This is a genomic window from Vibrio aestuarianus (genome assembly GCF_012395185.1).
GTDB classification, from domain to species: Bacteria; Pseudomonadota; Gammaproteobacteria; order Enterobacterales; family Vibrionaceae; genus Vibrio; species Vibrio aestuarianus.
This window is the reverse complement of the sequence record NZ_JAAZTU010000030.1, coordinates 1-56,361: the sequence shown is the minus strand read 5'-3', so window position 1 is coordinate 56,361 and position 56,361 is coordinate 1. Positions and strand designations below refer to the sequence as shown.

Annotated in this window: 47 protein-coding genes and 3 pseudogenes; 32 read left to right on the top strand and 18 right to left on the bottom strand. The window is 44.5% G+C overall.

Annotated elements, in window-relative coordinates:
* The first annotated feature begins 228 nt into the window (after positions 1–228).
* The 11 genes from arcA (at position 229) to HGG78_RS14180 (ending at position 12,140) form a co-directional block, all read left to right on the top strand.
* Positions 229–1,452, top strand: coding sequence for an arginine deiminase (gene arcA, locus HGG78_RS14230; RefSeq protein ID WP_053309629.1), 1,224 nt, complete (start codon positions 229–231; stop codon positions 1,450–1,452).
* A gap of 78 nt (positions 1,453–1,530) precedes the next feature.
* Complete coding sequence (gene arcC, locus HGG78_RS14225) at positions 1,531–2,442, top strand: carbamate kinase (RefSeq protein ID WP_053309630.1); 912 nt, start codon at positions 1,531–1,533, stop codon at positions 2,440–2,442.
* A 116-nt stretch (positions 2,443–2,558) separates the two neighbouring features.
* Complete coding sequence (locus HGG78_RS14220) at positions 2,559–3,569, top strand: ornithine carbamoyltransferase (protein ID WP_053309631.1); 1,011 nt, start codon at positions 2,559–2,561, stop codon at positions 3,567–3,569.
* A gap of 416 nt (positions 3,570–3,985) precedes the next feature.
* Positions 3,986–4,915 carry an aspartate carbamoyltransferase gene (gene pyrB, locus HGG78_RS14215; RefSeq protein WP_172533285.1) on the top strand — a complete coding sequence of 310 codons (930 nt, stop codon included), beginning with the start codon at positions 3,986–3,988 and terminating at the stop codon, positions 4,913–4,915.
* 15 nt (positions 4,916–4,930) lie between these two features.
* Positions 4,931–5,395 (top strand): aspartate carbamoyltransferase regulatory subunit, encoded by a 465-nt coding sequence (gene pyrI, locus HGG78_RS14210; protein WP_053309633.1) that lies wholly within the window; start codon positions 4,931–4,933, stop codon positions 5,393–5,395.
* A 478-nt stretch (positions 5,396–5,873) separates the two neighbouring features.
* Entirely contained in the window at positions 5,874–6,332 is a 459-nt protein-coding gene (locus HGG78_RS14205) for an arginine repressor (RefSeq protein ID WP_168523919.1), read from the top strand.
* A gap of 211 nt (positions 6,333–6,543) precedes the next feature.
* Complete coding sequence (locus HGG78_RS14200; RefSeq protein ID WP_172533284.1) at positions 6,544–8,340, top strand: protein-disulfide reductase DsbD; 1,797 nt, start codon at positions 6,544–6,546, stop codon at positions 8,338–8,340.
* A 176-nt stretch (positions 8,341–8,516) separates the two neighbouring features.
* Positions 8,517–9,152, top strand: a complete 636-nt coding sequence (locus tag HGG78_RS14195) for a response regulator transcription factor (protein ID WP_168520753.1) — start codon at positions 8,517–8,519, stop codon at positions 9,150–9,152.
* A 176-nt stretch (positions 9,153–9,328) separates the two neighbouring features.
* Positions 9,329–9,952, top strand: coding sequence for a MarC family protein (locus HGG78_RS14190; protein WP_053309637.1), 624 nt, complete (start codon positions 9,329–9,331; stop codon positions 9,950–9,952).
* A gap of 205 nt (positions 9,953–10,157) precedes the next feature.
* Complete coding sequence (locus tag HGG78_RS14185) at positions 10,158–10,424, top strand: DUF4212 domain-containing protein (protein WP_053309638.1); 267 nt, start codon at positions 10,158–10,160, stop codon at positions 10,422–10,424.
* A gap of 12 nt (positions 10,425–10,436) precedes the next feature.
* Positions 10,437–12,140: a sodium:solute symporter family protein gene (locus tag HGG78_RS14180; RefSeq protein WP_172533283.1), complete on the top strand. Its 1,704-nt coding sequence runs from the start codon at positions 10,437–10,439 to the stop codon at positions 12,138–12,140.
* Positions 12,141–12,258: 118 nt separating this feature from the next.
* On the opposite strand, the gene HGG78_RS14175 is transcribed toward HGG78_RS14180, so the two are convergent.
* Both HGG78_RS14175 and HGG78_RS14170 read right to left on the bottom strand, forming a co-directional pair.
* Positions 12,259–15,693: a hybrid sensor histidine kinase/response regulator gene (locus HGG78_RS14175; RefSeq protein WP_172533282.1), complete on the bottom strand. Its 3,435-nt coding sequence runs from the start codon at positions 15,691–15,693 to the stop codon at positions 12,259–12,261.
* 159 nt (positions 15,694–15,852) lie between these two features.
* Positions 15,853–17,040 carry a 3-phenylpropionate MFS transporter gene (locus HGG78_RS14170; protein WP_172533281.1) on the bottom strand — a complete coding sequence of 396 codons (1,188 nt, stop codon included), beginning with the start codon at positions 17,038–17,040 and terminating at the stop codon, positions 15,853–15,855.
* 211 nt (positions 17,041–17,251) lie between these two features.
* Here HGG78_RS14170 and HGG78_RS14165 point away from each other — a divergent pair, with 211 nt between their 5' ends.
* The 10 genes from HGG78_RS14165 (at position 17,252) to HGG78_RS14120 (ending at position 28,981) form a co-directional block, all read left to right on the top strand.
* The gene (locus HGG78_RS14165; RefSeq protein WP_172533280.1) at positions 17,252–19,078 is read left to right on the top strand and encodes a DUF294 nucleotidyltransferase-like domain-containing protein; all 1,827 of its coding nucleotides are present in this window, start codon (positions 17,252–17,254) and stop codon (positions 19,076–19,078) included.
* 13 nt (positions 19,079–19,091) lie between these two features.
* Positions 19,092–19,724: a 3'-5' exonuclease gene (locus HGG78_RS14160; protein WP_172533279.1), complete on the top strand. Its 633-nt coding sequence runs from the start codon at positions 19,092–19,094 to the stop codon at positions 19,722–19,724.
* 212 nt (positions 19,725–19,936) lie between these two features.
* On the top strand, positions 19,937–21,886 hold the full coding sequence (gene acs, locus HGG78_RS14155; protein ID WP_172533278.1) for an acetate--CoA ligase: 1,950 nt from the start codon (positions 19,937–19,939) through the stop codon (positions 21,884–21,886).
* A gap of 433 nt (positions 21,887–22,319) precedes the next feature.
* Positions 22,320–22,769 carry a type II 3-dehydroquinate dehydratase gene (gene aroQ / locus HGG78_RS14150; RefSeq protein ID WP_172533277.1) on the top strand — a complete coding sequence of 150 codons (450 nt, stop codon included), beginning with the start codon at positions 22,320–22,322 and terminating at the stop codon, positions 22,767–22,769.
* A 58-nt stretch (positions 22,770–22,827) separates the two neighbouring features.
* Entirely contained in the window at positions 22,828–23,283 is a 456-nt protein-coding gene (gene accB / locus HGG78_RS14145; RefSeq protein ID WP_172533276.1) for an acetyl-CoA carboxylase biotin carboxyl carrier protein, read from the top strand.
* Positions 23,284–23,298: 15 nt separating this feature from the next.
* Positions 23,299–24,645, top strand: coding sequence for an acetyl-CoA carboxylase biotin carboxylase subunit (gene accC, locus HGG78_RS14140; RefSeq protein ID WP_172533275.1), 1,347 nt, complete (start codon positions 23,299–23,301; stop codon positions 24,643–24,645).
* Between the two features lie 112 nt (positions 24,646–24,757).
* Positions 24,758–25,645, top strand: a complete 888-nt coding sequence (prmA, locus tag HGG78_RS14135) for a 50S ribosomal protein L11 methyltransferase (RefSeq protein WP_053309647.1) — start codon at positions 24,758–24,760, stop codon at positions 25,643–25,645.
* A gap of 139 nt (positions 25,646–25,784) precedes the next feature.
* Positions 25,785–26,753, top strand: a complete 969-nt coding sequence (gene dusB / locus HGG78_RS14130) for a tRNA dihydrouridine synthase DusB (protein ID WP_172533274.1) — start codon at positions 25,785–25,787, stop codon at positions 26,751–26,753.
* A gap of 23 nt (positions 26,754–26,776) precedes the next feature.
* A complete protein-coding gene (gene fis / locus HGG78_RS14125) occupies positions 26,777–27,073 on the top strand; it encodes a DNA-binding transcriptional regulator Fis (RefSeq protein ID WP_010320338.1) in 297 nt (98 codons plus the stop codon).
* Between the two features lie 267 nt (positions 27,074–27,340).
* Positions 27,341–28,981, top strand: coding sequence for a methyl-accepting chemotaxis protein (locus tag HGG78_RS14120; RefSeq protein WP_172533273.1), 1,641 nt, complete (start codon positions 27,341–27,343; stop codon positions 28,979–28,981).
* 57 nt (positions 28,982–29,038) lie between these two features.
* On the opposite strand, the gene zntR is transcribed toward HGG78_RS14120, so the two are convergent.
* Entirely contained in the window at positions 29,039–29,443 is a 405-nt protein-coding gene (gene zntR, locus HGG78_RS14115; RefSeq protein ID WP_172533272.1) for a Zn(2+)-responsive transcriptional regulator, read from the bottom strand.
* A gap of 164 nt (positions 29,444–29,607) precedes the next feature.
* Here zntR and purH point away from each other — a divergent pair, with 164 nt between their 5' ends.
* Both purH and purD read left to right on the top strand, forming a co-directional pair.
* Positions 29,608–31,218, top strand: coding sequence for a bifunctional phosphoribosylaminoimidazolecarboxamide formyltransferase/IMP cyclohydrolase (purH, locus tag HGG78_RS14110; protein WP_172533271.1), 1,611 nt, complete (start codon positions 29,608–29,610; stop codon positions 31,216–31,218).
* 95 nt (positions 31,219–31,313) lie between these two features.
* Positions 31,314–32,624 carry a phosphoribosylamine--glycine ligase gene (gene purD / locus HGG78_RS14105; protein WP_172533270.1) on the top strand — a complete coding sequence of 437 codons (1,311 nt, stop codon included), beginning with the start codon at positions 31,314–31,316 and terminating at the stop codon, positions 32,622–32,624.
* Between the two features lie 151 nt (positions 32,625–32,775).
* Here the strand turns inward: purD and HGG78_RS14100 are convergent, their stop codons facing one another.
* Entirely contained in the window at positions 32,776–33,459 is a 684-nt protein-coding gene (locus HGG78_RS14100; protein ID WP_172533269.1) for a DUF1481 domain-containing protein, read from the bottom strand.
* Between the two features lie 42 nt (positions 33,460–33,501).
* Positions 33,502–33,774, bottom strand: a complete 273-nt coding sequence (gene hupA / locus HGG78_RS14095) for a nucleoid-associated protein HU-alpha (protein WP_010320328.1) — start codon at positions 33,772–33,774, stop codon at positions 33,502–33,504.
* A 315-nt stretch (positions 33,775–34,089) separates the two neighbouring features.
* On the opposite strand from hupA, the gene HGG78_RS14090 reads away from it, so the two are divergent.
* Together HGG78_RS14090 and HGG78_RS14085 are read left to right on the top strand one after the other, a co-directional pair.
* A complete protein-coding gene (locus tag HGG78_RS14090; RefSeq protein ID WP_172533268.1) occupies positions 34,090–35,145 on the top strand; it encodes a CNNM domain-containing protein in 1,056 nt (351 codons plus the stop codon).
* A gap of 127 nt (positions 35,146–35,272) precedes the next feature.
* Positions 35,273–35,800, top strand: coding sequence for a DUF3332 domain-containing protein (locus HGG78_RS14085; protein WP_172533267.1), 528 nt, complete (start codon positions 35,273–35,275; stop codon positions 35,798–35,800).
* 150 nt (positions 35,801–35,950) lie between these two features.
* Here the strand turns inward: HGG78_RS14085 and HGG78_RS14080 are convergent, their stop codons facing one another.
* From HGG78_RS14080 to HGG78_RS14070, 3 genes are all read right to left on the bottom strand, one after another.
* The gene (locus tag HGG78_RS14080; RefSeq protein ID WP_053309664.1) at positions 35,951–36,910 is read right to left on the bottom strand and encodes a Wzz/FepE/Etk N-terminal domain-containing protein; all 960 of its coding nucleotides are present in this window, start codon (positions 36,908–36,910) and stop codon (positions 35,951–35,953) included.
* 61 nt (positions 36,911–36,971) lie between these two features.
* The gene (locus tag HGG78_RS14075; protein ID WP_172533266.1) at positions 36,972–39,608 is read right to left on the bottom strand and encodes an SLBB domain-containing protein; all 2,637 of its coding nucleotides are present in this window, start codon (positions 39,606–39,608) and stop codon (positions 36,972–36,974) included.
* Between the two features lie 52 nt (positions 39,609–39,660).
* Entirely contained in the window at positions 39,661–40,899 is a 1,239-nt protein-coding gene (locus HGG78_RS14070; protein ID WP_172533265.1) for a capsule assembly Wzi family protein, read from the bottom strand.
* A gap of 273 nt (positions 40,900–41,172) precedes the next feature.
* On the opposite strand from HGG78_RS14070, the gene HGG78_RS14065 reads away from it, so the two are divergent.
* From HGG78_RS14065 to HGG78_RS14050, 4 genes are all read left to right on the top strand, one after another.
* The gene (locus HGG78_RS14065; RefSeq protein WP_168520706.1) at positions 41,173–41,397 is read left to right on the top strand and encodes a hypothetical protein; all 225 of its coding nucleotides are present in this window, start codon (positions 41,173–41,175) and stop codon (positions 41,395–41,397) included.
* Positions 41,398–41,490: 93 nt separating this feature from the next.
* Positions 41,491–42,171 (top strand): YjbF family lipoprotein, encoded by a 681-nt coding sequence (locus HGG78_RS14060; RefSeq protein ID WP_168520704.1) that lies wholly within the window; start codon positions 41,491–41,493, stop codon positions 42,169–42,171.
* Between the two features lie 16 nt (positions 42,172–42,187).
* Entirely contained in the window at positions 42,188–42,967 is a 780-nt protein-coding gene (locus HGG78_RS14055) for a capsule biosynthesis GfcC family protein (RefSeq protein ID WP_254068222.1), read from the top strand.
* A complete protein-coding gene (locus tag HGG78_RS14050; protein ID WP_172533264.1) occupies positions 42,964–45,189 on the top strand; it encodes a YjbH domain-containing protein in 2,226 nt (741 codons plus the stop codon). The genes HGG78_RS14055 and HGG78_RS14050 overlap by 4 nt, the downstream gene beginning before the upstream one ends.
* Before the next feature lie 465 nt (positions 45,190–45,654).
* Here HGG78_RS14050 and HGG78_RS14045 read toward each other — a convergent pair whose 3' ends face one another.
* Entirely contained in the window at positions 45,655–46,242 is a 588-nt protein-coding gene (locus tag HGG78_RS14045) for a YjaG family protein (RefSeq protein WP_053309670.1), read from the bottom strand.
* Positions 46,243–46,313: 71 nt separating this feature from the next.
* Here HGG78_RS14045 and HGG78_RS14040 point away from each other — a divergent pair, with 71 nt between their 5' ends.
* The gene (locus HGG78_RS14040) at positions 46,314–47,240 is read left to right on the top strand and encodes a D-2-hydroxyacid dehydrogenase (RefSeq protein ID WP_172533263.1); all 927 of its coding nucleotides are present in this window, start codon (positions 46,314–46,316) and stop codon (positions 47,238–47,240) included.
* A gap of 13 nt (positions 47,241–47,253) precedes the next feature.
* On the opposite strand, the gene HGG78_RS14035 is transcribed toward HGG78_RS14040, so the two are convergent.
* The 6 genes and pseudogenes from HGG78_RS14035 to HGG78_RS14010 all read right to left on the bottom strand — a co-directional run.
* The gene (locus tag HGG78_RS14035; protein WP_172533262.1) at positions 47,254–47,574 is read right to left on the bottom strand and encodes a nucleotidyltransferase domain-containing protein; all 321 of its coding nucleotides are present in this window, start codon (positions 47,572–47,574) and stop codon (positions 47,254–47,256) included.
* A complete protein-coding gene (locus HGG78_RS14030; protein WP_172533261.1) occupies positions 47,564–47,989 on the bottom strand; it encodes an HI0074 family nucleotidyltransferase substrate-binding subunit in 426 nt (141 codons plus the stop codon). Before HGG78_RS14030 ends, HGG78_RS14035 begins: the two co-directional genes overlap by 11 nt.
* Positions 47,990–48,089: 100 nt before the next feature.
* Positions 48,090–49,406: an MBL fold metallo-hydrolase RNA specificity domain-containing protein gene (locus HGG78_RS14025; protein ID WP_172533260.1), complete on the bottom strand. Its 1,317-nt coding sequence runs from the start codon at positions 49,404–49,406 to the stop codon at positions 48,090–48,092.
* A gap of 181 nt (positions 49,407–49,587) precedes the next feature.
* Positions 49,588–51,525, bottom strand: coding sequence for a polysaccharide biosynthesis protein (locus tag HGG78_RS14020; protein WP_172533259.1), 1,938 nt, complete (start codon positions 51,523–51,525; stop codon positions 49,588–49,590).
* Between the two features lie 81 nt (positions 51,526–51,606).
* Complete coding sequence (locus HGG78_RS14015) at positions 51,607–52,155, bottom strand: sugar transferase (protein WP_172533258.1); 549 nt, start codon at positions 52,153–52,155, stop codon at positions 51,607–51,609.
* Positions 52,156–52,158: 3 nt separating this feature from the next.
* Positions 52,159–52,356 (bottom strand): annotated as a pseudogene (locus HGG78_RS14010) (UDP-glucose 4-epimerase); the annotation flags it as partial.
* 104 nt (positions 52,357–52,460) lie between these two features.
* On the opposite strand from HGG78_RS14010, the gene HGG78_RS18975 reads away from it, so the two are divergent.
* Positions 52,461–52,727 carry a DUF6444 domain-containing protein gene (locus HGG78_RS18975; protein ID WP_254068221.1) on the top strand — a complete coding sequence of 89 codons (267 nt, stop codon included), beginning with the start codon at positions 52,461–52,463 and terminating at the stop codon, positions 52,725–52,727.
* 125 nt (positions 52,728–52,852) lie between these two features.
* On the top strand, positions 52,853–53,917 hold the full coding sequence (gene tnpC, locus HGG78_RS14005; RefSeq protein ID WP_254068220.1) for an IS66 family transposase: 1,065 nt from the start codon (positions 52,853–52,855) through the stop codon (positions 53,915–53,917).
* 33 nt (positions 53,918–53,950) lie between these two features.
* Here tnpC and HGG78_RS14000 read toward each other — a convergent pair.
* The 3 genes and pseudogenes from HGG78_RS14000 to HGG78_RS13990 all read right to left on the bottom strand — a co-directional run.
* Positions 53,951–54,640 (bottom strand): annotated as a pseudogene (locus HGG78_RS14000) (polysaccharide biosynthesis protein); the annotation flags it as partial.
* Positions 54,641–54,722: 82 nt separating this feature from the next.
* A complete protein-coding gene (locus HGG78_RS13995) occupies positions 54,723–55,889 on the bottom strand; it encodes a nucleotide sugar dehydrogenase (RefSeq protein WP_172533256.1) in 1,167 nt (388 codons plus the stop codon).
* A 67-nt stretch (positions 55,890–55,956) separates the two neighbouring features.
* Positions 55,957–56,129, bottom strand: a pseudogene (locus HGG78_RS13990) (IS1595 family transposase); the annotation flags it as partial.
* Positions 56,130–56,361 lie beyond the last annotated feature (232 nt).

Below are 56,361 nucleotides of genomic sequence, written 5' to 3'. Positions count from 1 at the left end.
GTTAAAAATAGACGGTTACAGTTCATTTTTAATATAAATCATTCTGTGATGCACCTCTAAGAACATCTTTCAATCAAGGGTAATATTAATTTCAGAACACGGAAGTGAACAAACAAATTAATACTGAATTCCCTACAGAAATAATTATGTACTTATCCAAAACAAGTTGAATTAAATTTCAAAAAAATAAAATGGAATAAATACATATAGATTAAGAGAGATAATATTATGAGTAAGTTATATGTTGGTTCTGAAATTGGTCAATTACGTCGAGTTCTTGTTCACCGCCCTAGACGTTCACTCACTCACTTAACGCCATCAAACTGTCACGATCTTTTGTTTGATGATGTTTTAGCCGTAGAGCGTGCTGGCAAAGAACATGATGCATTTACACAAACGCTTCGCGATCAAGGTGTCGAGGTCCTACTGCTGACCGATTTATTAGCCGACACACTAGCCGTTCCCGTTGCGAAAGATTGGCTACTAACCAAACAGGTATCTGATTACCGCCTTGGTAAAAAATTTGCTAATGACGTGCGCTGTTACTTAAGCGACTTACCAAACCTTGAACTCGCAAAAATTCTGACTGGTGGTTTGTCTTACGCTGAAATGCCAATGAAATCCTCTTCAATGATGCAAGGCTTACATGCACCAACTGATTTCATTATCGAACCACTACCAAACCATCTATTTACTCGTGACACTTCTTGCTGGGTATACGGTGGCGTGTCAATTAACCCGATGGCCAAACCTGCGCGTCAACGCGAAACCAACCATGTCCGTGCGATTTACCGTTGGCACCCAAGCTTCGCAGGTCAAGACTTCATTAAATACTTCGGTGATGATGAAAGCATTAATTACGACAACTCAACCATTGAAGGTGGTGATGTTCTAGTGATTGGTAAAGGTGCGGTACTGATTGGTATGTCTGAACGCACAACCGCGCAAGGCGTTGAGCACTTAGCGGCAGGCCTATTTAAACACGGCCAAGCTAAACAAATTATTGCTATGGAACTACCAAAACACCGTTCTTGCATGCACTTAGATACCGTTATGACACACATGCGTGAAGACACCTTCTCAGTTTACCCAGAAGTAGTGCGTAAAGATGTGAAATGCTGGACCCTAACAGGCGATGAGTCTGGTGCCGTTAACGTCAAAGAAGAAGGTTACTTCGTTACCGCCATCGAAAAAGCACTTGGCGTCGATAAACTCAACCTAATCACTACTGGTGGTGACAACTTCAACGCAGAACGTGAACAGTGGAACGATGCAAACAATGTTCTAACCGTTAAACCTGGTGTGGTAATTGGCTATGAAGGCAACACTTACACCAACGAAAAATACGACAAAGCGGGTATTACAGTATTGCCGATTCCAGGCGATGAACTTGGCCGCGGCCGCGGTGGCGCTCGCTGCATGAGCTGCCCAATTGAGCGTGACGGTATCTAACACCACTTTCACTGGTTAACAAATGAGTTGGGGCTATTTCCTCTGCGAGCCTCAACTCACCTTTAAAGAGACATGATTATGACCAAACAAACTGTTGTTGTTGCATTAGGCGGAAACGCATTGCTTCGTCGTGGTGAGCCATTAGAAGCCGATGTTCAACGTCGCAATATTGAAGTTGCAGTGAAGACCATTTCCGAAATTGCTAAAGAATATAACGTAGTGCTTGTGCATGGAAATGGCCCTCAAGTGGGTTTACTTGCACTACAAGGTCTTGAATACAAGAAAGTCGCACCATATCCACTCGACGTCTTGGGCAGTGAAACCCAAGGAATGATTGGCTATATGTTAATGCAAGAATTCAAAAACATGCTGCCTGAACGCAACATCTCTTGCATGTTGACACAAATGACGGTTGATCCAAAAGATCCTGCATTTGCAGACCCAACCAAACCAATTGGCCCAGTTTACCAAGAAGCGGAAGCACGTGAATTAGCAGAAAAATACCACTGGACCGTCAAACCAGACGGCCAATATTTCCGCCGCGTAGTCCCTAGCCCACAGCCAACCGGCATTGTTGAACACGAAGCAATCACTCAACTTATCGATGCAGGTCACCTAGTGATTTGTACTGGCGGTGGCGGTATTCCAGTCAAGCGCGAAAACGGCAAATTAGTTGGTGTCGAAGCGGTTATCGACAAAGATATGTCTGCGGCATTCCTCGCCAAACAATTGAATGCTGACGCATTGCTTATTTTGACCGATGCCGATGCTGTCTACCTTGATTGGGGCAAACCAACCCAACATGCACTACGCAGCACAACACCAAGCGAACTTGCGAACTACCAATTTGATGCCGGTTCCATGGGACCAAAAATTGAAGCTTCTTGTGAATTTATTAAACAAGGTGGCAAGGTCGTGGGCATTGGTGCTCTTCAAGATGGATTACGCATCCTAGAAGGCCAAGCGGGCACCAACATCACTCGTGACTAACCGTGTTGTTGAGCAAACCTATTTTATAAACCGAATCTGTTTTTAACTTTAAACAAATATTGACGCTTTCTTCCATTCTCTCATCTGAGGAAAGCGTTACAAATGAGGATAAGATCATGGCTTTTAACCTACGCAATCGTAACTTTCTAAAACTACTAGACTTCACCCCACGCGAAATCCAACATTTATTGGATCTGTCACTTGAGTTGAAAAAAGCCAAATACAACGGCTACGAACAGCCACGCCTAAAAGGCAAAAACATCGCGCTTATCTTTGAAAAAACATCGACTCGTACTCGTTGTGCATTCGAAGTCGCGGCGTTTGACCAAGGCGCTCAAGTGTCTTACTTAGGCCCTTCAGGCTCTCAAATCGGCCATAAAGAATCAATGAAAGATACCGCTCGCGTATTGGGCCGTATGTATGATGGCATCGAATACCGTGGCTTTGGTCAAGAGATCGTTGAAGAGCTTGGCGCTTATGCTGGCGTACCAGTATGGAACGGCTTAACTGACGAATTCCACCCAACGCAAATCTTGGCTGACTTCTTAACCATGACCGAGCATGGTCGCGGTAAACGTCTGCATGAGATGAAATTTGCGTACCTAGGCGATGCGCGTAACAACATGGGTAACTCACTCATGGTTGGTGCTGCGAAAATGGGTATGGACATTCGCCTTGTTGCGCCAAAAGCATTCTGGCCAACCGATGAATTAGTCGCTGAATGTCGCGCCATCGCACAGGAAACCGGTGCAAAAATCACGCTAACTGATGATGTACAAGAAGGCGTTCAAGGCTGTGATTTCCTTTACACCGATGTGTGGGTATCAATGGGTGAAGCGAAAGAAGCATGGGCTGAGCGTATTGAAATGATGCTCCCTTACCAAGTTAATATGGAAATGCTTAAAGCCACAGGCAACCCACATGTGAAATTCATGCACTGCTTGCCAGCTTTCCACGGTGAAGACACAACCGTTGGTAAACAACTTGCCAAAGAGTACCCAGTATTAGCAAAAGGTGTGGAAGTGACCGATGAGGTGATCGAATCTGAGTATTCTATCGTGTTCGATGAAGCTGAAAACCGCATGCACACCATCAAAGCAATTATGGTTGCAACCTTAGGTAATTAATCAGCCATTACCCTCTCTTCGATATTTAACTCAATGCGGGCTTGAATAAAGCTCGCATTTTTTTTCATCACTAAATTCCAAAAAAACCACTTCACGCTTGTGTTGGCAACGTAATTGAAAACACAACAAAAACGAGCCAATTTCGCATAAAAATCCATTTTTTGGATATTTTCAAAACCCTATTGCAAGGCAGGTTTTTGTCCGTATAATCCTTCGCAATTTGTCAAAACAGAGCAGAAAATGAACCGATACTGTCACTATCAACGCCATTTATTACGCCCGGCACTGGTGGAATTAGCCATTTTATTTTTCTGTTTTGATCGTTTTTGAAGCCTCCTATTTTAGGGGGCTTTTTTTTGAGCAAAATTTCTCTTCAACCCTACGCTGAAGAGAATGACATAGAGGGAAGACACGTTATGGCGCATTCGTTATTTAATAAACATATCATCTCCATTCCAGAACTAAGCCGCAAAGAACTGGAACTGATTGTAGATACCACAACTAGGCTCAAGGCTGAACCGAATCCAGAACTGCTCAAGAATAAAGTGGTAGCAAGCTGCTTCTTCGAACCTTCAACACGAACTCGTTTATCGTTTGAAACCGCGGTGCAACGTTTGGGTGGCACTGTAATTGGGTTTGATAATGGTGGTAACACCTCTCTCGCCAAAAAAGGCGAAACCTTGGCCGACTCAGTACAAGTCATTTCTTCTTATGTTGATGCGTTTGTGATGCGTCATCCACAAGAAGGGGCAGCTCGTTTAGCATCTGAATTTTCCAACGGTGTCCCAGTGGTCAACGGTGGTGACGGTGCAAACCAGCACCCAACACAAACCTTGCTCGATCTGTTCTCTATTTACGAAACACAAGGCACACTCGACAATCTAAACGTCGCATTCGTTGGTGATTTAAAATATGGCCGCACCGTACACTCTTTGACTCAGGCGTTATCAAAATTCAACAACGTGCGCTTTTTCTTTATCGCACCAGAAGTGCTCGCCATGCCGGATTACATCTGTGAAGAACTCAGTGAGGCAGGCATTCGCTTTAGTACCCACAGTAATATCGAAGAAGTCGTAGCGGAGCTGGATGTACTTTATATGACTCGCGTACAAAAAGAACGTTTTGATGAGTCTGAATACGCGCATATGAAATCAGCGTACATCCTCACCACTGACACACTTAAAGAAGCGCGTGATAATTTGAAAGTGCTACACCCACTGCCACGTGTTGATGAAATTACTACCGACGTCGATAAAACACCTTACGCCTACTACTTCCAACAAGCCGAAAACGGTGTGTACGCGCGTGAAGCGCTACTGGCTCTCGTCCTAAACCCAAACCTATAAGCAGGAGACAATATCATGGTAAAAGAAACCCAATTGCAAGTTGAAGCGATTCGTAACGGTAGCGTAATTGACCATATTCCTGCCAACCTTGGGATCAAAATTCTCTCTTTGTTTAAGTTAAATGAAACTAATCAGCGTGTAACCATTGGCCTCAACTTACCTTCTTCAGCACAAGGTCATAAAGACCTAATTAAGATTGAAAACGTCTATTTAAGTAAAGAGCAAGCCAACCAATTAGCACTTTATGCACCGAAAGCGACCGTCAACCAAATTGAAGAATACAAAGTGGTGAACAAACTGACTTTGACACTACCAGAACGAATTGATGGGGTATTCAGTTGCCCAAATAGCAACTGTATTTCACACGGTGAACCTGTCGCAAGCCGCTTTAAAGTGCAGAGCAAACAGGAAAGTGTCCAGCTTAAATGCCACTACTGCGAGAAAGTTTTCTCTCGTGAGATCATGACCGAACATCGCTAATTCCACATACTTACCCAACGCATGCCAAGTGCGTTGGGTTCTCCGCTCACATCATTCATTTCACAATGAATAATATTCCATAAAAACCAGATAAAACACCAACCAACCACCAACAATCCAGTTTATTATTTGGTGATCCCCAGCAACAATAAGATAATTTATTAATGATACTCTACCGGCATAATGTGGTATTCATTTAATGAATAGGAATAATCACGGTCCGTTTCACTCAGATATCCCCCTAAAAAATTTGCAGTTACAAATACGCAAATCAATACCGCTGCCATGTTAAGTAATAAGGGGATAACGAGTTTATTTTTTCAACCGTGACACACTACTGCACACAAAATGAACAAGATGAACTCACACTCTATGGCTTTGGGAGTGTGCTGGCATGGTAAGGATCACCAACACCCTCAAACGCCATTGCGCGTATAGAAAGGAACAGCCCGTGAATAGAAAAATTCCCCACGGTGCAATGCAAACCGATGACAAAACATTAGCTGCCGCTTGCAAAAAACTGTTACAGCAGCAGAGTTTCTCAAATCAAAATGAGCTTCGACTTAAATTGGTCGAACTCGGCTATGAAGGGATCAGTCAATCCACTGTTTCACGCTTACTCTCCCAGTTGGGTGTAGTAAAAGTGCAAAATGCGTGTGGCAAAAAAGTGTACTGCATTACCGTAGAAACTGCACCGGTTCGAGTTGAATCCTCTATCTCATCGCAAATTGAATTTATCACCCATAACCAATCGATGGTGGTTGTAAAAACTCACCCCGGTAGCGCACAATTAGTCGCGCGGTTGGTTGATATTGACCCACACACAGAAATTTTAGGTACCGTAGGGGGCAACGACACGGTATTAATTATCCCTAAAGACACCAACAATATTGATGCCTGTGAAACAGTTGTGAAAGCACGCCTTGGTGTGCGTTAAATCGAATGCAACCAACAGCCAGCAGTAAATAATCCCCTTTATTAGAAGGTGGGTTGTTTACTGTTTTTAATTTCCGTCATTGAACAATCCTCTAAGCCTTGTCAGGGTTTACTGAATCAGCAAAACATTTACGGTTTGATGAAACTTATTCCACCTACAATCGGTCTGATTGGGTTAAGATGCCTCTAACCTTGTGAAGACTCGACTTTTTATGCGCTCATTCTTTTCCTTTTTACTACTCGGTTTATTGACCCTCTCTCAACCCGCATTAGCCGTGTTTGGTAACGACAACCCATTTGACAATAGCAATACCATTAGCCTTGCTTCGTCTAATAATCAATTTGTTCCAGTTGATAAAGCTTTCCCATTTAATGCTTATCAGCAGGGAAACCAAGTCTTCATTGATTGGCAGGTAAAAGAGGGTTACTACCTGTACCAAGACCGTATCAGTATCAGCGGAGAAAACGCGACTGTCGGCAAAATCGATATGGTCGATGGTCAGCCTTATCACGATGAGTTTTTTGGTGATGTAAAGATCTACACTCAGCCTCTGTTTGTGAATGTAGCACTTGATAATGTGCAGACCAATGGCAAGCTAATGGTGCAATATCAAGGTTGTGCAAAGGCTGGCTTTTGCTACCCACCAGAAACTCGGGTAGTTGATCTGCAAGCGATTGCCAGCACCAATATTGCACCACCAGCAGCATCGAAGCCTCAACCTATTTCAACAACAAAAACACCTCCTACCACAGAGCAAGATAGCCTCGCCTCTAGCTTGGCAGATAACTGGTGGACGCCATTACTGTTTTTAGCGCTTGGGGTTGGCCTTGCTTTTACACCATGCGTATTGCCTATGTACCCAATTTTGACCAGTATTGTGTTGGGTGGCGGTAAACTTTCCCATCGCCGTGCGCTAGGTTTATCGTTTATTTATGTGCAAGGTATGGCTTTAACCTATACCTTGCTCGGCCTTGTTGTCGCTTCAGCTGGTTTACAATTTCAAGGGGCGATGCAACATCCTTATGTGTTGATTGGCCTCAGTGCCTTGTTTGTATTACTCGCCCTTTCGATGTTTGGTCTTTACACCATTCAACTTCCAAGTGGCATACAAACCTGGCTCAATAACCTCAGTAATAAACAGCAAGGTGGAAACAGTGCCGGTGTATTCGCTATGGGTGCTATTTCGGGTTTAGTTTGCTCACCCTGCACTACCGCACCGCTATCGGGTGCATTGCTGTATGTGGCTCAAAGTGGTGACTTACTCACTGGTGGTGTTGCGCTGTATGCATTAGCGATGGGGATGGGAATCCCACTAATGCTAGTGGCCGTATTTGGTAACAAACTACTGCCCAAAGCTGGCGGCTGGATGGATAAAGTCAAAACACTGTTCGGTTTTATATTGCTTGCAGCTCCGATATTTTTGCTTGAACGCCTACTACCAGAATTCTGGTCAACAGCGCTGTGGTCAGCACTAGGTATCGTCGCTTTTGGCTGGCTTTATCATTGCAAAAACACCCTGCCTTTTGGCGGTTGGAAACAGAGTGTTATCGGCATTATTGCGGTGCTTGGGCTATTTGCTTCTGCGCAACCTGCGCTTGATATATGGTTTGGACATGATCAGCAAACTAGCCAACAGCAACCTAGTATTGAGTTTATTCGCATCAATAATGTGTCTGAACTAAACCTGCAACTGAGCCAAGCAAAAATGGCGGGCAAACCCGTCATGCTCGATTTCTACGCCGACTGGTGTGTGGCGTGCAAAGAATTTGAGAAGTACACCTTCCACCAACAAGAGGTGGAACAAAAGCTACAGCACTTTGTGTTATTGCAAGCTGACGTGACCAACAACCAACCTCAAGATATTGAGCTACTAAAAGCAATGGGAGTGCTCGGCTTACCAACGATTGAGTTTTGGAACGCACAGGGTGAAGCACTTCCAAGTGCTCGAATTACTGGTTTTATGCGCGCTGATCGCTTTTTAACGCATCTCGCTGACCACCAACTTTAAACGAAACGTTAGCCTTGTTAGCCGCTCGTTTGAAGACCAAAACAAACGAGCGGTAAATATTCATTCTGTCTCAGATAAAAGTGGATAAGGTTCAGACTTTTAACGCATAACGATTGTTCAATAAGCCATCGCGGACAATAATCTATTTAACGAAATTGTTAAAAGTGTAAAACGTCATGGATTCGACCTACACCATCATTATTGCTGACGACCACCCATTATTCCGTAATGCTCTGTTTCAATCCGTGCATATGGCGATAAGTGGCGCCAATCTACTCGAAGCTGACTCGCTTGATGCACTGCTCGCCTTGCTTGAGAAAGAGCCCGAGCCAGACTTGCTACTGCTGGATCTAAAAATGCCGGGAGCCAATGGTATGTCGGGGTTGATTCATTTAAGAGCGGAGTACCCTGATTTACCGATTGTGGTTGTCTCTGCCAGTGAAGAATCCTCCGTGGTATCACAAGTAAAAAGCCACGGCGCTTTTGGCTTCATTCCTAAATCAAGTGATATGCGCGCCCTGATTAACGCCTTAAATCAGGTATTAGCTGGTGACCCATTCTTCCCTGAAGGCTTAATTACCAATAAAGCCGCGTGTAATGATTTGGCCGAAAAATTAGCCGCCCTTACGCCTCAGCAATATAAAGTGCTGGGTATGCTATCTGACGGCTTGCTAAATAAGCAGATCGCTTATGAACTGCATGTTTCAGAAGCAACCATCAAAGCACACATGACCGCTATTTTCCGTAAGTTGGGGGTAAAAAACCGCACCCAAGCGGTAATTTTGCTACAACAGATGGAAACTGAGCAATAAGACTAACAAAGGGCTAACACGCCCCTTAGATTGCTCGCTATACTTAGGCTCATCATTATTTTGATGTTATGACCATCGGCTGCATTTTGCAGCCGTATTTATCCCTCTGTTTCACGTACTCAAACCCAATGATTTTATAGTCATTGCTTGAGGCCCAACTCTGGGAGGCATCTCTGTTGCTAAGTATCCTTGTTACTCAATTCGTCGTTTTATGGGCAGTCATCGACCCTATAGGTTCTGTGCCTGTTTATCTTTCGCAAACACAACATTTAACCCCTAAACAAAGGCGGTTAGTGGCATTAAAAGCTATCGCAATTTCAGCTGGGGTACTGCTGTTTTTCCTAGCCGTAGGGCAAATGTTGCTCGAAGCGATGCAAATTCCCCTCCCTGCTTTTCAAGCTGCTGGTGGACTAGTACTGCTTTTGTTCGCTCTCACCATGATTTTTGGTGAAAGCAAACCGGAACAAGAACAAAAGCTGATGAAAGAGATGAGCCGCTCGGAACTGGCAAATCTTGCCGTTTATCCGCTGGCTATTCCATCGATAGCCTCACCCGGAGCCATGATGGCTATCGTCTTACTGACCGATAATCATCGATATTCTTTTGCCGATCAAAGTATTACAGCCGCTGTCATGCTCGTCGTTCTAATCATCACTTTATTGCTTCTACTCGGTGCGACCACCATTCAGCGCTTAATTGGCAATGTAGGAGCTGCAATCATCAGTCGTGTCATGGGCCTGATCCTTGCCGCAGTAGCGGTTAATAATTTATTGCTCGGCATTAAAGATTTTTATTTCTAACCTTAGACCTTAGGCTAAGTTAACAAAACGTTAACATTGAGATTTTCACCTTATCTACCACTAAGCGCCCACTTTACGGGCGCTTTTTGTTTTCCAACGCCCGACTAAAGTTGCACAGATCTGTTGATTTTTCGCTGCTATCTTAAGCATGTAACATTACGTTAACACGATAAATATCACCATATGCAAACGGAAGGAGAAGGCCATGTCGTTCGAATCTACAGAACACGCGCAAGCCTACTGGAAGGAAAACTTAGGAATAATGGGATCACTCTTAGCGGTGTGGTTCTTGGTATCGTATGGAGCTGGCGTTTTATTTGTCGATGCGCTCAATACGATTCATTTAGGCGGTTTTAAATTAGGATTCTGGTTCGCACAACAAGGGTCAATCTACACCTTTGTTGCCTTAATCTTTATTTACGTTGCGCGCATGAATGCGCTCGACAAGAAATATAACGTACAGGAAGACTAAGAGGTTTTAGAAATGGATATTCAAACTTGGACGTTTATTCTTGTCGGTATTACGTTCGCACTTTATATCGGCATCGCAATTTGGGCTCGCGCAGGATCCACCAGTGAATTCTACGTTGCAGGGGGCGGTGTTCACCCTGTCGCTAACGGCATGGCAACCGCAGCTGACTGGATGTCGGCAGCATCGTTTATCTCTATGGCAGGTATCATTTCATTCGTCGGTTACGACGGTGCGGTGTACTTGATGGGTTGGACGGGCGGCTATGTATTACTGGCGCTTTGTTTAGCACCTTACCTTCGTAAATTTGGTCAATTCACCGTGCCAGATTTCATTGGCGAACGTTACTACTCAAAAACCGCGCGCATGGTTGCGGTGTTCTGTGCCATCTTTATCTCCTTCACTTATGTAGCTGGTCAAATGCGTGGTGTGGGTGTGGTGTTCTCTCGCTTCCTTGAAGTAGACATCAACATGGGGATCATCATCGGTATGGGTATTGTGTTCTTCTACGCAGTACTTGGCGGCATGAAAGGCATCACTTATACGCAGGTTGCTCAATTCTGTGTACTCATTTTCGCTTTCCTTGTGCCAGCTATCTTTACCTCGATTATGATGACAGGTAACCCGTTCCCACAAATTGGTATGGGTTCGACCATCACCGGCTCAGATGTGTACTTACTCGATAAACTGGACGGTCTGACGCAAGAGCTTGGCTTTACCGCGTACACCGAAGGTAATAAGAGCATGGTCGATGTGTTCTTTATCTGTGCAGCACTTATGGTTGGTACAGCAGGTCTACCGCACGTTATTATTCGCTTCTTTACTGTACCAAAAGTACGCGATGCACGTATCTCTGCAGGTTGGGCACTACTTTTTATTTCACTACTTTACACCACGGCACCTGGCGTAGCGGCATTTGCTCGCGTCAACATGATCGACACTATTAACGGTCCAGACATGCAAGGTGTACCGGGTGAAGAAGCACCAAGCTGGTACAAAAACTGGGAAAGCACAGGTCTTGTCGGTTGGGAAGATAAGAACGGCGATGGCAGAATGTTCTATTCTGGCGATGAACGTAACGAGATGAAAATCAACCGTGACATCATTGTATTAGCATCACCAGAGCTTGCAAAACTACCGAACTGGGTTGTGGGCTTACTGGCGGCTGGTGGCTTAGCAGCGGCACTATCAACAGCGGCAGGTCTATTGTTGGTTATCTCAACATCCATTTCGCATGATTTGCTGAAGAAAGGCATTAAACCTGATATGACCGACAAACAAGAGCTCTTGGCTGCTCGTCTTGCAGCGGTAGTCGCCATTGTTGGTGCGGGTTACTTGGGTATTAACCCCCCCGGCTTCGTAGCTCAGGTGGTGGCATTTGCCTTCGGCTTGGCAGCCGCCTCCTTCTTCCCTGCCATCATTCTAGGTATCTTCTATAAGAAGATGAACAAAGAAGGGGCGATTGCAGGTATGTTGGCAGGTATTGCTTTCACTGCGGCTTACATCATCTACTTCAAGTTTATCAACCCAGCGGCCAGCACTCCGGACAACTGGCTATTCGGTATCAGTCCAGAAGGGATTGGTACGCTAGGTATGTGTTTGAACTTCGTGGTCTCGATTGTGGTCAATAAGTTCACCGCAGAAGTGCCAACAGAAGTACAAGATATGGTTGAGTCTATCCGCTTCCCTAAAGGTGCAGGCCAAGCTCACGACCATTAATCACGGACACTGACGAGTTCAATTGTAGGGATTAGCTCTGAAGTACAGATAATGTTGATAACAATAAAGCCGATGCTCTGCATCGGCTTTTTGTATCATATCGCTCCGATTGGCATCATTAGCTCACGCGATTCAATACCGCTCGCAATTTCAGTGGTTTAACAGGTTTAGGGATAAAACTGAATCCGTTTGATTTAATGCCTTCCAGCATATCATCGGTGCGATCCGCGCTGATGATAACGCCTTCAAAACAGTCGCCTAGGCGCAAACGACACTGCTGCAACACTTCTAAGCCAGTGCGCCCATTATCTAAACGGTAATCCGATAAAATCACGTCTGGAACCCAGTTATCTTCCAATGCTTTTAAGCTTTGCATCAAATCAACGGCGACCTTCACATCACATCCCCACCTTGCTAGTAAATCTTCCATTCCCACTAAAATATCGGGTTCGTTATCCACGCACAACACGCGCAAATGATTGAGATCTGATTGAGCTTGTTGTGCGGTCGGCACTTCTGGTTGTTGCTCTGCGGGCTCAGATTTATCCAGAGTGATCGAAAATACGCTCCCTTTGCCAGCCCAAGAGCGCATTGAAATTTGATGACCAAGCACATGAGCAATCCCTTTCGAGATCGCTAACCCCAAACCAAGACCTTGATCAGAGCGTACCTGGCTACCACGGTTGAACTCTTCAAAAATTTCCTGCTGTTTATCTTCTTCTATACCGATCCCGTTGTCCCACACATCAATCCGTACTCGGCCTTCAACTCGTCGCACTCCAAGCAGCACTTTGCCGCGTGGGTTATAACGAAAAGCATTGGTAAGAAAGTTTTGTATGACTCGGCGTAGTAATTTCGGATCAGACATCACGTAAAGTGACGATGGGATCAAGGTAAAATCAATCCCCTGCTGTTTGGCTAACGCACTGAACTCAGCATTAAGATTGGCAAGCACGTCATTAATCGCAAAACTATAGCGATGAGTATCAAGCTTACCGGACTCCAAACGAGAGATATCCAGCAAGTCACCAATCAAATCTTCCGCCGCTTCGAGCGAGCTTTCGATGTAACCGGCTAACTTTTTCTCTTCAGCCTCTTTCGCCACTTCCGACAATGAGGAAGCAAACAAACGCGCCGCATTAAGAGGCTGCATTAAATCATGGCTAACAGCCGCTAAAAAACGCGATTTGGATTGCGACTCTTGTTCAGATTTTTGGGTTGCGGTAACCAAGCGTTTATTGAGCGCTTCAAGCTCTTGAGTTCGCTCATGCACGCGCTCTTCTAGCGTCTCATTGGCTTCTTTAAGTGCTTGTTCTGCATCGCGGAATACAGTGATGTCGGTAAAGCTCATCACAAAACCACCACCGGGCATTGGGTTACCTTGCACTTCGATCACTCGTCCATCAGGGCGGATACGTGATGAGGTATGACGCGACCCCTGCTCAAGGTAATAAACACGACGCCGCACATGTTCTTCAGGATCCCCCGGACCACACAAACCTTGTTGTGCATTGTGCCGAATAACATCCGCTATTGGTCGCCCGACTTGGATAAGCCCAGCCGGAAATTCAAACAGCTCTAAATAACGTTGATTCCATGCCACCAGCCGTAGCTGTTTATCAACCACCGCAATTCCTTGACCAATATGTTCTATCGCCCCTTGAAGCAAGCCGCGACTAAAGTCGTACAGCTCGGACGCTTCATCGACGATGGTGGCGACTTCTTCCAGCTGCATATTGCGACCTTGTAGGGCGGAAGTGAGCACTAACTTGGCTGACGATGCACCAAAAACACCAGCCAGCACCCTTTCGGTATGACGAATTAAAGTCGATGGTGCTTGTTGATTTGGCAGCATGGTTTCACGTTGCAAACTCCAATATTGCCGAAAAGCAGTGCGTACGCGCGTTCGTCCGACAAAACGTGAGGCCAGCATTTCAAGCTCAGCCACCGTAACGCGGCTTTGGTACAAGCTGATATTTTCACTCTCTGGTAGTGGCGTACCGACAAATGCCGCCGATTGTAAGCGCTCACTTAGGCTTGGGCGAGTGAGTGATGACACCACGACATAGCACAGAGTATTTAGCGCCACACTGAGCACCATCCCCCAATCTGAATTCGCAAGCCCCCACGAACTCAACGCTTCAGGAGGGGTGATCAGCCACAATAACAAGTTACTCTGCGCGTCTCCGGCCAGCATGTCGGTTTGAGTCATTAAGGTGATGAGCCACAGGGTAAACCCTACCGCAAGGCCAACATAAACCCCTTTACGATTACCTTCTCGCCAATACATACCACCAACCAATGCTGGGGCAAATTGTGCAATCGCGGCAAATGATAGAAAGCCAATCGCCGACAATGAGCGAATAGAGTCCAACGCTTGATAAAAGCCCCATGCACCAAATAGCAGCAGCAAGATTAACGCTCGGCGAATAATCAGCAACAAACCAGAGAAATGACGATAATTACGCTGAGTTAAGCGCATACGCCGAAGAAGTAACGGCATCACCAAGTCGTTAGAAACCATAATGGCTAAGGCAATCGTCGATACAATGACCATACCACTCGCCGCTGAAGTACCTCCGACAAAGGCCAACAACGCAATATTTTCAGCGCCAACAGACATCGGTACGCTGATCACATAAGTATCTGCCGGACTGCCACTGAGTAGACTCTGACCGACCCAAGCGATGGGCAGGACAAATAGCCCCATCAAAATCAAATACAAGGGGAACAACCAACGCGCGGTATGTAGATCTTGTGCTCGCTCATTTTCCACCACCATAGTATGAAACTGACGCGGTAGACAGATGATAGCCATCATGGTGAGCAGGGTGTGGATCAGCAGTGTTGGCCAATTCGGTGCTTGGTAGGTTTGCTCTGCAATCGTCTGTAAATCAACACTATCCCGTTGCCAAGCTAAATAGACGATGAATACTCCAACCGCTAGAAAGGCGAATAATTTAACGATCGACTCAAAGGCGATGGCCATCATCATACCGCGGTGGTGCTCCGTATTATCGATATGACGCGTGCCAAACAGCATGGTAAATACCGCTAATGCAGCGACCACAAACCATGATACGTGGTAATCCTGATAACCAAATTGTTCAGCCAAATTGGGCGCAACGATATTGAGCCCCATGGTGATCCCACGCAGCTGCAACGCGATATAGGGCAAAATGCCGACCACGGCAATAAGGGTAATGGCAACCGCTAATCCTTGCGATTTGCCATAACGAGCACCGATAAAATCAGCAATAGAGGTAATGTGTTCACGCTTGGCGATAAGAATCAAACGGGCAAGCATGCGCCAGCCCAATGTAAAAACTAAAATAGGCGCAATATAGATAGGTAGGAATGACCAAGGGTTATTGCTTGCTTGACCGACCGTGCCGTAGAAAGTCCAAGAAGTACAGTACACCGCAATCGATAGGCTATAGATCCACGGTCGCCATTTCGCCAACCACTTGGTTTGCCGATCACCGTACCAAGCGACGAGAAACAGTACACCTAGGTAAGCGAGTGAAACAGGAACAACGATCCATCCTTGCATTCGATATCCTTATCTATCCCCTTCCTACTTGAAGCTGCAGCGATGTTGACTACATTCGCTCCCCCCAATCACACAGTTTATCTATGCTCATGGGGATGAACTCACTTGCCGCCTACCTGCAACTTCAAGTGGTTTGGGTATAATCTCTGTCTGTTGAGGTTAATTCTGTGCTTCAGGCTCCGCTTTCACACCCTGACTTTTCACTATCGATTGAGCCGGCTCCACTTTGATGAACAATGCCAACGCACCCATCAACGCCATTGCCCAAAATACGTTCGCGCCCCAGTTCTCATAACCCCACCCACTCAAGGTGGTCATCAAGGCGATAAATGCACCCAGTGGAATTGCGTTATACAACGCCTGCAAAGCCACCATTTTATTTTGTGGCGCATGTTGAATGTATTGAATAGCGGCAATATGTGCCATTGCAAAAGTGACGCCATGCAATAACTGGATGGCCGCTAATGCAACGATAGCCGTTGTCGAAGCCATCAAGCCCCACCGCGCAATAACACCGATAGCTGCCGCCACAAATAAGGCGCGTAGTGACCAACCAGAAAATAAACGCTTGCTCAAAGCAAACACAGCCACTTCGGCAACCACACCTAGGCTCCATAAATAACCAATTAGCTCTTCAGAGTGACCAGCACTTTTCCAATAAATAGAACTAAAACTGTAGTAGGCAGCGTGGCTTCCTTGAATAAGCGCTACTAACAGCAAAAATTTAATCACTGGCCATTCGCGCAGTAATTGGCTCAATTTAGGGCGCTCGGCATGCTCCTCACTGACGGTAACAGGCATTGGATTCGGGTTGCGCAGACTCAGCAGCAGCGACACAAATATCCCCGCCAACGCGGTGTACAGAATCATATCCGTACCGTAACTTGCCACAAGCAGACCAACTACCGTTGAACCTCCAATAAACGCGACCGATCCCCACAAGCGAGTACGGCCATAATCCAACATTTGTAGACGAGCATAGTAGTTCGCCATTGCATCTGACAACGGTATTGCAGGGCCACAACAGAGGTTAAATAACACGGTGGCTAACGCCATCAACCAGAAACTACCGCCGGTAAAGAAGTGGAAACCTATAAATAACAGCGCCGCTAAACTTAACCAACGCAATGTTGGCAACAAGTGCTCTACCTTATGAATACGCGGCGTGATGACAAGGTTCGCCACACAACGAGTCGCAAAACCTATACCGATGAGTAGGCCAATATCCGTTGCTGATACGCCTTGGTTTTCAAACCACAGCGCCCAAAAAGGGAGGTAAACGCCATAGGCAAAAAAGAAACCAATAAAATATTGAGATATCCAGCCATGCGGCGAGGGATTTAACATGATTCATCCTGAAAGAGAGAAAAGAAAACTGACGTATTATGCAGTGTGTTGATAGTTGTAAAAAGGGAATATTACACAACACTATGTTTCCCTATTCGCCATTAGCACCTTAATGCATGCAAAACCACCATACCTTAGACCAAAGTCGTCTGGAGCTCGTGAGGATTTCAGCCACACTTAGATAGAGATTTTTTGTGAGTGAACATCCGCTATGCCTGATAAATTTAACATGCAGTCGCCCCCATTTGACCGCCTGACACAGAAACAGCAAAACCACCTTCGTGCTTCACTCGACGTGGCGTATTTTCGCACCAAAGAGGTACTGCTGCATTGCGAAAAGCCAAGCCAACATTTACATATTTTGATCAAGGGCGCGGTTGAAGAACGTTCAAAAGATGGCAAAGAGATCTTCGCTCATTACGCCAACGACGACATGTTCGATGTGCGTGCCCTATTCGATGAGCAGGCCAAACACCAGTATGTGGCACTAGAAGACACGTTAAGCTACCTATTACCTAAAGCTATTTTTCTCGAACTGTATAATGAAAATGGTCAGTTTGCGGCCTATTTTGATAACAACCTCGCTAAACGGCAAGAACTGATCGAAGTCGCTCAACAGCAGAAAAACCTCGCCGAATTTATTCTGACTAAGGTCGATGACTCCATTTACCACCCACCGATGATTTTAAGCCCAGAGCAACCAATTAATGAAGTAACTCAGCAGCTTAAAGATAACGGCGTTGATTCAGCCTTAGTACGTCTAGAAGACAGTGATGTGCGCCTAATCGATGCTCCTCATGTACACCCTTACGCGATTGTAACTCGCACCAACATGCTGCATGCGGTAATGCTCGACAACCACCCACTCGATACTCCGGTGGGTAAAATAGCCACCTTCCCAGTACTGCATGTCGACGATGGTGATTTTCTGTTTAACGCGATGGTTGCCATGACGCGTAACCGTATTAAACGCGTGATGGTCTGTGATGGCAATCAGGCTGTCGGCATGTTGGATATGACCCAAATACTCAGCGCGTTTTCTACTCATTCACACGTTTTGAGCCTGAGTATTGCACGCGCTACCACTGTCGAAGAGTTAGCACTCGCTTCAAACAAACAGCGGCAATTGGTCGAAAGTTTAATCAACAATGGTATTCGTACTCGCTTTATCATGGAGCTCATTTCCGCAGTCAACGAGCAGATCATCGAAAAAGCGTTCCATTTAGTGGTGCCGCCCGCACTGCATGACCACTGCTGCTTGATTGTACTTGGCTCTGAAGGTCGAGGGGAACAAATCCTCAAAACAGATCAAGACAATGCCTTAATTATCAAAGATGGTTTGCAGTGGCACCAATGCGAAATGGTGATGAATACGCTCACTCACACCTTGCAACAACTGGGTTACCCATTGTGCCCCGGCAATGTCATGGTTAACAATCCGAAATGGGTTAAAAGCCAAAGCGAATGGAAAAATACCCTCACACAATGGGTCAAAGCTGCCAAACCCGAGCAAGTAATGGATATCGCGATCATGGCCGATGCCCACGCCGTCGCGGGTAATACCACCCTACTTGCGCCCATCAAACAGCATTTAAGTCATTTAATGGCAGGTCAAGAGTTGATCCTCACTGAGTTCACGCGCCCTGCACTCAGCTTTTCTGTGCCACTTACTTTGTTTGGTAACGTAAAACACTCCAAAACCGGTTTAGACATCAAGCAAGGTGGCATTTTCCCGATTGTGCACGGGGTGCGAGCGCTCAGCCTTGAACATGAAATTGCTGAAAACAACACCTTTGAACGTATTGAAGCGCTAGTCAAACACAAAGTGTTGGAAAAACAGACCGCCGACAACCTCACCGAAGCCCTCAAACAGTTTTTTAAACTGCGTTTAGCCCAACAACTGAGCAATCAACACAGCACCAATAAACTTGATATCAAACAGCTTGAACGAACCGAGCGAGACTTATTACGCCACAGTTTACATGTGGTGAAAAAATTCAAGCAATGGCTTGGTTATCACTATCAAATTCGCGACTAGTGAGGATGAACGATTGAATTGGTTTACACGCCAGTACTGGTTTCACAAGTTGAAAGGTTCCCCCTATCAGCCACTATTTAGCACACCAATGCAGGGGGAGTATGTATCGCTCGACTGTGAAACCACCAGCCTTGACCCTAACCGTGCGGAACTTGTGACGATTGCCGCGACGAAAATCATCGACAATCGCATTCTCACCAGTCAACCATTTGAGGTCCGATTACGAGCGCCGCAATCACTTGATTCTGGCTCAGTCAAAATTCATAAAATTCGCCATCAAGACTTAGTCGATGGTATTGGTGAGCAAGAGGCTATCACACGCCTGCTGACTTTTATCGGCAACCGCCCATTAGTGGGTTATCACATTCGCTACGACAAAAAAATTCTCGACCTAGCATGTCGCAGGCACCTAGGCTTTCCACTACCTAATACCTTGATAGAAGTGAGCCAGATCTATCACGACAAGCTGGAAAAAATGCTGCCTAATGCTTATATCGACTTGAGCCTTGACGCCATTTGTCGTCACCTTGATCTGCCAATGCAGGATAAGCATGACGCTCTGCAAGATGCCATTGCTGCGGCATTGGTGTTTGTACGCTTAACCAAAGGTGAACTGCCACCATTCGTTGCTCCAAACCGCCATTAGTTTTAAACACTTTCACGCTATAGCAAGCCAGTTCCGCTCGCAAATTTAAACATAAGTTTCTATTTTTTATACAAAAGCCGCTCACTCATCCTAAAGTCTAATTGTAGAAAAACGCTGACTGGCTGACAGTTAGAGGCATACAGATTTTCCAAACCGCTCTGTTTAGATCAAGCAATATGGAAAATTGAGTGAATTCACAAGGAGAAGAAGCAATGAGTGAAGCCCACGTTTATCCGGTAAAAGAGAATATCAAAGCACAGACCCACGCGGATAATGACACTTACCTAGCGATGTACCAACAATCAGTGACTGACCCAGAAGGTTTCTGGAGTGAACACGGCAAGATTGTGGATTGGATTAAGCCATTCACCAAAGTGAAGCACACCTCTTTCGATACCGGTCATGTGGACATTCGTTGGTTCGAAGATGGCACATTAAATGTGTCTGCTAACTGTATTGATCGCCACCTAGCCTCGCGCGGTGATGAAGTCGCGATTATCTGGGAAGGTGATGACCCTGCCGACGATAAAACCCTGACTTTCAACCAGCTACACCAGCAAGTTTGTCGCTTCTCTAACGCCCTCAAAGAACAGGGCGTACGCAAAGGCGATGTAGTTTGCCTTTATATGCCAATGGTTCCAGAAGCAGCAGTTGCCATGCTGGCTTGTACTCGCATTGGCGCTGTTCACACTGTGGTATTCGGTGGTTTCTCTCCTGAAGCGTTGTCAGGACGCATTATCGATTCAGATTCCAAAGTGGTGATCACCGCTGATGAAGGCGTTCGCGGTGGCCGCGCGGTTCCATTGAAGAAAAATGTCGATGAAGCGCTGACCAACCCGGAAGTGAAAACTATTAGTAAAGTTATCGTTCTTAAACGTACTGGTGGCGATATTGATTGGCATGATCACCGTGATGTATGGTGGCATGAAGCGACAGCGAAAGTTTCTGACCACTGCCCACCAGAAGAGATGAAAGCAGAAGATCCGCTATTTATTCTTTATACTTCTGGCTCAACCGGTAAACCAAAAGGCGTATTGCATACCACAGGTGGCTATCTTGTTTACGCTGCCATGACCTTCAAATATGTATTTGACTACCAACAAGGTGAAACCTTCTGGTGTACCGCTGATGTAGGTTGGATCACCGGCCACACTTATCTGGTTTATGGGCCGCTGGCTAATGGCGCTAAAACAATTCTGTTTGAAGGGGTTCCAAACTATCCAGACACCAACCGCATGAGCCAGGTCGTCGACAAACATCAAGTCAACATTTTGTATACCGCACCAACAGCAATTCGCGCCTTAATGGCCAAAGGTAACGAAGCGGTTAAAGATACCTCACGCACCAGCTTACGTATTATGGGGTCAGTGGGTGAGCCAATTAACCCAGAAGCGTGGGAGTGGTATTACAAAACCATCGGTAACGAGAATTCTCCTATTGTCGATACATGGTGGCAAACCGAAACCGGTGGCATTTTGATCTCACCACTACCGGGCGCAACTGCGCTAAAACCAGGCTCGGCAACTCGTCCTTTCTTTGGTGTCCAACCCGCGTTGGTCGATAACATGGGCAATATTATTGAAGGCGCTGCCGAAGGTAACTTAGTAATTTTGGACTCATGGCCGGGGCAAATGCGCACCGTATACGGTGATCACGAACGCTTTGAGCAAACTTACTTCTCAACCTTCAGAGGCATGTACTTCACCAGTGATGGCGCTCGTCGTGATGAAGATGGCTACTACTGGATCACCGGTCGTGTCGATGACGTATTGAACGTGTCTGGACACCGAATGGGTACTGCGGAGATTGAATCGGCACTGGTCGCGTTTGATAAAATTGCTGAAGCGGCGATTGTCGGGGTCCCACATGATATTAAAGGCCAAGCGATTTATGCTTATATCACTTTAAATGATGGAGTATACCCAAGCGCAGAGCTGCACAAAGAAGTGAAAGATTGGGTGCGCAAAGAAATTGGCCCGATCGCCACTCCAGATGTACTGCACTGGACCGACTCTTTACCAAAAACCCGTTCAGGTAAAATCATGCGCCGTATTTTGCGCAAAATTGCGACCGGAGATACTAGCAACCTCGGTGATACATCGACCCTAGCTGACCCAAGTGTCGTGGATAAGTTGATTGCTGAAAAAGCCGAAATCGCTTAACTGGAGCCAACAATCCACCGCTCCCCAAACGACTTGGAGTCGCAGGTAGTCGGCAAGTGAGTAAATCCTCATGAGCATAGATAAACGATGTGATTGAGGTGAACAAACGCAGCCAACACCACCGCTACTTCTAGTAGCAAGAGTATAAAATAGGTTACGCTATCAAGCCGTCACAACCGTGGCGGCTTTTTCTATTCATCAAACTATTCCCACAATGATTAAATGGTTAATTCTTATTCTGTTAACTCGGTTACAAAATTAAATGAGCAAACTATCTGATAAGACCAGTAAATTGCTGCCATTTGCGCTGAATTAGCTATAATCTGGGGCAATTTCTTAAATACAGGGAATTTTTTGCGAAAAATTCACTCTGACATTAAGATTATATGGGAATATTGATATTCGTTTCACGATATAGGGAGATGTCTACACAATGACTGCAAAATCTCGCATTCTAGTCTTAAATGGTCCAAACCTTAACCTGTTAGGGCTACGTGAGCCTGCGCACTATGGGTCGAACACCTTAACGCAAATTGTCGAGACATTACGCGAGCAAGCGCAAAAAGCAGACATTGAATTGGAACATCTTCAATCGAACCGTGAATATGAATTGATTGAAGCGATCCACAATGCTTATGGCAAGGTCGACTTCATCATTATTAATCCTGCAGCGTTTACGCATACCAGTGTCGCACTGCGAGATGCGCTATTGGGAGTCGCTATCCCATTTATTGAAGTGCACTTATCTAACGTTCACGCACGTGAAGCGTTTCGCCATCACTCATACTTGTCCGATAAAGCACAAGGGGTGATTTGTGGTTTAGGTGCTCAAGGTTATGAATTCGCTTTGTCGGCAGCAATTAACGCATTGCAGGCAAAGTAAACAAACACTCTGCAGCCCACTAGGGCTGTCTTATTCACAAGATAAAGAGAAAGAAAAGATGGATATTCGTAAAATCAAGAAGCTTATCGAACTGGTAGAAGAATCTGGCATTTCTGAATTAGAAATCTCTGAAGGTGAAGAATCAGTACGCATCAGCCGCAACGCAGCTCCTGCTCAAATGGCTCCAGTGCATTACGCCGCTGCACCTGCACCAGTTGCAGCACCAACAGCAGCCCCTGCAGCGCCAACGGCTGAAGCGGCCGCGCCTGCTGTAGTAACTGGTCACCAAGTGCTTTCTCCAATGGTAGGTACTTTCTACCGTTCTCCAAGTCCAGACTCAAAAGCATTCGTTGAAGTTGGTCAATCTGTTTCTGTAGGCGACACTTTATGTATCGTTGAAGCGATGAAAATGATGAACCAAATCGAAGCGGACAAGTCAGGCGTGGTGACTGCCATTCTACTTGAAGATGGCCAGAACGTTGAATTCGACCAACCACTTGTTGTTATCGAGTAATCGAGGTTTCCTCTTATGTTAGACAAATTAGTCATCGCGAACCGAGGTGAAATTGCACTTCGTATTCTTCGCGCATGTAAAGAACTCGGTATCAAAACCGTTGCCGTTCACTCAACGGCTGACCGAGATCTAAAACACGTACTGCTTGCAGATGAAACCGTGTGTATTGGTCCTGCTCGTGGTATCGATAGCTACCTAAATATTCCTCGCATTATTTCTGCCGCAGAAGTCACTGGCGCGGTAGCGATTCACCCAGGGTACGGCTTCTTATCTGAAAACGCAGACTTTGCTGAACAAGTAGAGCGCTCTGGTTTCATTTTTGTAGGTCCAAAAGCCGATACAATCCGCATGATGGGCGACAAAGTATCCGCTATCAATGCGATGAAAAAAGCAGGCGTACCATGCGTTCCGGGTTCTGATGGCCCACTTGACGGTGACGATGCAAAAAATAAAGCACACGCGAAACGTATCGGCTACCCAGTGATCATCAAAGCCTCTGGTGGCGGTGGCGGTCGTGGTATGCGTGTGGTTCGCTCTGAAGGTGAATTGATTCAAGCTATTGCGATGACTCGCGCTGAAGCAAAATCAGCTTTTAACAACGATGTAGTTTACATGGAAAAATTCCTTGAGAACCCACGTCACGTTGAAGTACAAATCATTGCTGATGGCCAAGGCGGTGCAATCCACCTAGGTGAACGTGACTGCTCAATGCAGCGTCGTCACCAAAAAGTGGTGGAAGAAGCTCCAGCGCCTGGTATCACTGAAGAGATGCGTAAGTACATCGGCGAACGCTGTACTCGTGCTTGTATCGAAATCGGCTACCGCGGTGCCGGTACTTTCGAATTCTTGTACGAAAACGGTGAGTTCTACTTCATCGAAATGAATACTCGTATTCAGGTAGAACACCCAGTAACAGAAATGGTAACAGGCGTTGACCTTATCAAAGAGCAGCTACGCGTTGCCGCAGGCCAACCACTGTCATTTACTCAAGATGATATTAAGATTCGTGGCCATGCTATCGAGTGTCGTATCAATGCTGAAGATCCAGTGCGCTTCCTACCTTCACCGGGTAAAATTGAACACTTCCACGCGCCAGGCGGCATGGGTGTTCGTTGGGAATCACACATTTATGCGGGCTACACCGTACCACCGCATTACGATTCAATGATTGGTAAGCTGATCACTTACGGTGAAAACCGTGACGTAGCGATTGCGCGCATGAAGAATGCGCTCAATGAAATGATTGTTGATGGCATCAAAACCAACATCACGCTTCAACAGTCGATCATGCAAGACGAAAACTTCCAACACGGTGGTGCCAACATCCACTACCTAGAGAAGAAGCTTGGTCTGCAACACTAATCTCGCATAGCGAAATTCCAAATGCTCACTTCGGTGAGCATTTTTGTTTTCGGCAGCTGAGTAACTTTCTGCTAAACTCTGCGCCACTTGACGATATGAAAGAGCAACTGACATGCCTTGGATTCAAATTAAACTGAACGCAACTAACGCCAATGCGGAACAAATTGGCGATATGCTGATGGAAGAAACTGGAGCATTATCAGTTACTTTCCTTGACGCACAAGACACCCCAGTATTCGAACCACTACCGGGTGAAACGCGCCTGTGGGGTGATACTGATATTTTGGCACTGTATGATGCCGAAGCCGATACCGCTTGGGTGCTTGAACAAATTCAAGCAAGCCAACTACTCAGCCAAGACTTTGCCTACAAAGTTGAACAGCTCGAAGACAAAGACTGGGAACGCGAATGGATGGATAACTTCCACCCAATGAAATTTGGTCAACGCTTATGGATCTGCCCAAGCTGGCGCGACATTCCAGAACCAGATGCAGTAAACGTAATGCTTGACCCTGGCCTGGCCTTTGGCACCGGTACTCACCCAACAACAGCGCTCTGCTTAGAGTGGCTAGAAAGCTTAGACCTATCAGGCAAAACCGTGATCGATTTTGGTTGTGGCTCTGGTATTTTGGCCATTGCTGCCATCAAATTAGGCGCAGCAAAAGTTATCGGGATTGATATCGACCCACAAGCACTGTTGGCGTCCAAAGACAACGCACAACGTAATGGTGTGGCTGACCAACTCGAAGTTTACTTACCGCAAGATCAACCTGAAGGACTGATTGCTGATGTAGTTGTCGCTAACATTCTGGCAGGTCCATTGCGTGAACTTAACGCCATCATCAAGAGCCTAGTGAAGCCAAATGGTGTGCTAGCGATGTCTGGCGTGTTAGATACTCAAGCTGAAGATGTTGCCAACCATTACCGTGATGAACTTCACATCGATCCTATCATTGAGCAAAGTGAATGGTGTCGAATCTCTGGTCGCAAGCAAGGCTAGATAAGACTTTGCGCGCTAATTGACTGTATTTTATACAAATTACTAAAACAAATAGTAAATGCTCAAATATTAGTCTTTTCACGCAGTGAAAAAATGCGTAAAATGCGCGCCCTTGCTGGTACAGAACTGTGATGACGTTTTGAAAATCGGAAACTATCAACTTAAGAACAAACTTATCGTTGCTCCCATGGCGGGAGTGACCGACAGACCGTTTCGAGAGTTGTGCCTTCGCTATGGAGCGGGAATGGCCGTCAGTGAAATGATGTCCTCAAATCCGGCTCTATGGAAAACGTCAAAGTCGAAACAACGCATGGTACATGAAGGCGAATCGGGCATTCGCTCTGTACAAATTGCCGGAGCCGACCCACAGTTGATGGCAGATGCCGCCCAGTTCAGTGTTGAAAACGGTGCTCAGATCATCGATATCAACATGGGTTGTCCAGCAAAAAAAGTGAATAAGAAGCTAGCAGGTTCTGCATTGCTGCAATTTCCGGACACGATAGAACAGATCCTGAAAGCAGTAGTGAATGCAGTCGATGTCCCAGTGACATTGAAGACCCGCACCGGCTGGGATACAGACAATAAAAACTGTGTCCAGATCGCTAAATTAGCCGAAGACTGCGGCATACAAGCCTTGGCCCTGCATGGGAGAACCAAAGCGTGTATGTACAAAGGCGAGGCCGAATACGACAGCATTAAAGCGGTGAAACAAGCCATCTCCATTCCGGTTATCGCTAACGGTGATATCGATAGCCCAGAGAAGGCGAAGTACGTACTGGATTACACTGGTGCCGACGCTTTAATGATTGGACGCCCTGCCCAAGGTCGTCCGTGGATTTTTCAAGAAATCCAACACTATTTGGAAAACGGCACCACAATGCCTGAACTTCCGGCTGCGGAAGTGAAAGACATTATGCTTGGTCATGTTCACGCTCTACATAGTTTCTATGGCGAGTATTTAGGCCCCCGCATTGCACGTAAGCACGTGGGTTGGTACCTAAAAGAGCATCAACAAGCGAGTGAGTTTCGCCGTACCTTCAACGCTATTGACGCAGCGCCGCTGCAAATAGAAGCGTTAGAAGGTTATTTTGATAACGTTGCATCATAATTAAGAGAAGAGCTAGACCGCATATGTTCGAACAAAATCTGACTTCAGAAGCTTTCACAGTAACAACCGTAACTTCACAAGATCAAATCACGCAAAAACCATTACGTGATTCAGTTAAAGCATCTCTTAAAAACTATCTTGCTCAGTTAAACGGCCAAGAAGTAACAGAACTATACGAATTAGTTCTCGCTGAAGTTGAACAGCCACTATTAGACACCATCATGCAATACACTCGCGGTAACCAAACTCGCGCAGCAACCATGATGGGTATCAACCGCGGTACTCTTCGTAAGAAGCTAAAAAAATACGGCATGAACTAATAATAGTTAGTTAATCCATTGAATTTTAAGCCACACTTGCTTTGTTGAGTGTGGCTTTTTATTTATATGTACCCCAAAATGTGGACTCTAGAATAAACTGACATCTTACTTCTCCTTTAGTCGCATTTACGCAAAAAATGCACTCTGGTATGTTCAATTTTTTAGAAATCCAGCCATTTATGTGCAAACTTCAACCATAATAAGATCTCTAATAAAAAAATGATTCTTTCGAGAAGTATCACTAGCCGTATTCAAGGAGTGAAGTTTATGGCCCTATCCAGCTTACGCCACACCAAAATCAGAACCCGTTTATTCTTGCTGACAAGCGTTATCACGCTGCTGTTGCTGATCCCTTTTATTTCGATGATCAATGATTATCAAGATGATCTGATGACCGCAAAGCAAACCAAAACGCGTCATTTGGTGGAGACGGGGCATAGTTTGCTTGAGCATTACCATCAATTACAACAAAGTGGCTCGCTGTCTCAACAACAAGCTCAAACGCAAGCCAAACAAGCCATTGCTACACTTCGCTATCAAAATGAAGATTATTTCTGGATCAATGACTCCGAACCAAGAATGGTCATGCACCCGATTAAACCGCAGTTGGATGGAAAAAATCTCTCAGCGGTCAAAGATCCAACCGGTAAAAACCTTTTCGTCGAATTCGTTAATGTCACCAGAAAACAAGGCGAGGGATTTGTCAGCTATATGTGGCCAAAACCAGGTTCAGAGGTTGATGTAGAAAAGATTTCATACGTAAAACTGTTTAAGCCTTGGGGATGGATCATTGGGACTGGGGTGTATATTGATGATGTTAACGCACTGATCTGGCAACGCATTCAGTCGGTTCTCATGCTACTTAGCGGTGTTATTATTGTGATGATCGCCCTTTCTGCCGTGATCAGTCGCAGCATTACTCAGCCCTGTGAAGAAACGCAAAATGCATTGGAAGAGATCGCCAAAGGCGATGGCGACTTGACCAAGCAGTTGAACGTAAAAGGCAATGACGAACTCTCGCACATCGCACAAGCTTTCAATGAGTTTACGGCCAAAATTCGTCACATTGTTCAAGATATAAATCCTGTGACTGAACACATCACAGGCTCTGCCATTGAGTTAACACAGGTAGCGCAAAACGCATCAAATAAAGCCATGGATCAACAGCAATCCGTCGATACTGTAGCTTCGGCGATGAATGAGTTACATGCAAGCAACCAAGAGGTCGCCAACTCCGCCCACGATGCAGCCAAAGCTGCGCAAACCGCGAGTGAAAAAGGCCAAGCAGGTAGTGCCGTGATAGCCAAAGCCTCAAGCTACATGGATTCATTATCCGACTTATTAACCGCTACCGAAGTGACGACTCAAAGCCTAACTAAAGAAACGCAAGACGTCGGTGCAGTACTGGCGGTGATCCGTGGCGTGGCAGAGCAAACCAATTTATTGGCACTGAACGCCGCCATTGAGGCGGCTCGTGCGGGTGAGCAAGGACGAGGTTTTGCGGTAGTTGCCGATGAAGTGCGTGCACTGGCAACTCGCACTCAAACCAGCACCAATGAAATTGAACAGATCATTGCTAGCTTGCAAAGTCGCGCCAAAGAGCTTAGCCAGTCGATGGAACAAACTCAGCAACAATCAAAAGCAACTCAAGAACAGGCTGATCTTGCACAGCAAATGCTTAATGAAATTGATGAGCAAGTGAATGCTATTTTATCGCTCAATGAGCACATCGCAGAAGCCAGCTCGCAGCAAACGATGGCGACCGATGAAATCAGCCGCAACTTAACTAACATCGCTGATCACAGCACCCAAGCGGCAGCGCAAGCGAACCAAGTTGTCGCCGCCAGCGAACAACTGATGCAAAGCGGCCAGCAACTCGCTCGTAGCGTGGGTGTGTTTAAGGTTTAGCTCAGGGAGACTCAACGCCTTACCTTAATAGCAACTAACGCCAACAACGTTGAAAAATTAACCGTCAGCTAACGCGGTTAAAATAGAGCAATGGCTGGCGTTATCTTCGGCGTGACCGCAGCATGCATCGTTAATTTTCTTTAATGCTTGACGAATAGTGGTCAGTTCAGCAATTTTTTGGTCGATTGACCTCAATTTTGCTGAGGTGATCGATTTCACTTCAGCGCAACTGTGCGTTGTTGCCTCTAATTTAATTTCTAACAGTTCTTTTATCTCATCTAAACTCAACCCGACGCCTTTCGCCTTAAGAATAAAACAGACTTGTTGCTGGTTTTCTTCATTATATAAGCGGTAACCAGACTCACTGCGCCCTGCTGGCTTAATCAGTGCGTTTTTCTCATAAAAACGTAATGTATCTGTCGATACAGTGCAGCGTTTTGCCAATTCACCAATCTGAAACATAAGCACCTCAATTAACCTTTTCGTAACCTTTATTGCCTAACATCGCCATTTTTACAAATATTTTTGCGATGCCAAACGATTGCGCGAGCTTTTTTGTAATTATTTGGTTAGAATGTGCGCCATCAAATTTCCCATTAACTCCATGATTTGAGGAAGACCGAAGCATGAATAACGCTCGTCCTATTCACCGCGCATTGATCAGCGTATCAGACAAAACCGGCATTGTTGAGTTCGCTCAAGCACTAACCAAGCGTGGTGTCGATATTCTTTCTACTGGCGGCACCGCTCGCCTATTGGCAGACCAAGGTATTGCTGTAACAGAAGTTTCTGACTATACCGGTTTCCCTGAAATGATGGATGGTCGTGTAAAAACACTGCACCCGAAAGTGCATGGCGGTGTACTGGGCCGTCGCGGCCAAGATGATGAAATCATGGAAAAACACGGTATTCAAGCCATTGATATGGTAGTCGTGAACTTGTATCCCTTTGCTGAAACGGTAGCAAAAGCGGGCTGTACCCTAGCCGACGCCGTAGAAAACATTGATATTGGTGGCCCAACCATGGTTCGCTCTGCGGCTAAAAACCACAAAGACGTCACTATCGTCGTGAATGCTCATGACTACGACCGTGTGATTGCCGAGATGGATGCTAACGATCAGTCGCTTACTCTAGAAACGCGTTTTGACCTTGCGATCGCGGCCTTCGAACATACTGCGGCTTACGATGGCATGATCGCCAACTACTTCGGCACTATGGTTCCGTCTTACGGTGCCTCTTTACTTGATGAAGAAGGAAAGAAGGCTGATGAAGAGAGCAAATTCCCTCGCACTTTCAACCAACAATTCCTGAAAAAACAAGACATGCGCTACGGTGAGAACAGCCACCAAGCGGCTGCTTTCTACGTTGAAGCCAACCCAGAGGAAGCGTCAGTCTCAACGGCTCGCCAAATTCAAGGTAAAGCACTGTCTTACAACAACATTGCCGATACAGACGCAGCGCTTGAGTGCGTAAAAGAATTCGCTGAGCCTGCGTGCGTGATTGTAAAACACGCTAACCCATGTGGTGTTGCACTGGGTAATGACATTCTTGAAGCTTATAACCGCGCTTACCAAACTGACCCAACGTCTGCCTTTGGTGGCATCATCGCGTTCAACCGTGAGCTAGACGCCCAAACCGCAGCCGCGATCGTAGAACGTCAATTTGTTGAAGTGATCATCGCCCCTTCTGTTTCAGCAGAAGCGGTAGAAGTGGTTGCGGCGAAGAAAAACGTTCGCCTACTTGAGTGTGGTCAATGGTCAACGAAGACCACTGGTTTTGATGTTAAGCGCGTTAATGGCGGATTACTGGTACAAGACCGTGACCAAGGCATGGTTTCAGCCGACGAGCTTAAAGTTGTTTCTAAGCGCCAGCCAACCGAAGAAGAGCTAAAAGACGCACTATTTTGCTGGAAGGTAGCGAAGTACGTGAAATCTAACGCCATTGTTTACTCTAAAGGTGATATGACTATCGGTGTCGGCGCAGGCCAAATGAGCCGCGTCTACTCGGCGAAAATTGCCGGCATTAAAGCCGCAGATGAAGGACTACAAGTGGAAGGTTGTGTGATGGCATCAGACGCTTTCTTCCCATTCCGTGACGGCATCGATGCCGCTGCAGAAGCTGGTATTAAATGCGTGATCCAACCTGGCGGCTCTATGCGTGACGACGAAGTCATTGCCGCTGCTGACGAACACGGTATGGCTATGATCTTTACTGGCATGCGTCACTTCCGCCACTAATTTCCTCTTCGTATTTGGCACTGTGGCGTCGTTAGCGACGCCACAGCAGCAACTACTTTGAGTGAACGATATTTTAAGATTAAGGAATTTTAAATATGCGAGTTTTAATTATTGGTTCTGGCGGTCGCGAACACGCTCTTGGTTGGAAAGTCGCGCAAAACCCAAACGTAGAAACGGTATTTATCGCGCCAGGAAATGCAGGAACAGCACTTGAGCCTAAGCTAGAAAACGTCAATATTAGCGTAGAGAGCATCTCTGAACTGGTTGCATTTGCCAACCAAAAACAGATTGAACTGACTATTGTTGGCCCTGAAGTTCCACTGGTTCTTGGTGTGGTTGATGCTTTCCGTGAAGCTGGGTTACCTATCTTTGGCCCAACTCAAGCAGCAGCGCAACTTGAAGGATCTAAAGCTTTCACTAAAGACTTCCTAGCTCGTCACCAAATCCCAACAGCGGCTTACGCCAACTTCACCGAGATTGAACCGGCATTGGCTTACGTACGTGAGCAGGGCGCGCCGATTGTTGTCAAAGCTGACGGCCTTGCTGCTGGTAAAGGCGTTATCGTCGCGATGACACTACAAGAAGCGGAAGATGCGATTAAAGATATGCTGGCAGGCAACGCTTTTGGCAATGCGGGCAGTCGCGTGGTTATCGAAGAATTCTTAGATGGTGAAGAAGCAAGCTTTATCGTGATGGTTGATGGTGAAAATGTGTTGCCAATGGCCACCAGCCAAGACCACAAACGTGTCGGCGATAAAGATACCGGCCCGAACACTGGTGGTATGGGTGCTTATTCCCCAGCGCCGGTTGTAACCGCAGAAATTCACGATCGAGTCATGCAAGAGGTCATTTACCCTACCGTACGCGGCATGGCAGCGGAAGGTAACCCATATACGGGTTTCTTGTACGCAGGTTTGATGATTGATGCGGCTGGCACACCAAAAGTGATCGAATACAACTGCCGTTTTGGTGACCCAGAAACCCAACCGATTATGATGCGCATGCAATCTGACTTGGTTGAACTCTGTTTTGCAGCGATCGACGGTAAACTTGATCAAATGGAATCGAAATGGGACCCTCGTGCGTCTATCGGTATTGTCCTTGCTGCAGGCGGTTATCCGGCTGACTACGCCAAAGGCGATGTTATTTCAGGCTTAACGCAGCAAGAAGTGGAAGGTGAGAAAATTTTCCACGCAGGAACAGCAAACAACGCTGCTGGCGATGTCGTCACTAACGGTGGCCGCGTACTGTGTGCAACCGCACTCGGTAACAGCGTATCAGAAGCCCAACAACGCGCTTACGCTCTTGCAAAGCAAGTCAGTTGGAATGGTATGTTCTACCGCAACGACATTGGTTACCGCGCCATTGCTCGTGAGCAAGAGTCAAACTATACCCAAACAACTTGAAGTTGCAGGTAGGCGGCAAGTGAGTTCATCCCCATGAGCATAGATAAACTATGTGATTGGGGTGAGCGAATGTAGCCAACACCGCTGCAGCTTCAAGTGGGAAGGGTATAATCACATCTTGTCAATAAGGCGCTCGATGAGCGCCTTATTTTTAATCGTCGAACAATTGTGGCTTATTGATACAGCCGTGGTTTTCATCAGCCTGCACCAACAGCTTCTCAACATACACTCGGTTATTACGCACCTTACCAAGAAAAGCAAAGTAATGCTTCGACGACGAAGAACTCATATCTACGTTGGGTAAACTCTGATTAAATTCCAATTGGCTGTATTGATCGCCAGTGCAGCTTGCAAATACCTCGCCATCCCAAACCCCTTGAATTAAGGACAAACCGCGATTGTCTTTAGTAACAGAAGCCACATACTGAGATTGCGCCAGGTAAACATATAGCTGCTCTTTACTCAATGGCAGCACTTTTCCATCAACACGATATTGTTGATAAACCGCTTCACCTTCTTTATTAAAACGCAGATGAATACTATAAGGCACCAAACTGTTTTTACTCAGTAATGATCCTTCTCGTTTTAATTCTCGCAGCGAGCCTTCGTCCCAACGGTAATTGGTTTGATAGCCACCATAATCGCCAGAACTGACATAGTCCGCGGCACTGCTGGGTAACACAAGACGCTCGGTATACCAATAAAAACTGGTGGCATCCCCCATCGCTTGTCCACTGGTATAATTTAAATATTGTTCAATATTGGGCGTGTGACTAGAAGCGGTGCATCCGATAAGGAAAAGAGAGCACAGAGAGGGTAATAGGAATTTTTTCATGGGGAGAATCTACGCCGAGAGAGTATCTCGGCGTAGTATAAATTATTTCACTGAATCTTTCAGTGCTTTACCTGCTACAAATGCTGGAACGTTTGCTGCTGCGATTTGGATCTCAGCACCCGTTTTAGGGTTGCGACCAGTACGCGCTGCACGGTGGTTTACTTTGAATGTACCAAAACCAATTAGTTGAACTTGGTCACCCTCTTTAAGAGCTCCCTCAACTGCGCCTAAAGTCGCTTCAAGAGCAGCTTTTGCTTGTGCTTTAGATAGGTCTGCTTTTTCTGCGATAAAGTCGATTAATTGGGTCTTGTTCATTAGGTTTCCCTTCTTATAGGTTATCGAATTGGGTTCACTCTAAAGCATAAAGCCCCCGTCTGGCAAAGGTTTGTCACTGAACTTTTGTCTCTATGCCTTACTTTTAACCACAATATGAGCATTAACTCACAATTTGTTACTGATTAACAAAGCACATTTGCTTGTTTTTCATGCTTGAAAGCCTTATTTATAGCGTGTCTATACTTGAATAGCCTGATATTTCAAGTCAGTAGACGGCTTAAAATATCAGCACTAGTGATGCTCAGGTATCGTGAAACGCACAATTGGTATGGTATCTCTTACTAAGGATCATTCATGTTTTTGCTTACGGTTTATATTGCCGTTGCTATCGGTGTCTCTTTTATCTGTTCGGTTTTGGAGGCGGTGTTATTAAGCATTACACCAAGCTATCTTGCTCAACTACGTCAACAACAGCACCCTGCTGCTGAAAAACTCAACCAGTTAAAAGCGGACATTGATCGCCCACTGGCTTCAATTTTAACCCTAAACACCATTGCTCATACCATTGGTGCAGCTAGTGCTGGTGCACAAGCCGCTGTGGTATTTGGCAGCGAATGGTTGGGGGTTTTCTCTGCAGTATTAACGTTAGGTATTTTGGTGCTTTCTGAAATCGTCCCAAAAACCCTAGGCGCGACTTACTGGCGTCAACTGGCCCCCGTTGCGGCCACAATACTGCGTTGGATGGTTTGGGCATTGACTCCATTTGTCTGGTTTTCAGAGCAGATCACCAAGCGTTTGGCTCGCAATATTGAACAACCAAAAATGCGTGATGAACTCTCAGCGATGGCACTGCTTGCTAATGAAAGTGGTGAACTTACTGAAGGCGAATCAAAAATACTCAATAACTTGTTGAGTATTCAGTATGTCCCAGCCACTCAAGTCATGACGCCACGCACAGTACTATTTCGCGTCAATGGTGAAATGACCATCAATGAATTTTTACAACAACACAGTGAAACACCTTTCTCACGCCCACTGGTGTATAGCCAAAGCAAGGGTAATATTGTCGGCTTTGTGCTTCGTTTGGAGCTATTTAAGCTGCAACAAAAAGGACAAGGTGAGAAACGTCTAGAAGAAGTGATGCGCCCACTGCATGCACTTTTAAATAAATTAAGCCTGTTTAAAGCGTTCGAGCAAATCATGCAAAAGCGCCTACAGCTGGCGTTAGTGGTCGACGAATACGGTACGGTACAAGGCATTTTGACTTTAGAAGATATCTTTGAATATCTACTAGGCGAACAAATTGTAGATGAGGCTGACAAAATCACCGACATGCAGCAGCTGGCCTACCAACGCTGGGAAATGTGGAAAAAGAAACACGGCGTGATTGAAAATCGAGATGAAGAATAACCACCAATCAGCTTAAGTACGAAAAGTCTGATTGGGAAAGGGGAAGACAGAGGAAAATAAGGAAAAACTGCAAATGCCACTTTAGGGCATTTGAATTTGTTAACAATTAATTGCACATAAGACGAAAATGAAAAAATACATTTTAACACTCGCAACTCCACTGGTTCTTTCTGGCTGTATTGGTAGCAATGCCGTCACAGAAAAAGTGATGACCTTTAACTTAAAAGCCGTTGATAACCGCTATGCACGTGGTGGCCTCAATATGCTTTTAGCCCCAGTTTATGGTGTAACGGTTGCTGCTGACTACCTAGTGTTCAACAGCATCGAATTTTGGTCAGGCAAAAACATTATTAATGGTAAGCCGCATATTTTCGATAGCAAAATGGACACCTACATCGAAGTTAATGATCAAGTTCATGACTCATTAAAAACGGCACCGATTGATCCTTTAACCAATCAACGCATGATTGAAAAAGGTGAAATGCAGAAAATTGATGACAACACCATTCAAATGAATATTACCTACAACAATGGTGAGAAAGCCACACTTCTTGGCGTACGTGACGGTAATGATGTGACTTATTATATTGACGGCGAGCTAGTGGCTCAAACCTCAATGGAAGAGTTGCAAGCGTATTTACAAACTAACGCTTAATCGACGTTAAGTTGAATATCAAAAATCCGATATCGAAACAAAGATATCGGATTTTTTGTTTTTGCATAATCAAGGGAAGCAACTTGCTGCTGTTATGAAAAGCAGTAATAAGGGGTTGTTCAATTTATCTTAATCGAAATAGCAAGCAATCTACGGCCTTCTAAAGGCAAATCTAACTAACACAATCGCAACACCAAGCATTCCACCAAGTAGCGTAGCCAAAACACAAATCAAGGCCCGTTTAGGCCCCGCTTTTTCTTCAGGGACAACGGCTGGATCAATGGTTTTAAAGGCAAACTCATCTTTAACTTCTGCTAACATTAAGCTTTTCATCTGCTCTTCAATCAACTGATAAAAGACCGACTGCATATCGACTAATTTGGTTTTTTCTAATTGCTGCTCAAGATAAGCAATATTCTGACGGGTTTCCGTTAATGTTTCATTTTTAATCCAATCATTTAGGTCTTTAACGAGCAACTCAACCCACTGCTGAGCTATAAGTGGGGAAAGGTGAGTAATTGATATTGTTACCAATCCGTTATCCTTAGCTTCAGAGACCGAAAATATTTTTTTGAATGCTTTATGAGCCTCCCAATCACTAGGAATAGTTGAAAGCGGGGGGGAAGTTTCTCGAACCCATTGTTGTGTTTCTATATCATAAAGAGCCGGGTCGATAATCATATTACCAGACACGCTATCCCAAGAGTCAGCGGCCATCAAAGGAACTAATAATTGATGGCGATTGATAAAAGCATTGATAAACTGGCGAGACTGTAATACAGCCAAAGACATCGCTTTATCTCCAGAACGGCCACTGCCTAGATTAATACCCGCCAAAGAAGCTAAACCACCCAACTGTCCAGCCATCGCAGCTAACCCTCCGCCACTCTCTTCGTTAGCGGCAACTAGGCTTGCTTGCGCTTGGTAGGTATTGGGTGTTGATAGCGCAACAATGACACCGCCAATAGCAAAGGCTGCTGTACATAATACGATGACAAGTTTTCCCTTCCATAACGCCCCAAAAAGCTCTCGTAAGTCAATCTCATCATCTGAAACATTCAGTCTATCAACATGACTAAATATAGGTTGTTGTAACATTGGTTTATTCATAATCACACACTATCAATCAGTGGCGCACTCACTGCGCCAACATAAAAATGACAAAGGCCTATTAATCTTTGATGGCACTCCAAGCAACACCAATTTGGTACAGTATCTGAGTTGCAGACGTTAAAGTACTTAACCCATCCAAGTAATCAGTATCAATTGGCACCACAACCGTATCACCAGGCTCTAGCGGTTTTGATTTTCGACTAAACCAGAAAGAACTATTTGGCAATATCACCGCACCATCGGCACGAATCACATAGACTCGATCAGTATCGGCTTGCTTTTTCGTTCCACCAGCTGCAGATATATAATCTTCTATACTCATTCCTGGGCGATAAGTATGATTCGAAGCAAATTGAACCTCCCCCATCACACTGATTATTGGTTGAAGAGCTGGGACGTATAGCTTATCACCGTTCTCTAGCATAATATTGTTGATGCTATCACCTGCCACAGCTTGCTTTAAATCGATAACTAACCGACCAAGGGCTTCTGTTTTGGCTAACTCTTCTGTAATGGCCATAGCATCATTAGGGCTAGTGGTATAGCTAGCCGAAGAACTTTGACGGCGCAGCGCTAAACTACCGATTTCCTGCTTTAATTGAGCATTAAGTAACTTTAATCGCTCTTGCTCTTGGCGCTTTAAACTTTCACGGCTAAATACCGCACCTTTCGGATAGGCAAATCGAGTAAAACCTCCTGCTCGTTCAATAATATCAGAGAGCGTTTCACCGCGAGCAAAGGCATATGTTCCAGGAAATTTAACCTCACCTTGCAGTTCAATAGATAGGTCACGCTGCCAATTGGGTTGACGTTTTACCATAATCGAATCTTGAGCAACAAAATCAAACGACATATCGCCATCGATTAGTTTGCGAGGGGAAATCGTATAGTGCTCAACATCAAAACTATCATTAATACGCTGAGAACGTGTTACTTCCGCCAGAGTAAGGTAAGCATGTTCCGCAAATCCACCAGCCGCATCAATCAATGCGTTAAAGTTCGCTTGATCAGGTAAGGGATAAATACCTGGGTATTTAACTGCACCCGTGATCTCAATAAGTTGTGCAGGAGAATCAAACGTTGCCTGTGCTTTCAGACGCTCAATGATAGGTTCAAGTAATAATTCCCGACTGCTTTTTTTAAGACGATCACTCTTAGAGACCTGTTCTACTCCTGAAGACTCAAGTTGAGTAGTGGTGTCGACCTCCACCAACGCGCCAGTCGTTTGGTCAACGACCTCAACAAATTTAGCTTGCTCACTAACCGCTACATCGACCTTTTTATTTTTATCTTTGCGATACCAATATTCCAAATCAATACCATTATCGAATATGAAAATTTGATCACGGGCTTGAAGGACTAAATTATCCTCAGATGAAGGATGAGAGATCGCATTAAGCAAACTGAATTGTTTAACTCGAAGCTTACGAGGAGCTATGCTCTCTCTCACTAAGAGTGCATAACGAAGATCGGCCGTTTCTTTTAAATCTTGTTCGATGTTTTTAATCACATCATTAACTTTCATTCCAGGAACAAAAGAATAGACACCTTGCCTAATAGCTTCACCACGAACAGCAATAACATTACTAAAACTTTGGTTAACAGGAGCAAGAGACACTTCATCCCCTGGCTGGAGAACAAATGAACGGTGAGAGTTATTTAAAAAGTCTAGGGTTATGAGTTCCACACCATTAGTACTCACTCGGCGGACATTAACCAATGAAAGATACGCATCAGGCAAAGCACCACCGGCCATTTTTAGCATAGACTCAAGAGTTGTCTTTCCTTTAAGCTCATACTTTGCCGGACGAGTAATCTCACCTTTAACTGAAACGCTGGCTTGTCTGGTGGGAATGAATAAAGTATCGCCCGCTTGCAACCGCACATCTTGTGAATTATCACCATTAAGCAATAAATTATAAGCATCAAAATATTGAACAACCTTCCCTTTACGCTTTAGCTGAATGTTACGTAAGCTTCCGTTATTTTTGACACCACCACTTGCCACAATAGCTTGAGTTAGCGTAGTAAGCCCATTGACATTATAAGCCCCTGGTTGAATCACCTCACCCGCAACATATATTTGGATTGTTCTCATGCTTCCTAAAGAAACAATGGCTTCAACACCAATAAGCTTTCTTTCAACCAAACTCACGATGTATTGCTTAATTTCTCCAAATGTTTGTCCTGCAATGTATTCGGCACCTAACTCTGGAAAATCCACTTTACCATCACGATCGATAGTCACTGAATAACGCTGATTGGATTTACCATAAAGCTGAACCAGTATTTCATCACCAGGTGCCATTACATAATCTAAAGGGATTGGAAGATTATCCACTGGTGTAAAATCCATTGGAGTACCAACAAATAAATCGTAACCAAATAGCGGAAGTTCAGATTCATCAGATTCTTTTAAGTTTAACGACTCAACATTCGAATTGTCTTGAATGGAAGTTGCTCTTTTCGGCTCAGCAATTTTTTCTTTTCCATTTTCTCCGTTTGATGCAGATGCAGAAGAGATAGTATTTAAATCAACTCCATACTGCTTTGCTAACTGCTCTTGCTGGGCTTTTGGAAGCGATTTAAATTGAGATATTTGCGCTGCCGTTGGAGTAAAACTTAACGCAGTGCTTGGCAAAATAGCCACAAACACCAGCAGGAAAGAGTTAAAGAAAAAATTACACTTCATCATTTTATGCTAGCCATCATCTTTAATTAGTTATTTTTTATCTAAAAGAGCTACGTTAAAATCGAAATTCGTAGTTCGACCAATAATTCGTCTGACTACTTTCACTTTGCTCTCTGTCCACACCAAAGGTAAGTCTTCCACTCAACGCTGGGAGTCGATAACTTACCTGATACAATTCTTTGCCCTGCTGTTGGTACTGTGTTTGCTCTTGATATGTCGCTTCTATTTGATGGTCATTCGCTAACTGCACGTAACCAGACACAGACCAACCATCTTCCACTAAATAGCTATTTCTCATTAACTTATCATTAAATAACTTCATGTATGTCAAGACATGTAAATCATCATCACGACCTTGTTGTCGTTCAATAACCAAACGAAAAGAATGTTTATCGAAGGGTATAAAACCAGACCAACCAAACAATAATGCCCCAAGCTGAGAGGCTCTAAGATCCGAAGCAACTTCAACATAAACGCTATGATAAAAATCACGAACGCTAGGTAGCGATAACTTAGCATCGAAGATTACTTGCTCATCTAGATAATCACTGTCATCAATAGGTTTCAACCACTGATGGTAAGTAAGGCCATATTCCAGTATAGAAAATGGCTTACTTATTAATCGAGAAGACCATTGATATTGGTAAATATCGTCAACATCACTGACTAATGTTTCCAAACTCCAAACACCCAACCAGTTATTTTCGCTCGTATAGCTAAGGCTAATCTCAGGTACCAACTCGTGTGTATTCAATACCAAATTATGCTGCCAACCTTGTCCCCACCAGCGAGGCAAAGTACCAATGCTAAAAACCCACCCACCAGCATTGAGCGCTAAATAACTGTCTTTCCAACGTATATCTCGATCTTCACCATCATCAGAATAGCCAGTCGACAAACGGAAGGCGTAATGTGGCTTAAGCATTTCATAGCTGGCATAAACACCCCAGTGATCATTATTCACTTGGCCAAAAGCATTCTTTATCAACGGTTCGCTATTCATTGCTACTTCAAACTTGCGATTTCCACGCTCCAACTGAGCAGCTTGATAAAGGTATTTGATATGAGAATATTCAGAGCGTAGGGAGGGAGAGCGAATATTAAACTGAGAAATAGAACTATCTAACATCGACCAGAGCATTGGAAAGTGGTTGGTAGGGCTATTGATGGCGCCCGAATCTGACAAGGCGGTGAGATCTGAACGCACAAAAGGATCAGATGCTTCTAACCAAGGAGAAGCAAAAGCTTGACGGCAAATAGCACCCAACCCTAGCAGTACAACCAGTGATTTCATAGCTCGTCCATAATTAATCACTGCAAAATCCTAAATGCTATGTTGTCAACTCAAATGAATATCGACACATAGCATACTAAATACCTTATACCTACTCAACTAATTAATAGTGACCGTATTTATACTTTGATTAAATGGGATAGAACTCTTTAAAAAGCTCAATGAATGTTGATAATTTTTTACTTTGGCACTTATTTTGAATACTATGTCGATAGGTGTGCTTATGCATTACCGACATCGATGTTTTTATTTGTAAATTTACAAGGATATATTATGAGAAAAATTGCATTAGCAGCATTAGTTGCTTTAGGTTTATCAAGCACGGTGTTTGCTGAAGAAGCTGTTGTTGCAGCTGGTGCTGAAGGCGCATCGGCTACAGCAGCTGGCGCTGCTGCTACATCTAGTATTGTAGCTGGTGCTCTTGCTGTTACCGTTGTAGCAGTTGCTGCTGCATCAGACAGCGATGGAACAACAGGTACTGACGGCACAACAAACTAAGTTTGAGCCTACAAACATCCTTAATACTTTGTTAAGGATGTTTTTTTATGCCTAGCATAAACAACAACTTACTGATGTAAACGGATAATATCGATGTCGAGAAAAATAAAAACAGCTAAGCCCCTGGTCCTTACTCTGCTATCTTTGGGATTAATGACTGCTAGTGGCTGTTCAACTAAGTTTTCTAGTATTAATGACTCTATTAAATTTGCGGCATTCGGTGTCGATGATGTGACATTAACCAAGCAGCAAATCGAGCAGATCCCTTATTTAAGCAGCTATGTGACTCTCAACGATAAAGCACAAATTTTTATGGTGTTGGCATTCATTGACATAAATCCAGTTTCCAATGCAAAACAGTATAAGTGGCTCTCTTCTGACCGTGCAATGATTGTCACTGAAAATGGCAGAATCATCAAAACCGTCAATATGCCTAGCGCAAACCTTGATAACCTATTGCCTCTAAAAAACTTTCCATCTTTAACCAGCAATGATAAGTGGCAAGCTCAATACGATTGGCAGCCTGGATATCAATTCGGCCAACTCGCTACAATCTCAACCCGTCAAGTTACCACCGAATATATTGAATCAGTGCTGTGGCAAAAAAACACCACTGTTTGGCAAGAAAACGTTCAATTCAATAACAGTGGTAAAAGCATGAACAATACCTTCTGGGTTGATAGTGACGGCAATGTCGTCAAGTCATCACAATGGTTAATTCCTGACGCCTTAAAAGTCGACATGGAAATATTAAAACCTTATAAATCTCAGTAATCATAGGTTGTCATTTATGAATCATTGTCTTTTAGCACTAATTATGGCTGCCTTTTCGGCCAGCAGCTTTGCTTCCGTACTAACAATACATTTACCCAATGAAAAGAAAGTACTTGAATACAACCAACCAGAACGACTTGAAAAAATATTCACTGACATCATTAACCAGCAAAAAAACGTAGAAATAACTTATGACGGCCAAAACGGACCACTAGCTGCGTTGCTTGGTTATCCATTAAACAATATGCTTTTTAATCAAGATAAAGAGAGCGAGGTAGAAAAAAGAAAACAAACCTTACTCCAACGCTTGAGCGCATACACACACGTTCATCCTAAATCTAAAGCAAGTATTGCTTTATTGGAGCAACAGATAAACCGCTGGGATGTTGGTTATCGTGAATTCATCAATCTCGATTATGATGCGATACGGATCACCCCCCAGAATAACCCGCAACTTAAGGGCAATTTTGAGTTAATAACACCGAAAAGACCAAAAACAATTCATATTGAAGGGTTACTTTTCGTGCCTGTCACTAAACCATTTATCGGTGGATTAACTGTCGCCGATTATCTTAAGCAAACAACATTGCTATCAAGTGCAAACAGCAGCAATATTTGGGTGATTTACCCAGATGGCCATACAAAAAAAGTGGGATACGCCTACTGGAATGATGAACAAACTATCCTAGCGCCAGGCAGTATTATTTTTGTGGGATTTAACAGACCAAATGCTCAGTTATTAGATTTCGAAAGCGAGATTGTTTCGCTGCTTCAGTCAAGAAAAGGCTTTCTATGAAACTTCAATATTCTTCATTTTTTATTTCATCTCTAAGCCTGTTCTCTGTTAGTTATGCATCGGTTGTCATGAGCAGCACAAATGATTGGAAACCGTCACAAATGGACTTTGGTGGTACTGGTTTAATGCAAATGCCTTCCGGTCGCATGGCTGAAGAAGGTGAATTTAATGTCGGGATCAGCGTTAATAACGACTACCACCATTACGTTGCTTCCATGCAAGTGATGCCATGGCTTGATGCGACCATTCGTTATACCCGCTTACCCAATGTTCTCTATAATTCTAATCCTGACTACAGCGGCGATAACCTGTATACAGACAAAGGTATGGATTTTAAAGTTCGCCTCATTGAAGAAAGTTATTGGTTGCCAGAAACGTCAATTGGCCTACGAGATTTCGGTGGTACCGGCATGTTTGATGGTGAATTTGTTGCTGCTACCAAACGTTTTGGTAACCTTGATTTCACCCTGGGACTCGGCTGGGGATACATTGGTCAAAGCGGTAATGTCAGTAATCCAGTCTGTAAGATAAGCGACCGATTCTGTAACCGCCCGAGTGATTTTAAAGACACAGGTGGCATGGTTGACTATGGACGTTGGTTTAAAGGCCCTGCGGCATTGTTTGGCGGTATAGAATATCAAACACCTTACGAACCACTGCGAATTAAAATTGAATACGATGGCAACGATTACTCTGAAGATTGGCCACAAATAAGAGCCAACTCAGATATGACTCAGCATACACCATGGAATATCGGTATTAATTACCGACTAGGTGACTGGGGAGATGCTAAAGTCAGTTATCAACGAGGCGATACACTCACATTAGGCTTTAATTTTTATACCAACTTTAATCACATGAAAGCAAGTTGGTTGGATACCCCTAAAACCAAGGTTCAAGCCTCTCCTACATCCAACGATTGGCAACAAGCATCGGCTGAACTTCAGCATAATGCTGGCTATCAGCAAAACACTATCGCCGTGTCAGACAACAAGATCATCGTCACCGGTGAACAAGTAAAATATCGCGATAGAGATGAAGCACTTGAACGGGCGGCAGCGGTTTTAACTCGATACGGTAATGATGACATTACGGAATTTCATATTATTGAACAAAACAATAGCATGGTATTGACTGAAACCATCATTAACCGGGATGACTATATCTCGGCAGCCAATTATGACCAACTTGGGGTTACGCCTTCGTCGACCTTCGATAAATACCAAGAACCAACCCCACTATCTTCACCGATAGTAGCTCAGTCTATCAAACGTTGGGATTACGGTTTATCGCCCTCATTACAACAATCTCTTGGTGGACCAGAAGCTTTCTATTTATTCAGCCTAGGTCTAAGTGCGCACTCCAATTATTGGATCACGCCTAAGCTTGAGCTTGGCGGTGCAATCTATATCAATATTGTCGATAACTACGACAAATTCAACTACGGTGTTGATAGCCCACAATCACCACATGTCCGCAATGAGGCAACCCCTCGAGTTCGTACCATGTTCCGTAGTTATGTACAAGATCCAGTACGCCTGAGTCAATTGCAGTTAACCTGGTTTGAACAACCAACAGAGAACATTTACACACAAGTTTACGGGGGTTATCTAGAGTCGATGTTTGCTGGTGTGGGTGGTGAAATATTATATCGTCCGATGAGATCAAATTGGGCAGTAGGAGTTGATATGAATTACCTAAGTCAACGAGAGGCTGATTCTTGGTTTGGAATTTATTCAGACGATTATTTCTACTACGATGGTTCAAATCCGAACTCTACTACTTGTATTAATAATCCAACAAGTTGCCGAGCTTATGTATTAAACCAAGGAACAACAGGTCATCTAACCACTTACTACACACCTGATTGGGCATTTCTTGAAAGTACATTATTTAAAATCAGTGCAGGAAAATTCTTAGGTGGAGACATTGGTGCTCGAGTTGATTTTTCTAAACAATTCAAGTCAGGTGTGATTGCCGGCGTTTATGCGGTATTTACAGACTTAACGGCCGATGAGTATGGGGAAGGAAGCTATAATAAGGGATTTTATGTATCAATTCCTTTTGACATCATGACCGTAAAACCGTCCACGAACAGAGCAATACTTAACTGGGAGCCAATCACTCGCGATGGTGGGCAAATGTTGAGGAAGAAACATCAATTATACGATAGAACGGATGCTCGCTCTCCTTGGTCACAAAGACCTAACACCTCACAGTAATCATGTAACCCAATAAGTATAAGTGCCGTTTTTATGCCCGGCACTTATACTTAACTCAAGCTTTTACATCTCACCATTATTGGATAACAATCTTCTAGTCGGCGTGCTAACCCAACGTATCAAACCAAGAGATTGGTGATTTAAAATAAAAGAGCATCTATTTAACCCTTAACAGTTGGTGTGTTTGATTGCCAACCGTAAAGATATGAACTTGGGAACATTTCATATGCTCGACTTGCGCCAGCATAACCGATGAATAGGATCTTCTTTTCATCCATTGCAAAGGCTCGTTAAAGCTATCTTCATTGATGATAAAAGATTCATCTTTCAAACGAGTTTCTGAAATTCTCACCACCCAAATCCTAGAACGAAAATCCATCGCCTCTAAAATCGTATGTTTGAATTTAAGCCATCGATCTCGCCAGTTAGTTTTCATCGTGATAAATGTTCGCTATTTCAATGGAGCTAAAGACTTACACCAATGTTGCTCACGCCTTCATCACGCAGCTCTTGACGTAGATCTTTAATTAAATCAATGTCGCGTTCAACCGCTTCACGAAGTGGACGGAAAATAGCCCACTGGATATCCCACTCTTCGCAAACCGCTTCATTCTGCTTTTGGTTTTCGTTATTGATCGCTTCGCCGGTTTGTGCTTCTTCTAACTGAGCGACTGTCAGCACTGAAATTTGACTGATCTTCTGCATGTTTTCATACAAATAATCACGGTCAAGCAAGCCATGCAGCAAGTTAGATAACGCTACGCACGCATCGATTGCAGGATAAACAGCGTAAACATCAAAATCTTCCGAGCTTGGAATGATCTCTTCCAACTTCTCTAACTGATTCTCGAAATTAATTTTGGCACTTTTTACCGTGAGCAATTCCCAAACGCTGTCTAGAATATCGCGATATACTCGCGCATGAGCAAATTCAGCATTATCGCAAAACATGGCATAGTTCGGGTACATACGTTCACACAAACACGCCATAAAAGTAATTTGTTGCCAAGGTTCAAATTTCTCAAGACGAACCTGTAGAGGGTTTTGTAGCATAATCACTCAATCGTTGCAGAAAAAGACAGCGGAAGTGTACTTGATAAACAACAGGGAAAAAAGCAAAGCTGATGAACAATTTCACCGATAAAGTGTATATTCTTACCGAGCATGATGAGATTTACCGCCAAGCTCTAGAGAAAGCGGGTTTGACAGACTTGGTTATCACTACAGAGCGCCACCAAGCAACTATTCTGCTAGCAGCTCCCCCAATGGCCGCAAAGTGTCTGCAAGACTTCCCTAATCTAGAGTGGTTACAATCAGCCTATGCCGGGGTTGATACTTTAATTGATCCTAATTTGCGTCAAGATTACCAATTGACCAATGTGAAAGGCATCTTCGGCCAACAAATTGCCGAGTATGTACTTGGCTACACTATTGCACATTTCAGGCACTTTCCACGCTATCAAGTTCAACAGCAACACAAACAATGGCTACCGCATGCTTACCAGTCAATTAATGGCAAAACCATGGTCATACTCGGCACGGGTGCAATTGGTAGCCACTTAGCACAAGTAGCGAAAGCGTTTGGTTTAACGGTTGTTGGGGTTAATAGTACTGGGATCCCTGCTAGAAGTGGCCAATTTGATCAGACCTATCATGTCAATGAACTTGGCGCGGCCTTTGCCCAAGCCGATATTGTGGTCAGTACCTTACCCAATACGCCTCAAACGCTCGGTCTGTTAAACCAGAATACGCTGAATCATTGCCAACAGGCGTTATTGTTTAATGTCGGACGCGGCAAAAACCTCGTCGAGAGTGATCTCATTACCGCGATTGAACTGGGCCACATTCAACACGCCTATCTGGATGTATTTGAGCAAGAACCGCTCGATAGGGAACATCCGTTTTGGCAACACCCGAGCATCACGTTAACTCCGCACATTGCCGCTGTCAGTTTTCCTGAGCAGGTGGTAGAGATTTTTACACGCAACTACCAGTTATGGCGTGAAGGTTTCCAACTGGAAAACCGTATTGATTTTGATAAAGGGTATTAAGGGGTTTCGGCTTTCACTTGATCTGCAAGCCATGCTGTTCGATATGGGCCAACAATTCAGGTGAAGTGATTTTATGCTTAATCAACAAATCGACCTTGTATGGTAAAGATGATTGATCCAAGGTATCAAGCATCAGCGCAATCTCATTTAAGGTGAGCGCTTGCCCTTCTAACGCAATGTCGATATCTGAACTCTCTTTAAATGTACCCAGCGCCCGAGAGCCAAAAACCCACGCACGCTCAACCAAAGGGTTGGACAATATTACGTCGTTCAATAGCTGATATTGATGAAGTTTTAAACCAATTTTTATTGAGACAAGGGCTTTACTGACCACTTTTTGCCTCTAAATTTTTCACTTCTAAATAGTCGGTAATCTCACCGATTACCGGAGAAAAACGTTCCACAATAAGCTGTTGTGCTTCAAGGACATTTTTTTCATCGTAGGTATGTGATAGCAGATTTCGCTTCATCAATGCTTCAAGTAGCACCTCACATTGTTCAGAAGAAAGATGTCTCGCCTCTAATGCGGTACGAATAACACTTCGTGGTGAAGCAACATCAAAACCTTCAAATTCAAGTAAATCTTTTAGCGTTTTCCAAGTTAACTCAAATGAAAACTCGAACGTTTGCACTAACCCAGCAAGCTCTAGTTCATTGTAAGTTTTTTGAGAACAAGCTTTTTCAAGACGATGCTGCGCTTTGGATAAGTTTTGTAGACGCTGTTTCCAACGTTGAGGGTTTAAAGTCATCGTATTCACCTTAGCACGGGATGCTCGAATTCTAACGGATGAAGTATGATACCTTCCCACCAAGGAAAGAGAAACGCAAACCTTCGTTCGCTGACTCACCTCAACTCACAACCTTATACCCCGCACTTCTGAGCTTTACAGCAAAAGCTTGCTTTGTTTCCGGCTCTCCGTGAATTAGATGGATCTGCTTTGGTTTTTCAGCAATACCTTCAATAAAACGCAACAGGTCTGCTTGATCTGCATGGGCTGAATAGCCAGACATGGTATGAATGAACGCGTTAACCTGCGTTTGTTGACCATCAATCCACACCTGGTTATCACCTTGCTGTATTGCGCGGCCTAGCGTTCCTTTAGCTTGATAACCAGCAAAAATGACGTCAGTTCGCTTATCTGGCAATAGCGCTTGTAGGTAGTCCATCACTCGCCCACCCTCACACATACCAGAAGCAGCAACAACAATTGCGGGCTCGCCCGTTGAGGCTAAGCGGTTCACTAAGGCATGATGTGAGCGATTATCTTCAACCGTTATGCACTGCTCGAAAGCCAATGGATGCCGCTTTGCGTCTAAACGCACTTTCGCTTCTTTGCCCCACAGTTTTTTAAAACGGCGATAAGACTTGGTTACTTTTTGCGCCATCGGCGAGTCTAAAATAATCGGAATATTTCCAGCAATACCATGTTCGAAAATCAATTGCTCGATATCAAACAGTAATTCCTGAGTTCGACCAACACTAAACGCAGGAATCAAGATCGTGCCGCCATCTTGCAGTGAACGGTTGATAATGGTCTGAAGGCGCTGCGACCTTTGCTCGACACTTTCGTGAACTTTATCGCCATAGGTCGTTTCAATGTAGAGGTAGTCCGCACGTGGTGGCGAAACTGGGTCTGGCAGCAGTGGCGTATGGCTTGGGCCGAGATCACCAGAAAAAACCACAATCTCGTTATTTGGTAATTTAAACTCGACAAATGCCGAACCCAATATATGACCTGCTGGGTTGAAGCGAAAATAGCAATGAGGGAGATCACGAGAAAGTGGCTGCCACACGCCGTATTCAATAGGCTTAATCAGTGACTTTACGCGATCCAATACTCGATGGCGCTGCCCATGGTTAAGCCCCTGTTGAAGCTTTAAGCCATCTTCGAGCATCAGTGGCACAAGCTCTGCGGTTGCAGAAGTACAGTAAATCGGTTGGTTAAAGCCGGCGGCCAATAGCCAGGGAATACGCCCGATATGATCAATGTGCGAATGCGTTAACACCAACGCTTTGATATGACGAACCGCAAATTCGATGTTGAGCGACTTTGAACTTTTCCCCTGCACTAAACCACAATCAATGAGCACGCCAACACCATTAAGATTGAGTTCATGGCAAGAGCCAGTGACCGTATGTTTTCCGCCATGATGAATGATGTTCATAAATTACACCCCTTAAATATCGACTCACAATTATGAAACCACACGAGCAATAAGTAAGCTCATCACTATTATTCTTCGAGTTATATCGAAAAATAATCTGCCTGCTTTATCGTCAAAAGCGCATCCTGTTCAGATCAAACCCCATAAACCAAAAGAGCCCCAACAATGGGGCTCTTTTAAATTAATGTAGTATCTCGCAAGGTGGTTCACCACCATCATGCAACCGATGCCAAACTAGATCGCAAATACCATCAGAAGGATTAAAGTCAGTCGGTGCTGAGATCAATAATTCGCGAATTTTCTCATGGTCAAAATTATGACAAGCAGAATCTAATTGCTCTAACAAGCACGTATAGTCCGACAAGGGTAAAAAACGCTCACTCGCAGTCATGATCCTTTCATGAGCCGTTTGCTCGACATTATCGCCAATAAGAAGCTCTTCGAATAACTTTTCACCTGGACGTAGACCTGAGAATTCAATCGAGATATCACCATAAGGATTTTCTTCATTTTTAACTTCAAGGCCAGATAACCGGATTAGATTTTCCGCAAGATCAATAATCTTGACTGGTTCACCCATATCCAAGACAAATACATCGCCCCCTTTACCCATTGCTCCAGCTTGAATTACCAACTGGGCCGCCTCAGGAATCGTCATAAAATAGCGGATAATATCAGGGTGAGTTACCGTTAATGGCCCACCTTTCAAGATTTGCTTCTTAAATAACGGAACAACAGAACCTGATGAACCAAGAACATTACCAAAGCGCACCATGCAAAAACGAGTGCCACCACTTTTCATTTTCTCTTGTTCCGCTAAGGCTTGAAGGCCTAATTCTGCCATACGTTTTGTCGTACCCATCACATTGGTCGGTCTGACGGCTTTATCGGTCGAAATCAACACAAATGATTCAACTTTAGCTTCAATCGCCGCTTTTGCAGTGTAGTAAGTACCAAACACATTGTTACGTACCCCTTCAACCACATTGTATTCCACCAAGGGTACGTGCTTATAGGCAGCTGCATGATAAATGGTTTGGACTGCAAAACTTTTCATCACCACGGACAAGCGGTTGATGCGTTGAACAGACCCTAACAGTGGGATAATTTCAACATCGAGCCCTTTTTCTTTTGCAAGCAGATGTAACTCACGATCTATTTGGTACAAGCCAAATTCAGACAATTCGAACAAGATAAGGGTTTTCGGTTTACATGAAAGAATTTGACGACACAATTCAGAACCGATCGAACCACCAGCACCTGTCACCAGTACGACTTTGTTTTTTATATTGGCTTCCATCAGTGACTGCTGTGGTGTTACTGCATCCCTACCGAGCAAATCTTCTATCGCAACATCTTTCAATTCATCAATTGTCGCCTTGCCTTCTACAATATCTTTCATATCCGGCACCGTGAGTACTTCAGCTGAAATAGGCACTAGAGCATCCAAAATTTGCTTACGACGCGCACGTGACGCACTCGGTACCGCTAACAGAATTTGATGTACATTGTGTTTATCAACGGCAGCAGAGGCCTCTTTGAGATTTCTTACCGATAACCCCATGATCACGGTGTTTTCAAGAGTCGAATCTTCATCAATAAAACCCACTACTTTATGAGTTTCAGATGAACGCAACGCCCAAGCCAATTGCCTACCAGCAGAACCGGCACCATAGATAAGAACGTTTTTCTTCCCTTTGCCATTAACCTGCGCGACCAGCACACGAACAATGAGCCGCGAACCACCACATAACAAACAAAGAAAGGTGCCATAGATAATAGGCACTGAACGCGGTATTGACGCATCAAAATAAAATGCAAGTATCGCAACCGTTGCCGCCGAGATTGCCGTACCAGCACTCACCACCGCTAACGCATGAAAGGTCAAATAGCGAAGCACAGCACGATATAGCCCAAGTCGCGTATAGACAAAAAGCGTCACCGCTAACGTACCTAGAACTACATAGCGAGTTGAGACATCATCAAATGACTGGATATGACCAATACGAGTCCAATACGCGGCATAAAAAGAAGCAATAATAAAAAATGTGTCTATACATACGCTGATAATGCGTTTGTTAAACCTTGAGAGGTTCCAGATAAAATTAAGCCTAGCCATGTTATTTCTCTAATATAAACCAACGCCAGTATTGTACTGGCGTTGGTTTAAAAAGTCTTTGTAGATAAATTGAAAGCAGTGTTACTTCACAGCATCACCACTACCACTGCCCGTTGCTGTCATTAATATGTACTTGAAGTAATCTTTTAGCGTCAAGGTATCAATCATCTGCTTATCTGTTTTTGCCAATAGCTGCGGTGTAGACATATCAATGTTTTGCACCTGAGCAAGGCCAGTGATACCGGGTAGAACATCATATACCCCTAATGCATCACGTTCTTTAATCAGTTCTTCTTGGTTAAACAAATTTGGACGCGGACCCACCAAGCTCATTTCACCTTTCACCACGTTAATCAACTGAGGTAATTCATCGAGCTTGGTTTTACGAAGAAAAGCACCGAGTTTAGTGATTGATGCATTGTTCGCTAAGTGGCTTGCTACAGACTTGGTTTCTACCGACATGGTACGAAACTTAATCAACTTGAATGGCTTTTTATTTCTGCCTACTCGAGTTTGAACAAAAATCGGCGAACCTGTGTCGAAGAGGCCAATAATGGTGACAATCAATAGCACTGGCCACAAAAACAGCAAGCCAAAGAAGGCGGCTAGGAAATCAATTAAACGGATCATATATCATTTTATTCCGGTATCACGCAATGTTGCCATTGCTTGCTTCATTGTTAGCGGGGGTGTCCAACATAACACATCGTTGATGTTAGAAGAGTCCACTTCTAAGTTGCCATACAACTGTTCAATCATAACTGACTTTCCGGTTAATTTTCCGATGAGACGCATTAGACTCACTGGAATTGGCAATTGGATAACTTTCTTCGGGTAAGCGTTCACCAGCAGACCATTGACAATAAAGTGTGAGTTAACGCAATTGATCCAACATTCCTAATTGAGTGATCATTTCTAGCCGTCATGATTAACGCATGAAAAAGAAAAAATCTAAATTCTCATATTCGCCGCCCGTGGCCTCAGATATCAACGAAGCGAATGCGCTGATTGTTGAGCTCTGGGAGCAGTTGCGCCACTATGAGGACAAGCTCAAAACTAGCAGCGCTAATTCATCCAAATCACCATCATCCGATGAGCCTAAAGATCGGGCTGAAAGAAAAAAGCTCAAAGCTCTAGTGGTCGCAATCCAAGAGGAACTAAACAGGGTCACTCAGGGCACAAACGACAACTCTCAGAATTAAAACCATCTGATACCGTTGTTGAATGTTACCCAGATAGTGCCTGTTATTGTTGTGGCGATACGAACCTTAAGATGAGTGATAAACCTTTTTATCGCCATCAGGTTCATTAAATTCCCAAACCGACAATGGATATTACCGAGTATCGGCTTTTTTCTGGTAAATGCTCTCAGTGTGGCGAAACCGTGAGGGCCAGAAAGCCGAGCGATATACCTCAAGGTATCATGGGGCCCAATCTATTGAGTCATATCGCGATCTTGGCTGGTCAATATCATCTGAGCGTGCGCAAAATACGCTCTTTACTTAAAGAGCAATTCGGTACGACTTTTTCAATTGGCGCAATCAGTGAAGCTCAAACTCGTGTTGCCTCAATGCTTACCCCACTGCACCAAGCCATCAAAAGTAATATTCAAACGGCTCCGTTAGTACACGTCGATGAGACTTCACACTCACGAAATAGTGAAGAGCGTTTACAGTGGTGCTGGTTAGTATCGAGCGACGATTTAGTGTACGAAAAGATCCTATTCTCTCGCTCCATTCACTCAGCTAAAGCGGTTCTGGGCGCCCATTACTCTGGGGTTGTCGTCAGTGACCAATATGGTGGTTACAACTGGATATCACCAAATAAACATCAGCTATGTTGGTCACACGTGCTCCGAAACTTACAACAGATTGCGGATTACACAGGTAAAGGACATACAGCTAAAATAGGGCAACGACTTGTTATGCTGAGCAAATTAGTTTTTCGAACGCGACATCGTTGGGAGTCCGAAACGATAAAATATAGCCTGTACCTAAACAGATTAAGTCGAATAAGACAGCGTTTTAATTACTGGCTCAATAAAGGGATCAAGCAAATACCAATTCAACGCTATCAAGGTCGCTGCAAAAAACTGGATGAGCATAGACCAAGCTTGTGGTTGTTCTTAACTAACCCCAAAATACCATTAACCAACAATGAAGCTGAACGTCGACTTCGTGGCTTTGTCATTCAAAGAAAAATCAGCTACGGCACTACCTCGGATGCAGGCGGTAAGTTCCGAGACCGTCTACACTCGCTAATCGAAACGTGTAAAAAGCGAAAGATATCGTCACTTGATACGCTTTCACGCATAGTCAACGCTGTTGTTCGTCAGCAGCCATACCCAAATGTGCTCGCTCTTAAACAAATGAGTTTTTACCTAAACACTTAGTCAACACGCTGCTGGTGAACGCTTACCCACCGGAAGGTGAACTAAAGAGTCTAAAATCGCTTTACGTTTGGCGCGCGACGCACTCGGAACCGCGAGTAAGATTTGACTCACTTGGTGCTTTTTTACCTGCTGCTCTACCTTTTTAGTTGCCTTAACTTTCACCCCAAGAATAATGGTATTATCGAGCGTTGGGTCTTCATCAATAAAGCCGACCACTTTGTGTGTTTCGGAAGAGCGCAGCGCCAGTGCTAATTGCCGCCCAGCCGCACCTGCACCATAAATCAGTACTCGTTTTTTACCTTTGCTGTTGGCTTCATTGACCAACACACGCACGATTAACCGAGAGCCGCCACTGAGTAAGCACAAGAACGCGCCATAAATAATAGGAATAGAGCGTGGAATGGGTGCATCGAAGTAAAACGCCAACATCGCCACCATGCAGGCCGAAAACAGCGTTCCGATGCTGACCACCGCCAAGGCGTGAAAGGTGAGATAGCGCAATATTGCCCGATACAAGCCGAGCTTAGAGAAGACGATAACGGTTGAAGCCAATGTTCCGATGAGCACATAGACCGCTAGTGGATTGCCGAGAGGGAGAACATCACCAATGCGCACCCAATAAGCGGCATAAAACGCCCCAACAATAAACAGGGTATCAATTAAGACACTGATCACGCGTTTGGTCGGACGTGACAGATTCCAAAGGTATTGTAGCCTAGCCATTTTCGGTCTCTTTATTAACTTAACGCCATTATTGTACTGGCGTTTATTAAGATTGTCTTGCTTCTGTCATCGCCGTGACACCTCAATCACTACCAAACAAATCACGGGTGTAGACCTTTTCCTCTACATCACGAATTTCATCCACCATGCGATTTGACACAATGACATCACAGGTTGCTTTAAATTCTTCTAAATCCTTGATCACCTGAGAATGGAAAAACTCCGCTTCTTTTAACACGGGCTCATAAACGACCACTTCAATACCTTTGGCTTTGATGCGCTTCATGACGCCCTGAATACTCGAGGCACGAAAGTTATCCGAACCTGATTTCATGATAAGGCGATAAATACCAACCAGTTTGGGATTGCGGCTAATAATGGAGTCAGCTACAAAATCTTTACGAGTACGGTTAGCATCCACAATCGCGCTAATGATTTCGTTAGGTACATCTTGGTAGTTGGCACGCAGCTGTTTGGTGTCTTTGGGTAGGCAATAGCCACCGTAACCAAACGATGGGTTATTGTAGTGGCTGCCAATACGAGGATCTAACCCTACCCCTTCAATGATTTGACGCGGATCTAAGCCGTGTGTTTCAGCGTAGGTATCCAGCTCATTAAAATACGCGACACGTAATGCTAAATACGTGTTTGAAAAGAGTTTGACCGCTTCAGCTTCGGTTGAATCTGTGAAAAGGACGGGGACCTCTTTCTCGACTGCACCTTCTAAAAGCAAATCCGCAAACACTTTAGCACGCTCGGACTGCTCGCCTACGATAATACGTGATGGGTGCAGGTTGTCATACAGCGCTCGCCCTTCACGTAAGAACTCAGGTGAGAAAATAAGGTTATCACAACCTAGCTCTTCAGAAATACGTTTAGTGTAGCCTACAGGTACGGTCGATTTAATGACCATTACTGCATCTGGGTTGATCGCCATGACGTCCGCAATGACGGCTTCCACTGACTTTGTGTTGAAATAGTTGGTTTGAGGATCGTAGTCGGTCGGCGTAGCAATCACCACATAGTCGGCCTCTTTGTAAGCCAGCTGTTTGTCTAACGTTGCCGTGAAATTGAGATCTTTATTGGCCAAGAAGTCCGAGATTTCAGTATCCACAATCGGCGATTGCTTGTTATTAAGCAGTGTGACTTTTTCTTCAATAATGTCAACGGCCACAACTTCGTGATTCTGTGCCAACAACATGGCGTTTGACAAGCCAACATAGCCGGTACCGGCGATAGCAATTTTCATATTTTTGATTCTTCTAATACATGTAAAACGAACGGCAAAGGATGCCGGAAATAAGGAATTGGAAAGGCTATGTTCCCTTTAATTGTTGCTGAAGACTTAACATTCTGTTTTTTCAGTAACTTCCATGTAACGGTGCCAACCAAGGTAATGATCTAGGTACTTCGTTGCTACTCCATGGAATCGCTTCATCCATTCTTTGGTGCGACTGTGATAAGCATTCACATTTTGAACATGAAAAACTCGGTCAATGACCTTTAATCCTGCGGATATATTGAGTTGCTTATGCACTAAGTACTGAGGAATCCCCTGATGATTTTTATAAAAATCATCAAGTTAAGCTGGATACACATCTTGCCATGTGATCAAATAGTTCTGCTAAAAATCAACTGACCAGACAGCAAGATGTGTGAACTCAATATCCTACACGATTCTCTTTACCAATTCTGCCCTGAACTACACTTAAAGCGACTTA

Excerpts from the sequence above, each read along its gene's own strand:
- arcA (WP_053309629.1), top strand. The coding sequence starts at position 229 with ATGAGTAAGTTATATGTTGGTTCTGAAATTGGTCAATTACGTCGAGTT.
- arcC (WP_053309630.1), top strand. The coding sequence starts at position 1,531 with ATGACCAAACAAACTGTTGTTGTTGCATTAGGCGGAAACGCATTGCTT.
- HGG78_RS14220 (WP_053309631.1), top strand. The coding sequence starts at position 2,559 with ATGGCTTTTAACCTACGCAATCGTAACTTTCTAAAACTACTAGACTTC.
- pyrB (WP_172533285.1), top strand. The coding sequence starts at position 3,986 with ATGGCGCATTCGTTATTTAATAAACATATCATCTCCATTCCAGAACTA.
- pyrI (WP_053309633.1), top strand. The coding sequence starts at position 4,931 with ATGGTAAAAGAAACCCAATTGCAAGTTGAAGCGATTCGTAACGGTAGC.
- HGG78_RS14205 (WP_168523919.1), top strand. The coding sequence starts at position 5,874 with ATGCAAACCGATGACAAAACATTAGCTGCCGCTTGCAAAAAACTGTTA.
- HGG78_RS14200 (WP_172533284.1), top strand. The coding sequence starts at position 6,544 with ATGCGCTCATTCTTTTCCTTTTTACTACTCGGTTTATTGACCCTCTCT.
- HGG78_RS14195 (WP_168520753.1), top strand. The coding sequence starts at position 8,517 with ATGGATTCGACCTACACCATCATTATTGCTGACGACCACCCATTATTC.
- HGG78_RS14185 (WP_053309638.1), top strand. The coding sequence starts at position 10,158 with ATGTCGTTCGAATCTACAGAACACGCGCAAGCCTACTGGAAGGAAAAC.
- HGG78_RS14180 (WP_172533283.1), top strand. The coding sequence starts at position 10,437 with ATGGATATTCAAACTTGGACGTTTATTCTTGTCGGTATTACGTTCGCA.
- HGG78_RS14175 (WP_172533282.1), bottom strand. The coding sequence starts at position 15,693 with ATGCAAGGATGGATCGTTGTTCCTGTTTCACTCGCTTACCTAGGTGTA.
- HGG78_RS14170 (WP_172533281.1), bottom strand. The coding sequence starts at position 17,040 with ATGTTAAATCCCTCGCCGCATGGCTGGATATCTCAATATTTTATTGGT.
- HGG78_RS14165 (WP_172533280.1), top strand. The coding sequence starts at position 17,252 with ATGCCTGATAAATTTAACATGCAGTCGCCCCCATTTGACCGCCTGACA.
- acs (WP_172533278.1), top strand. The coding sequence starts at position 19,937 with ATGAGTGAAGCCCACGTTTATCCGGTAAAAGAGAATATCAAAGCACAG.
- aroQ (WP_172533277.1), top strand. The coding sequence starts at position 22,320 with ATGACTGCAAAATCTCGCATTCTAGTCTTAAATGGTCCAAACCTTAAC.
- accB (WP_172533276.1), top strand. The coding sequence starts at position 22,828 with ATGGATATTCGTAAAATCAAGAAGCTTATCGAACTGGTAGAAGAATCT.
- accC (WP_172533275.1), top strand. The coding sequence starts at position 23,299 with ATGTTAGACAAATTAGTCATCGCGAACCGAGGTGAAATTGCACTTCGT.
- prmA (WP_053309647.1), top strand. The coding sequence starts at position 24,758 with ATGCCTTGGATTCAAATTAAACTGAACGCAACTAACGCCAATGCGGAA.
- fis (WP_010320338.1), top strand. The coding sequence starts at position 26,777 with ATGTTCGAACAAAATCTGACTTCAGAAGCTTTCACAGTAACAACCGTA.
- HGG78_RS14120 (WP_172533273.1), top strand. The coding sequence starts at position 27,341 with ATGGCCCTATCCAGCTTACGCCACACCAAAATCAGAACCCGTTTATTC.
- zntR (WP_172533272.1), bottom strand. The coding sequence starts at position 29,443 with ATGTTTCAGATTGGTGAATTGGCAAAACGCTGCACTGTATCGACAGAT.
- purH (WP_172533271.1), top strand. The coding sequence starts at position 29,608 with ATGAATAACGCTCGTCCTATTCACCGCGCATTGATCAGCGTATCAGAC.
- purD (WP_172533270.1), top strand. The coding sequence starts at position 31,314 with ATGCGAGTTTTAATTATTGGTTCTGGCGGTCGCGAACACGCTCTTGGT.
- HGG78_RS14100 (WP_172533269.1), bottom strand. The coding sequence starts at position 33,459 with ATGAAAAAATTCCTATTACCCTCTCTGTGCTCTCTTTTCCTTATCGGA.
- hupA (WP_010320328.1), bottom strand. The coding sequence starts at position 33,774 with ATGAACAAGACCCAATTAATCGACTTTATCGCAGAAAAAGCAGACCTA.
- HGG78_RS14090 (WP_172533268.1), top strand. The coding sequence starts at position 34,090 with ATGTTTTTGCTTACGGTTTATATTGCCGTTGCTATCGGTGTCTCTTTT.
- HGG78_RS14085 (WP_172533267.1), top strand. The coding sequence starts at position 35,273 with ATGAAAAAATACATTTTAACACTCGCAACTCCACTGGTTCTTTCTGGC.
- HGG78_RS14080 (WP_053309664.1), bottom strand. The coding sequence starts at position 36,910 with ATGAATAAACCAATGTTACAACAACCTATATTTAGTCATGTTGATAGA.
- HGG78_RS14075 (WP_172533266.1), bottom strand. The coding sequence starts at position 39,608 with ATGATGAAGTGTAATTTTTTCTTTAACTCTTTCCTGCTGGTGTTTGTG.
- HGG78_RS14070 (WP_172533265.1), bottom strand. The coding sequence starts at position 40,899 with ATGAAATCACTGGTTGTACTGCTAGGGTTGGGTGCTATTTGCCGTCAA.
- HGG78_RS14065 (WP_168520706.1), top strand. The coding sequence starts at position 41,173 with ATGAGAAAAATTGCATTAGCAGCATTAGTTGCTTTAGGTTTATCAAGC.
- HGG78_RS14060 (WP_168520704.1), top strand. The coding sequence starts at position 41,491 with ATGTCGAGAAAAATAAAAACAGCTAAGCCCCTGGTCCTTACTCTGCTA.
- HGG78_RS14055 (WP_254068222.1), top strand. The coding sequence starts at position 42,188 with ATGAATCATTGTCTTTTAGCACTAATTATGGCTGCCTTTTCGGCCAGC.
- HGG78_RS14050 (WP_172533264.1), top strand. The coding sequence starts at position 42,964 with ATGAAACTTCAATATTCTTCATTTTTTATTTCATCTCTAAGCCTGTTC.
- HGG78_RS14045 (WP_053309670.1), bottom strand. The coding sequence starts at position 46,242 with ATGCTACAAAACCCTCTACAGGTTCGTCTTGAGAAATTTGAACCTTGG.
- HGG78_RS14040 (WP_172533263.1), top strand. The coding sequence starts at position 46,314 with ATGAACAATTTCACCGATAAAGTGTATATTCTTACCGAGCATGATGAG.
- HGG78_RS14030 (WP_172533261.1), bottom strand. The coding sequence starts at position 47,989 with ATGACTTTAAACCCTCAACGTTGGAAACAGCGTCTACAAAACTTATCC.
- HGG78_RS14025 (WP_172533260.1), bottom strand. The coding sequence starts at position 49,406 with ATGAACATCATTCATCATGGCGGAAAACATACGGTCACTGGCTCTTGC.
- HGG78_RS14020 (WP_172533259.1), bottom strand. The coding sequence starts at position 51,525 with ATGGCTAGGCTTAATTTTATCTGGAACCTCTCAAGGTTTAACAAACGC.
- HGG78_RS14015 (WP_172533258.1), bottom strand. The coding sequence starts at position 52,155 with ATGATCCGTTTAATTGATTTCCTAGCCGCCTTCTTTGGCTTGCTGTTT.
- HGG78_RS18975 (WP_254068221.1), top strand. The coding sequence starts at position 52,461 with ATGAAAAAGAAAAAATCTAAATTCTCATATTCGCCGCCCGTGGCCTCA.
- tnpC (WP_254068220.1), top strand. The coding sequence starts at position 52,853 with ATGGATATTACCGAGTATCGGCTTTTTTCTGGTAAATGCTCTCAGTGT.
- HGG78_RS13995 (WP_172533256.1), bottom strand. The coding sequence starts at position 55,889 with ATGAAAATTGCTATCGCCGGTACCGGCTATGTTGGCTTGTCAAACGCC.